Below are 53,586 nucleotides of genomic sequence, written 5' to 3' on the forward strand. Positions count from 1 at the left end.
CCGAGCCGTCGACCTGGCGGCCGATCTCCTGGACCGAGGCGCCGAGTTCTTCCGCAGCGGCCGCGACGGTCCCGACATTCACGGCGGCCTGCGCCGCCGCCGCGGCGACGCCGCTCGACTGGCCGGCGGTCTCCTGCGCGGTGGCGGTCATGGTCTGGGCGGTGGCCTGCAGTTCGGTGGCGGCGGCGGTGACGGCGCCGACGATGCCGCCGACCGCCCGCTCGAAGGCGTCTGCCATCTCGCGCATCGCCTGCCGGCGCTGCGCCTCGGCCCCGGCCCGGGCGAGCGCGGTCTCCTCCTCGAGACGGCGGGTGCGGATCAGGTTGTCGCGGAACACCGCGAGCGCCCCCGCCATGGCGCCGAGCTCGTCCCGGCGACCGGCGCCGGGAATCGCGGTCTCGGCATCGCCCCCGGCGAGGCTGCGCATCGCGCCGGTCATGCGGCCGAGCGGCCGGACGATGCGAAGCAGGCAGAACAGCACCGCCCCGAGGGTGATCAGGACCGATACGGCGAACATCGCCATGGTGGTGCGGGTGGCCTCGGCCCGCTCGGTCCGGGCGGCCTCGCCCGCTTCGGTGCCGGCCGTGGCGTTGATCCCCACGAGCTTGCCGGCGGTATCGATCGTCGCCCGGTAGGTCGCGTTCATTGGGCCGCGGAAGAAGGCGTCGACCTCGGCCCGACCGGGCAGCCCCTTGAGGCGTGTCCAGTCGGCCCGGAACGCGGCGACCTTCGCGGTCAGGTCGGCGAAGGTCTCCTGCTCGGCGGGCGAGCTGATCAGAGTCCGGTAGCGTTCCATCCGCTCGCCGAGGGCGGCGTCCATCTCGGCGAAGCTCTTGGCCGAGAGCGCCTTCTCGGCGTCAGCCTCGGCCGTAATGTAGCGGAATTGCCAGAGCCGGGCGCGCATCACCATGGCGTTGATCGCGTGGGCCTCGTTGATCGACGGCATCGAATCGTCGGCGAGCTTGGCGATGCGGGTCTCGATCGAGTCGAGCTTCCACAGGGAGACGCCGCCCTGCGCCAGGGTCAGGAGCAGGAGGAGCCCGAACAGGCCGGTCAGGCTGCTCTTCAGGGACATGCGCATGGGACGGATCGCCAGTGATCGGATAGAAAAGGAGGTCTCTCTTGTCCTCTGTCATCACTAAGATTGGATTAATAGATCCAAATTTCGCGGTTCGCCTGCGAGTCAGATAACGGCAGATTACGCCAATGCTTGAGGGTGGAAAAATTCGGCTGTCAGCTTCTGACCCAACGGAAGAGACGCGGGATGCGCAGGGGCTGTGATCCGACTGCGCCACCGTCCGGAAGGTCGGCCGGCCGCTGCGTCCCGGTCCCGGCGCCCCTCTCCGACCTTTCGCCACTGGATTTCCGCCCCCGTCCCGTGCGACCCCGGGGACCCCCGGCCGGGGACCGGCGGAGCCGCGAGCCGCCGACCATCCCTCGCGGCCGCGGCACCATATCCACCGGGAGCGACGCCGATGATGCCCGAACTGCGCGTGCTGTACTTCGAGGACCTGAGCGTCGGCCTGTCCGAGACGCTGTCGAAGACCATCGCGGCCTCCGACGTGGTCGGATTCGCGGAGATCACCGGCGACCGCAACCCGATCCATCTCTCCGAGCACTTCGCCGCCCGCACGCCGTTCGGCACCCGCATCGCGCACGGCCTCTACACCGCCGGGCTGATTTCGGCGGTGCTCGGCACCCGCCTGCCCGGCCCCGGCGCGATCTACATCAGCCAGAGCCTCAACTTCCGCGCTCCCGTGCGCATCGGCGACACGGTCGACGTCACCGTCGAGGTGGCCGAGCTGGTGCCGGAGCGTCGCCGCGCCCGGCTGACCTGCACCTGCGCCGTCAACGGCGAGACGGTGCTCGACGGCGAGGCCCTGGTGAAGGTGCCGACGAAGGCCGAGGCCGATCCCCTCGCCGCCCGCAAGGGGTGAGGAAGGTCCGGGTTGAAGGAATCCCGGGCAGAGGGTAGCCCGGGCTCGCGATGACCCCTATCCCGATCGACGACCCCGCCGACCCGCGCCTGGCTGCCTACACGCGGATGCGCGAGCGCGACCTCGTGGGACGCGAGGGCCGGTTCATCGCCGAGGGCGAGGTGGTGCTGCGGGTGCTGCTCTCAGGCTCCGCGCGGTTCCGGGTCGAGTCGGTGCTCGTCTCCCCCGAGCGCCTGCCCGGGCTCGAGCGGGCGCTGGCCCACCTCGACGCGCCGGTCTACCTCGCCTCCAAGGCGGTGATGGGGGCGGTGGCGGGCTTCCCGATCCATCGCGGCGTGCTGGCGGTGGGCCTGCGCGGGCCGGAGCCTGCACCCGACGCCCTGGTGCCGGCAGGCCCGGCCCTGCTGCTCGGCCTCGTGGGTCTGGCCAACCACGACAATGTCGGCGGGATCTTTCGCAACGCCGCCGCCTTCGGGGCCGACGCGGTCCTGCTCGATTCCGAGACCTGCGACCCGCTCTACCGCAAGGCGATCCGGGTGTCGGCCGGGACGAGCCTGACCGTGCCCTTCGCCCGGGTGCCGACCGGCGACGAGCTGCTCGCCCTCTGCGAGCGCTGCGCGCTCACGCCGGTCGCCCTCTCGCCCCGGGGCGAGGACATCACGACCCTGCCGCCCCTGCCCCGCGCCCTGCTGCTGCTCGGCACCGAGGGCCCCGGCCTGCCCGAGGCGATGATGGCCCGCGCCCGCCGGGTGGCGATCCCGATGGCGCCGGGGGTCGATTCGCTCAACGTCGCGGTCGCGGGGGCGGTGGCGTTGCACAGGCTGGGCGGAGGGCGGGTTGCGGCGGGCTGACGACCGCGCGGCATGCGCTCAGGCCTTCCGCGCCCGATAGCGATCGACTGCTCCGTTCAGAACATCGTCGGCGGACACCAGCGGTTCCACCCTGGCCACCACCCTGTCGAGGACCGGGGCGACCTCCTCGCGCAGCCAGCGCTCCATCAGCGCGTCGCAAGTCCTCACGGCGAGCCCGGCGCGGATCTCCGGGTAGCGGGCAGCCAACTCCAGATGAAGCGCAGCGACATCGATGCGCTCGGCCGGTGGGCGCGGCTCGATCGGCCGCTCGGCGCGGTCTTTGGCCATCTCGGCAACCCCTCTCGCTACGACGATGCGACTGGCCCGTTCGTCAACACCCCGCCACACCGCAGGAAAATATCCACCCCCATCCCCACCGCGACAATGCGCAGCCATTGCCGGCTCAAGCCTGCGCACCACAACTAGGCCGTACGCACGGGAAACCGTCGGGTCTGGCAGGAGGTGGGGCGTTGTTGCAGCCGCGGGATGGGTACCGCACCCTGTCGGGGCGGCGGGCGGTGGTGGTCGGGGCGGGGCCGGGCGGCCTCGCGGTGGCACTGATGCTCGCCCGCGACGGCGTGCAGGTGACGGTGATCGAGAAAGAGGAGTGCGTCGGCGGGCGCACCCGCACGGTGACTGCGCCCGGCGGCTACCGGTTCGATATCGGGCCGACCTTCTTCCTCTATCCGCGCATCCTGGCCGACATCTTCGAATCTTGCGGCGAGCGGCTGGAGGACCACCTCACCCTCGAGCGGCTCGATCCCCAGTACCACCTCGTCTTCGAGGGCGGCGGCGAGATCCGGGCGACGCCGGACGTGGAGCGGCTCGAGGCCGAGATCGCCCGCATCGCGCCGGACGACGCGAAGAACGTCCGCCGCTTCCTCGACGACAACCGGAACAAGCTCGCGGCCTTCATCCCGGTGCTGCAGCAGGCCTGCGATTCGATCCGCAGCTTCGCCTCCCCGGCGATGCTGGCGGCCCTGCCGCTCCTGCGTCCGCACGCCACCGTCGACCGCGACCTGAAGCGCTACTTCAAGGACCCGCGGGTCCGCCTCGCCTTCTCGTTCCAGACCAAGTACCTCGGGATGTCGCCGTTCCGGTGCCCGAGCCTGTTCACCATCCTGAGCTTCCTCGAATACGAGCACGGGGTGTACCACCCGGTTGGCGGCTGCGGCGCGGTGTCGGAGGCGATGGCCGGGCTCGCCCGCCGCCTCGGCGTCGAAATCAAGCTCGGCACCTCCGTCGACCGGGTGCTGTTCGAGGGCAAGCGCGCCGTCGGGGTCGAGGCCGGGGGCGAGCGCATCGCCGCCGACGCGGTGGTGATCAACGGCGACTTCGCCAAAGTCGTGCCCGACCTCGTGCCCGAGGCGCGCCGGCCGCGCTGGCGCGACGCCAAGGTGGCCAAGGCCCGCCTCTCCTGCTCGACCTACATGCTCTATCTCGGCATCGAGGGGCGGATGCCGGAGAGCCTCGGCCACCATACGATCCTCCTGTCGGAGGATTACGCCCGCAACATCCGCGAGGTCTCCGACGGGGTGTTGCCGATGCAGCCCTCGATCTACGTCCAGCATGCCGGCTACACCGACGGCGGCATGGCGCCGCCGGGACACACGAGCCTCTACGTGCTGGTGCCGGTGCCGAACCTGCGCGCCGGTATCGACTGGGCGACGGTCGGCCCATCGTACCGGGCGCTCGTGCTCAAGCGGCTGGAGAAGCTCGGCCTCACCGACATCGAATCCCGCATCCGATACGAGCGCGTGGTCGATCCGACCCAGTGGCGCGACGAGTTCGCGGTGCATGAGGGCGCCACCTTCAACCTCTCGCACGACCTCGGGCAGATGCTGTACTTCCGGCCCCACAACCGCTTCGGGCCCGGGCTCTACCTCGTCGGCGGCGGCACCCATCCGGGCTCCGGCCTGCCGGTGATCTACGAGGGCGCCCGCATCACCGCGCGGCTGATGGCCGAGGACCTGGCCCGGCAGCCGGTCCCGGCCCGCGGGATGCCGCTCGCCGCGGCCCCGAGCCTCGGGGAGGCCTCGTGAGGAGTTCCCTCCCGAACGCCGGCTTCTTGGCTGCCGCCCTCGCGGTGCTGGCCATGCCGGCCGCGGCGGCGGGGCTCTCGATCGAGGTCGACGGGGTCGAGCCGGGGGGCGGCCGGGTCTTCGTCGCGCTCTGCACCGGGTCGCTCGCCGAGGAAGCCTGCCGCATCGGCCAGAGCGGCCCGGCCGCGGCCCAGAGCCTGCGCTTCGGCTTCGCCGACGTGCCGCCGGGCACCTACGCGGTGGCGGCCTTCCAGGATCTCGACGGTGACGGCCGTCTCGGCCGCACGGGCCTCGGCCTGCCGACCGAGCCCTACGGCTTCTCGAACGGCGCCGGCCGCCGCGGACGCCCGGATTTCGCGAGTGCCGCCTTCCGCCTCGCCGAGCCGGGCACCGCCCTGCGGGTGCGGCTCACCCGCGCCCTGCCGGCCCGGTAAGTGGCGCTCTCCCGGACAGGCCGCTCTCCTCCGGAATGCCGCAAAGCGCTGCTGTGGTGACGGCATGATGTCCGATCCCGCGGCGAGCGTCCGCGACCTCGCCTTCTCCTACCGGAGCCGCCAAGTCCTCGGTCGCGTCGACCTCGCCCTGGCGCGGGGCGAGACCGTGGCTCTTCTCGGCCCCAACGGCGCCGGCAAGACCTCGCTGATGCGGCTCCTCGCCGGGCGCCTCGTCCCGAGCCGGGGCAGCGTGCGGGTCGCGGGCGGCGATCCGGGGCGCCAGTCGGCGGTGCGGCGCGCCATCGCCTGGGTGCCGCAGGAGATCGCCCTCTACCCGCGCCTGACCGTGCGGGAGAACCTCGAAGTGTTCGCGCGCCTCGCCGGCCTGCCCCGGGCGGCGCGGGAGCCGGCGGTGGTCCGGGCGCTGGCGCGGGCGGGGCTCGACGAGGTGGCGGGCCGCCTCGTCGGCGTGCTCTCCGGCGGCTACCAGCGCCGGGCCAACATCGCGGTGGCGCTGCTCGCCGAGCCCGCCCTGGTCCTCCTCGACGAGCCGACGCAAGGCGTCGACCAGGCCGCCCGGGCGGCGATCCACGCCGTGCTCGAGCGCCTGCCCGAGGCCGGGGCGGCCGTGCTGATCGCCACCCACGACTTCGCCGAGGCCGAGCGCCTGGCCGACCGGGTCCTGGTGCTCCAGGACGGCTCTCTACGCCTCGACGGGCGCCTCGCCGACCTGCTCGCCGGGCTGCGGGCCGGCCCGCCCGAGCACGAGGTGGCGCTCGCCGAGGCTGCCGGTCCGGCCGCCGCCGCCGCTCTCCGCCAGGCGGGCTTCCACCCGGCCTCGCCGCTCACCTGGAGAGCGGGCGACGCGGTCGCAGGCGGGCGCGACGGCGCGGCGCTTCTCGCGCACCTGCGCCGCCACGGCGTGCCGGTGCGGGAGATCCGGGTGCGCGAGCCGGGCCTCGACGTGCTCTACCGCGACGTGACGGAGCAGGAGACCGTGACACATCCCGTCCGCGCGCCCGCGGAGATCCCCGCATGATCGTGGCGTCGTTCCGGGTAATGCTGCTCACCCTGTGGCGCGACCGGGCCGCCCTGGTGATGGCCTTCGTGCTGCCGACGGTGATCTTCTGCGTCTTCGCGGCGATCTTCTCCGGCGCCGTCGGCGAGCGGATCCGCATCCAGGTCGGGCTCCTCGACCAGGCCCGCACCGCCACGACCGGGCGCCTCGTCACGGCGCTCAAGGCCGATCCGGCCCTGCGCACAGTGCTCCTCGACGGCGATCCCGCGACGGCGGTGCGACGGGGCGAGGTCGACGTGGCGCTGGTGCTGCGCGGCGACCTCGCCGCCGGGAGCAGCCCCGGCGACGCGCCGATCCTCGTCGTCGAGAGCCCGGCCCGGGCGCTCGCCACCCCGATCGCGCTGGGCCAGGTGCAGCGGGTGCTCAACGAGGCCCTGCCCGACGTGGTGCTGTCCCGGGTCGTCGCCGATGTCGAGCGTACCGGCAAGATCGGGCCGGACGAGCGCGCCTTCCTGGACAAGGCTTTCGCCGAGAGCCGCGAGAAGCGCGAGGCGTTCTCCTTCGCGGCCCTGGTCGCCCGGACCTCGACGGCGGACGGTCACGGCGGCAACGCCCGGGTCGGCTATTATGCCGGGGCGATCGCGGCGGTGTTCCTGCTGTTCGCCGCCATGCAGGGCGCCCTCTCCCTGGTCGAGGAGCGCCAGTCCGGCATCGCCGACCGCCTCGCCGCCGCCCCCGGCGGCCTGCCGGTGGTGGTGCTCGGCAAGTTCCTGTTCCTGGTGCTGCAGGGCACCGTGCAGGGGGCGCTGATCTTCGGGGCGGCGGCGCTCTTCTACGGCGTCTCGGTCGGGCCGCATGCCGCGTCCTGGCTCGTGACCGGGGTGCTGGTCGCCGCCATGGCGGCGGGCCTGGGCCTCGCCGCCTGCGCGGCGGCGCGGACGCGCCAGCAGGCCCACCTCGTCTCGACCTTCGGGGTGCTGCTGCTCTCGGCGGTCGGCGGCAGCATGGTGCCGCGCTTTCTGATGCCGCCCTGGCTCCAGAGCCTCGGCTGGCTCACGCCCAACGCCTGGGCGATCGAGGCCTACCAAGCGGCGCTCGCGGAAGGAGCCGGCGCGGCCTGGCCGGCCTGGATGGTGCTGGGGCTGCTAGCCGCGGCGGGCCTGGGCACCGCGCTCGCCCTCACGGCGCGGCCGGCCCTCGGTCCGGCGCGGGCGTGAGGGAGGCTGACGTCTCCCTGCGCGCCGTCAGCCCTTCAGCCGCTTGTTGCACTCCGAGTAGTAGCCGCCGCCCTTCTCGATCCAGTTCATGCCGCCGTTGCCGGCGCCGCCGGCCGCCTTGTTGGCGTTGTACTGGTCGAGGCAGGTGTGCTGGCGGGCGCTGCCGGCCGGCTCCTTGGCGTATTTCGGCGACACGACGGTGGGGTAGATCGCGCCGGCGGCCGGGGCGGGCGCGGTGTGGGTGGGGGCCTGGGCCGCCGGGGCCGCGGGCTTGGCCGGGATGGCGGGCGGGTTCGGCGGCGGGGCCTGATTCGGCTTCGCCGCGCCGGGGCCGAACGGGTTCGGGGCCGGGGCGGTCGTCTGGGCGTGGGCCGGGGCGGCGAGCGCGCCGAGGAGCAGCAGGGAAGCGAGGGAGAGACGCATCGTCGGGTGTCCGGATTCGGATGGTCCCAGCTTAGCAGCACCACGACGCAGGGGCGACACCGGCCGCAGCGGGAACCGACGCGTCATACGATGCCCGATTGATTGCGTCGCCAAGCGGAAAACCGGCTTCGCTCGGGCGCCGCGCGGGCTGCTGAGACGAGGTCCGGACGATTCCGTCCGGACCTCGTCTCATACGCCTTGCGGCGGAGGCTTCTCCCTTTTGCGGCGCTCCGCCCGGGTCCCGGGGCGGCTAAGCAGATCGGCGAACGGCAGGCCGGGCCCGGGCGTCCGGCCCCGATCCGGGAGTGGGACGACCGATGCTGATCGCCGCCAGCGCCCTCTTGATCCTCTTCGCCTGGTTCGCCGGACCGCGGCGCTTCGTCGAGGCGGTGCTGCTGACGCGCTCGGCCCTCGATCCCGTCTTCAACCTGACCAAGGTCGGCGGTCTCGAGGATATGGGCGTCGGTGCGGCGGTGAATCTCGCGGTGCTGGTGGTGGCCGCCGCCTGCGTGATGACCCGGCCGCGGGTGAGCCCGGCGCCCACCCTCGTCCTGTGGCTGCCGCTTCTCCTGGTCTGCCTCGTCTCGTCGCGGTTCGCGCCCGATCCGGGCGCTGCGATCCGGCTCATGATGCTGCTGGCGACGCATGCCGCCTTCTGCCTCCTGGCCTTCTATTTCGTGCGCGACCTCGCCGACCTGCGCCGCTTCCTGCTGCTCATCGTCGCCGGCTCGATCGCACCGACGCTCTATGCGGGCCTGCAACTCGCCATGGGCTGGGCGGAGTTCGGCGAGGACGGAACCCGGGTCTACAGCAGCTTCCCGCACCCCAACATCTACGCCTTCTACCTGATGACGATTCTGGCGGTCGTCCTGACGCTGCTCGCGGGCAGGAGCTTCGCGCTCGCGCCGCGGCTGCGCCGGGCGCTGATCCTCTACGTCCCGGTCCTGCTCGGGCTGATCCTGCTCACCAAGACCCGTAGCGCCTGGGCCGGGGCCGGCCTGATCCTGCTCACCCACGGGCTACTCTTCGACCGGCGCACCTTGCTCTACTTCCTGGGCCTGCCGGTGGCGCTGCTGGCGGTGCCGGAATTCGCCGAGCGCCTCGCCGACCTGCAGCAGGGCAACACCATGGATGCCTACGAGAAGCTGAACTCGTACGCCTTCCGGATGCTGCTGTGGCAGGGCGCCATGACCTGGTTCTGGGAGCGCCCGCTTTTCGGCTGGGGCCTGTCGAGCTTCGGGCAGTACGTGGCGCAGTTCTTCCCGCTGCCGCTCGAGAACGACACCATCGATTCGCACAGCGTCTACGTGCAGTTCCTGTTCGAGACCGGCGTGATCGGCTTTCTCGCCTATCTCTGGCTGTACGCGCGGGCGCTCGCCCTGATCGGAAAGCTGATCGTCCGCGGCGAGCGCTGGGCCTGGATGATCGTGGCAATGACGGCCGGATACCTGTCGATGGCCTATTCGGACAACATGCTCTACTACCTGGTGCCGACCTGGTACATGTGGTTCGTCCTCGGCGGTGCCTGCGCGGTGCTGGGTCAGCGCCGGGCGGTCCGCCGGCGGCGGCCGGTGGCGTTGCCGGCCTGAGAGCGCTTGCCTGCCTCAGCGCAGGTGGAAGGCGAGCCAGAGCACCGCGAAGGCGACGAACCCGGCGACGAGCCCGCGCACCAGGCGCGCGACGAGGCGCTTCCGGACCGGCGTCACCGGCTTTCCCTCACTCGCGCCCCTCCTCAATCGGACGAGCGCCGGACGGCCGCGCCCGCGATGATGGTGGCGAGTGCCGCGGCCCCGAGGCCGTCCTGCAGGGCCCGCACCGGCTCGTCCGGCATCGCCAGCCACCACAGGGCGGCCGTGGCTGCGATGCACACGGCGATGGCACCGAGGATTCCCTGCTCGATCGCGCTCAAGACCCGTCTCCGCTCGTCGGGCGCCCTGCGCCCGGTCCCCTGCGCCCGCGTTTCCCCTAATCCAAGCCGGGCGGGTTGGACAGCGCCCGCCGGGCGGCCCCGGTCGGAAGGCGCCGGGCGTGACGCCCGGCTGCAACGGTCGCGCCCAGGCCTCCGATGTTTAACCCTCGCCTCGGTCCCTCAGCGCCCGCCCCGGATTGAATTCCCTCACGGCATGGTGAATTTCGAGCGCAGATGATTCGGCGCGGCCGAAGCATCGTGCCCGGAAGCCGGCCCGGAGGGGGTGCGGCGGGCCGCGGAGACGGTGATGGCGAAACCCCTGGTCGTCGTGATTCCCCACCAGATCGGCCGGGCCGAGGCGCGCCGGCGCATCGACGCCCGTCTCGGCCAGGGACGGGACCTCGTGCAGAAGGCCGGCCTCACGATGCAGGATCCGGTCTGGGACGGCGACACCCTCGCCTTCGTGGTCGGCGCCTTGGGCCAGACGGTCAGCGGCATCATCGCGGTCGAGGACGAGGCCGCCCGGGTCGAGGTCCGCCTGCCGCTGCTGCTCGGGGTCTTCTCCGGCAAGGTGCGCGAGGTCATCGCCGAGAAGGGCGGAGAGCTTCTGGCGGCCTGAAGACCCCCGACCGGACGGTGCGTGGTCCACGCCGGCCGGCCTTGATGAAATCTTGATGCCGCGGCCCGGCCGGCCGCATCGTTTCCCCCTGCCCCCAGGCGCAAGACCCCCGGCGAGGCGCGTTGCCGGGGGTTGATCGCGATGGATGGGATTCACGACCGGCTCGCAGGCGCCGCGGCGATCGGAATGTCGCGCCGCGTCCGGTCCCCGAGTGACGGGGCGCGGTGGCCGGCCCTGTGCCGGGTGCGCGCCGCCTGCCGGTCGTGCGGCTTCTCCGTCCACGGCTTCCTCGGCGGCACCACCTGCGTGCTGCAGGTCGACAAGCGGGCGTTGCAGGCCGCCTGCGGCGAGGCTCATGCTTGTGCCGGCCTGCAGGAGGCGGTCCGAGCCGCGAGACGTCCCTGACGGCGCCCCGTCTTTATGCCGCCTTAACATCGCGCGCCCCGCGCCCCTCTCGAATCCCTATGCGTTCGGGTGGATCTCCGGGAACGGGACCGTGGCTCACGGTCCGGTTCGATGCGGCGGCGCCTGCCGGGTGCCGCCCGACGGGGACACCCATGTTCGATTTCCTGATGCTGGCGGCCGGCCTGGGCTTCTTCGCCCTGTCGCTTGGTTACGTCTCCTTGTGCGAACGCCTGTGAGGAGGCCCGCGATGACCCTCGATTACGGGCTCGGCGGCCTCATGACCCTCGGGCTGCTCGCCTACCTCGCCTACGCCCTCGTGCGGCCCGAGCGGTTCTGAGGAGCGCCCCCAGATGATCCAAGGTTGGACACTCGCTGGCTGGATCCAGATCGCGCTGTTCTGCGCGATCGTCCTCGCCCTGGTGAAGCCGCTCGGTCTCTACATGACCCGGGTCTTCACGGGCGCCCGCACCCCCCTCTCGCCCCTGCTGCGCCCGGTCGAGTGCGGCCTCTACCGCCTCGCCGGTATCGACGAGCGCCACGAGCAGCACTGGCTCACTTACGCGGGCGCGATGCTGGTCTTCCACGCCGCCGGCTTCGTCCTGCTCTACGGGATCCTGCGGCTGCAAGCCGTCCTGCCGCTCAACCCCGCCGACCAGGGCGCGGTGGCGCCGGATCTCGCCTTCAACACGGCGGTGAGCTTCGTCACCAACACCAACTGGCAGAATTACGGTGGCGAGAGCACCCTCTCCTACCTGTCGCAGATGCTGGGGCTGACGCACCAGAATTTCCTCTCGGCGGCGACCGGCATCGCGCTCGCCGTCGCGCTGATCCGCGGCTTCTCCCGTGCCTCTTCCCGCACGGTGGGCTCGTTCTGGGTCGACCTGACCCGCTGCACGCTCTACGTGCTGCTGCCGCTCTGCATCGCCTACACCCTGTTCCTGGTCTGGCAGGGCGTGCCGCAGACACTCGCACCCTACGCCGAGGCGACGACGCTCGAGGGCGGACAGCAGACGATCGCGCTCGGCCCGGTGGCGAGCCAGGTCGCGATCAAGATGCTCGGCACCAATGGCGGCGGCTTCTTCAACGCCAACGCCGCGCACCCGTTCGAGAACCCGACCGCCTGGTCGAACCTGGTCCAGATGGTCTCGATCTTCGCGCTGGGCGCCGCGCTCACCAACGTGTTCGGCCGCATGGTCGGGGACGAGCGCCAGGGCTGGGCGATCCTCGCCGCCATGGGCGTCCTGTTCCTCGCCGGCGTCGCGATCACCTACGCGGCGGAGGGCGCCGGCAACCCGCTGCTGAACGCCCTCGGGCTCCAGGGCGGCAACCTCGAGGGCAAGGAACTCCGCTTCGGCATCCCCGGCTCGGCGTTGTTCGCGGTGGTGACGACCGCCGCCTCCTGCGGCGCGGTCAACGCCATGCACGACGCCTTCACGGCGCTCGGCGGCCTGATCCCGCTCGTCAACATGCAGCTCGGCGAGATCATCGTCGGCGGCGTCGGCGCCGGGCTCTACGGCATGCTGGTCTTCGTGGTGGTGGCGATCTTCGTCGCCGGGCTGATGGTCGGGCGCACCCCGGAATATCTCGGCAAGAAGATCGAGGCCCGGGAGGTGAAGATGGCGATGCTCGCGATCCTCTGCCTGCCTCTGATGATGCTCGGCTTCACTGCCCTCGCCACCGTGCTGCCGGCGGGCCTTAGCGGTCCCGCCAATGCCGGCCCGCACGGCTTCTCGGAGATCCTCTACGGCTTCACCTCGGCGGCGGCGAACAACGGCTCGGCCTTCGCGGGGCTCTCGGGCAACACCCCGTTCTACAACCTGACGCTCGGGGCCGGGATGCTGGTCGGCCGGTTCTTCGTCATCATCCCGGCGCTCGCCATCGCCGGCTCGCTGGCGGCGAAGAAGACGGTGCCCGCCTCCGCCGGGACCTTCCCGACCCATGGCGGCCTGTTCGTCGGCCTCCTGGTCGGGGTGATCCTGATCGTCGGCGGCCTGACCTTCTTCCCATCGCTGGCGCTCGGGCCGATCGTCGAGCATCTGGCCGGCGCCGCCGGCCAGACCTTCGCGGCGGCGGGAGGCTGACCATGAGCGCTCACGCCAGCCGCCACCGCCGCGGCCTGTCCCGGCACCGGCCGCGCCCCGCCCCGCTCTCCGACCGGTCCGCTCTCCGACCCTGCGACGTCGTCCTGGCGCTCACGGGCCTTGCGCTCCTCGGCACCGGCGCGATCTGGGCGGCGATCATGCTCGGCAGCGCGGCGCTCGCGCCCTGAAGGGCACCGTCGATGGCAACGGCACAGAGAACCCGCGCACGGTCCTGACACCCACTGCGTCTCCCGGGGCTCGCCGAAGGCGAGCGCCCGGGATCCAGAACCGCAGGCGGTGCAGGGCGACGCTGAACACGCTTCGCCACTTCGGAAACCCTTGCGGTTCTGGATCCCGGGCTCCGCTCCGCGGCCCCGGAATGACTCGGCGGATGGCACGTCTGCCGGTCCGTTCGAACGAACCTCGACACACTCCCCCAACATTCTCGCCTCATCCGGATCCAGGATCATGGCCCAAACCCAAAACACCTCCCTTCTCAGCGCCGCCCTGATCGGGCCGGCCCTCCTCGGTGCGGTTACGAAGCTCGACCCGCGCCAGATGGTGAAGAACCCCGTGATGTTCGTGGTCGAGGTCGTGGCGGCCTTCACCACGCTGCTGTTCCTCCGCGACCTCGTGACCGGTGGCCAGGATCTCGGCTTCACCGGCCAGATCATCCTCTGGCTGTGGTTCACCGTGCTGTTCGCCAACTTCGCCGAGGCGGTGGCGGAGGGCCGCGGCAAGGCCCAGGCCGAGTCCCTGCGCCGCACCCGCACCGAGACCACAGCGAAGCGCCTCGCCGGCGCCGCCGCCGCGCCCGGCGGCCCGCTGACTGCTTACGAGACCGTGCCGGGTGACGGGCTCAAGGTCGGCGACGTGGTGCTGGTCGAGGCCGGCGACGTGATCCCGTCGGACGGCGAGGTGATCGAGGGCATCGCCTCGGTCAACGAGGCGGCGATCACCGGCGAATCCGCCCCCGTGATCCGCGAATCCGGCGGCGACCGCTCGGCGGTGACCGGCGGCACGCAGGTCTTGTCCGACTGGATCCGGGTGCGGATCACGGCGGCGGCCGGCTCGACCTTCATCGACCGGATGATCGCGCTGGTCGAGGGCGCGGCGCGGCAGAAGACCCCCAACGAGATCGCCCTCAACATCCTGCTCGCCGGCCTCACCATCGTGTTCGTGTTCGCGGTGGGCTCGATCCCGAGCTTCGCCTCGTATGCGGGCGGCGCGATCCCGCTCGCGGTGCTGGTGGCGCTCTTCGTCACCCTGATCCCGACCACGATCGGCGCGCTGCTCTCGGCGATCGGCATCGCCGGCATGGACCGGCTGGTGCGCTTCAACGTCCTCGCGATGTCGGGCCGGGCCGTCGAGGCGGCGGGCGACGTCGACACGCTGCTCCTCGACAAGACCGGCACCATCACGCTCGGCAACCGCCAGGCGACGGAGTTCCGCCCCGTGCGGGGCGTCACGCCTGCAACGCTCGCCGACGCGGCCCAGCTCGCCTCGCTGGCCGACGAGACCCCGGAGGGCCGCTCGATCGTGGTGCTGGCCAAGGAGGCGCACGGCATCCGCGCCCGCGACATGGCCCGTGACATGGGCAGCCTCGCCGCCACCTTCGTGCCCTTCACCGCGCAGTCGCGGATGTCGGGCATCGACATCGACGGCTCCTCGATCCGAAAAGGGGCGGTCGAGGCGGTGATCGCGAGCCTCGAATCCGCCCCGGCCCTGGTCGGCGTGGGCGCCGCCGCCCGGGTGCTCCAGCCCCGCCTCGATCCGGCGGCGGCCGCGGAGGTCCGGGCCATCGCCGAGGAGATCGCCAAGGCCGGCGGCACGCCGCTGGCGGTCGCCCGCGACGGCAAGCTGCTCGGCGTCGTCCACCTCAAGGACATCGTCAAGGGCGGCATCGCCGAGCGCTTCGCGGAACTCCGCCGGATGGGCATCCGCACGGTGATGATCACCGGCGACAACCCGATGACCGCCGCCGCCATCGCGGCGGAAGCCGGCGTCGACGATTTCCTCGCCCAGGCGACGCCCGAGGACAAGCTGGCGCTGATCCGGCGCGAGCAGGCGCAAGGCAAGCTCGTGGCGATGTGCGGCGACGGCACCAACGACGCCCCGGCGCTCGCCCAGGCCGATGTCGGCGTGGCGATGAACACCGGCACGGTGGCGGCCCGCGAGGCCGGCAACATGGTCGACCTCGATTCCGACCCGACCAAGCTCATCGAGATCGTCGAGATCGGCAAGCAGCTGCTGATGACCCGCGGCGCGCTCACCACCTTCTCGATCGCCAACGACGTGGCGAAGTACTTCGCCATCATCCCGGCGATGTTCGTCGGGCTCTATCCGCAGCTCCAGGCCCTGAACGTGATGGGGCTGGCCTCGCCGCAGAGCGCGATCCTGTCGGCGATCATCTTCAACGCGCTGATCATCGTGGCGCTGATCCCGCTCGCCTTGCGCGGGGTGAGCTACCGCGCCGTCGGCGCCGCCGCGTTGCTGCGGCGCAACCTCCTGATCTATGGTCTCGGCGGGATCCTGGTGCCGTTCGCCGGCATCAAGCTGATCGACCTCGCCGTGAGCGCCCTCCACCTCGCCTAAGAGAGACCGCCATGCTCCGGCACCTCCGCCCCGCCCTCGTGCTCCTCACCGGCCTGACCCTCGTCACCGGCCTCGCCTATCCGCTCGCGATGACGGGGATCGCGGAACGCCTGTTCCCGGCGCAAGCCCAGGGCAGCCTGGTCCGCAACGCGGACGGCACCCTCGTCGGCTCCGCGCTGATCGGCCAGGCCTTCACCAGCCCGCGCTACTTCCACGGCCGCCCCTCGGCGACCGTGGCGCCCGATCCGGCGGATGCCGCGAAGACCTTGCCTGCGCCTTACAACGCCGCCAATTCCGGCGGCGCCAACCTGGGCCCAACCAATCCGGCGCTCATCGACCGGGTGAAGGCCGACCTCGCGGCTCTCAAGGCCGAGAACCCCGCCGACCCGGTGCCGCTGGACCTCGTCACCACCTCGGGCTCCGGCCTCGATCCGGACGTCTCCCCCGAGGCCGCCCTGTTCCAGGTGCCCCGGGTCGCGAAGGCCCGCGGCCTCTCCGAGGACGGCTTGCGCGCCCTCGTCGCCGGGCAGATCCGGGAGCCGGGTCTCGGATTCCTCGGCGAGCGCCGGGTCAACGTGCTCGCTCTCAACCGCGCCCTGGATCTCGGTCCAGTGCCCGCGCAACAGGCCCGATGAGGGACGGCTTGCGTCCTTCGCCCGACGCTCTCCTGGCGCAGGCGCGCCGGGAGGCGCCCGGGCGCGGGCGCCTGAAGATCTTCCTCGGGGCCGCCCCGGGGGTCGGTAAGACCTACGAGATGCTGACCACCGCCCACGCGCGCCGCCGCGAGGGCGTCGACGTGGTGGTGGGCGTGGTCGAGACCCACGGCAGGCCCGAGACCGAGGCCCTGGTCGCCGGGCTCGAGGTGCTGCCCCGCCGCACCGTCCCCTATGGCGGTGGCACGCTCAGCGAGATGGACCTCGACGGGCTGCTCGCGCGAAAGCCCCGACTCGCCCTCGTCGACGAGCTCGCCCACACCAACGCCCCGGGCTCGCGCCACCCGAAGCGCTATCTCGACGTCGAGGAACTGCTCCAGGCCGGCATCGACGTCCATACCACCCTCAACATCCAGCACGTCGAGAGCCTGAACGACGTGGTGGCGCAGATCACCCGGATCCGGGTGCGCGAGACGGTGCCGGATTCGATCCTCGACCGGGCCGACGACATCGAGGTGATCGACCTCTCTCCCGACGACCTGATCCGGCGCCTGCAGGAGGGCAAGGTCTACCTGCCGCGCCAGGCGGAGCGGGCGCTCAAGCACTACTTCTCACCCGGCAACCTCACGGCGCTCCGCGAGCTGGCGCTGCGCCGCACCGCTCAGCAGGTCGACGACCAGCTCGTCACCCACATGCGCGCCCACGCGATCCCCGGGCCCTGGGCGGCAGGGGAGCGGGTGCTGGTCTGCGTCAGCGAGGATCCGCGCTCGGCCGGCCTCGTGCGCTACGCCAAGCGCCTCGCCGACCGGCTGCGGGCGCCCTTCACCGCGCTCACCATCGAGGGGCGGCGCAGCGCCCAGTTGAGCGAGGCCGAGCGCGACCGCATCGCCGACACCCTGCGGCTCGCCGAACGCCTGGGCGCCGAGACCGCGACCCTGCCGAGCCAGGGTCGCATCGCCGACGACGTGGTGGGTTTCGCCCGCGAGCACAACGTCACCCACGTGGTGATTGGCAAGTCGACCCGCCCGCGCTGGTTCGAGCTCCTGCACGGCTCGGTGGTGCACGACCTCCTGCGCCGCTCCGGCCCGATCAGCGTCCACGTCGTGGCGGGCGAGGAGGTCGCCGGGGAACCCGCACCGCACCGGGGCGTGCGCACGGCGTCCCCGCCCAGGCCGAGCCTCGTGCCCTACGCGGCCGCGCTCGCGGCCGTCGCGGTCGCGCTCTCCCTGGGCCTCGGGCTGCAATCCTCGCTCGGCCACGAGAGCACCGATCTCGTCTTCCTCACCGCGGTGGTGGCGGTGGCGGTGCGCTTCGGGTTGTACCCGTCGCTCGCCGCGGTGCTCGGCTCGTCGCTCGCCTACAACTTCTTCTTCCTGCCGCCGCTCTACACCTTCACCATCGCCGACCCGACCAATGTCATCGCTTTGTTCTTCTTCACCCTGGTGGCGGTGGTGGTCTCGAACCTCGCGGCACGCGTGCGCGCCGAGGCGACGATCTCGCGGGCGCGCAGCAAGGCGACCGAGGCGCTCTACGGCTTCTCGCGCAAGCTCGCGGGCTGCGGCACTCTCGACGACGTGCTCTGGGCCACCGCCTACCAGATCGCCCTGATGCTGCGCCTGCGTGTGGTGCTGCTCCTGCCGGACGGCGGCCGCGTCACCGTCATGGCCGGCTACCCGCCGGAGGACTTCCTCGACGAGGCCGACCTCGCCGCCGCGAAATGGACCTTCGATCACGGCCGCCCGGCGGGACGCGGCGCCGACACCCTGCCGGGGGCCAAGCGCCTGTTCCTGCCCCTGCGCACCGGCCGCGGCATGGTCGGGGTGGTCGGGCTCGACGGCGACAAGCCGGGGCCGCTCCTCACCCCCGACCAGCGCCGGCTCCTCGATGCGCTGGCCGACCAGGGGGCGCTCGCCATCGAGCGGGTCCACCTCGTCGAGGACCTCGACCGGGCCCGGCGCTCGGCCGAGACCGACCGACTGCGCCAAGCCCTGCTCTCCTCGCTCTCGCACGACCTCAAGACGCCGCTCGCCGCGGTGCTCGGCTCGGCCACGACGTTGCGCGATCTCGGCCCCGCCCTGGACCGGGAGGCGCGGGGCGAGCTGCTCGCGACGGTGATCGACGAGGCCGAGCGCCTGAACCGCTTCATCGCCAACCTGCTCGACATGACGAAGCTCGAATCCGGCGCGCTCGCGCCGAACCTCGCCCCGCACGATCTCGCGGAGATCGTCGGGACGGCCCTGGAGCGGGCGGGCAAGATCCTGTCCGGCCACCGCGTCGAACTGGCTCTGGGCGCCGGCCTTCCGGTTCTCCGCCTGGACGCGGTGCTGATGGAGCAGGTGCTGTTCAACCTCCTCGACAACGCCGCCAAATACGCCCCCGAGGGCAGCCTGGTGCGGATCGAGACCTGGCGGGAGAGCGGGCGCGAGGGTGATTGCGTCGCCCTGCGGATCCTCGACGAGGGTGAGGGCATCCCGGCGGGCGACGAGGAACGGATCTTCGACACCTTCTACCGGGTGCGCAAGAGCGACCGGGTCCGGGCCGGGACGGGTTTGGGCCTCGCCATCTCCCGCGGCTTCGTCGAGGCGATGGGCGGGCGGATCGCCGCCCGCAACCGGCCTGACCGGAGCGGCGCCGCCTTCACCCTCACCCTGCCGGTGCCCCGCGCCGCCCTGGAGGACGCCGCGTGAGCAACGAACCCCGCATCCTGGTCATCGACGACGAGCCGCCGATCCGCAAGCTGCTGCGGGTCGGCCTCGGCAGCCAGGGCTACGCGGTGGTGGAGGCCCCGAACGGCCGCGCCGCCCTCGACCTCCTGGAACGGGAGGTTTTCGCGATGGCGATCCTCGATCTCGGCCTGCCGGACATCAAGGGGCATGACCTCCTGGCCCGGATCCGCGAGCGGAAGCCCGACCTGCCGGTGATCGTGCTGTCGAGCCGCGACGACGAGGCCGGCAAGGTCGAGGCCCTCGATCTCGGGGCGGACGACTACGTCACCAAGCCGTTCGGCATGAACGAGCTTCTGGCCCGGATGCGCACGGCGCTGCGCCACCAGCTCGCGGTCGGCGGCGAGCGCCCGGTCTTCCGGGCTGGCGATCTCTCGGTCGACCTGGTGCGCCGCATCGTCCGGGTGGGGGAGCGCGAGGTGAAGCTCTCTCCCAAGGAATACGACGTCCTGCGCCTGCTGGTGCACCATGCCGGCAAGGTGCTCACCCACGCCCACCTGCTGCGCGAGGTCTGGGGCACGGCCGCCGATCCGCAATATCTCCGGGTCTACGTGCGCCAGCTGCGCCAGAAGCTCGAGCCCGAGCCCGAGCGCCCGCGCTACATCCTGACCGAGACCGGGGTCGGCTACCGGATGCGTGCGCCGGATTGAGGCGGTTCCCCGGCGGGCTCCGTCCTGGCCGGGGCCTCCGGCTCCGCGGGCGAGGCGGCCTCGGGGGCGCGCCGCACCCAGGCGTCGAGGGCCCAGCCGATGCCGCGGCCGGCGACGGCCACGAAGGCCAGCGACCCGGCGAGGTGGAGGAAGAGCGGCGCGTCCGCCAGAGTGGGCAACGGGGTGGGCAAGGCGGTGGCTCCCTGATCTCGCCGCGCGAGAAGACCGCCGGGCCCAGGCGGCCCGCCAGTGCTCCGGTGCCACAGCGCTCGGGGAGTGGCGGTCGCCCGAGGGAAGCGGGGCCGGATGGGACGGCAGATGGCTGATGGCTGTGGCGCCGGTGCCTCGCCCGCGGCAGCGGTTCCGGGCTCGTCCCGCGAATCGGCGCGGCAGCCGCGTGCGATCAGGCCGCCTGCGACGGGAGTTTGACAGTCGCCGCCAGGGTCGCGCAGCAGCGGACCGGCAGCGGGCAATCCTCGCCGGCACCGCGGTGGCACGCGCGGCGGGCCGGCGCGGCGCGATCTTCGTCTTCTGCCTCGCGGGACAAGGCGGCCAGCAGAAGGCCCTCCTGGTGGTACTCGAAGCCGAGGGACACGCGCATGCCGCGCAGGACATTCCGCTCGTGATCGGTCGGCAGCCCGTTCCGTTCACGGGTCTCGATCAATGATACCTGCCGGGTGACCCGGTCGCACGTTGCCTCGATGTTGAACTGAACCTGGGTAAGCAGCGCCCGCACGTCCATCCTGTCCCTCGTGGTGTCCCCTGCACTGCAACAATCGCGGATCTGCTGCCGTTCGCACCGTGCGAAACCTTAACGAAGTCGATACCGCTGACGAGAGACATGACGGTTAGATCGGCATGCGGCCCGGACCGGTGTGGCAGGCGCGCATCCATGCCGCCCAGTGTGCCCGAACGTGCTCGGCGCCCTCCAAAAAGCCATGCTCGGCTGTCTGTATGTCCCTCACGCGACGGATTGGGGGATAGCGAAACCCGATGATACAGATAGCCGCCTTCCTGGTGTTCCTGGCCATGGGCGTGACCAACCTCCTGGCGGTGCAGGCCGGGCTGACCGCGGTGCTGGGCGTGCCGGTCCTGATCGCCCTCGTGGTCGCGGTGCCGGTGTTCTACTTCCGCTTCGTCGGCTCGGCGGCGGGCATCGTCGGGGCGATCGTCGGGTGGCAGATGCCGGTGCCGATGGCGGTGCTGCTGTTCTGCTGGCCGGTGCTGGTCTACGGCTTCCTGCGCGGCGGCGCCGAGGCCCGCAGCTTCCTCGCCCGGCGCGCGGCCTGATCAGCGCTGCCGCACCACGGCGACGAGATAGCGGCAGGGCTGCCCGCTCCGGTTGGCGAAGGTACAGTCGGCCGGCGCGCCGAGCGCCAGGCAGTCGCCGGGCTCGAGCACGTGGACGGCGTCCCCCTCCCGGAAGGTCAGGGTGCCGTCGAGCATCCAGATCATCTGGCGCAGGAAGGCGTAGGACGCCGCCGGGTAAGAGACTTCGGCGCCGGCCGGAAGCTCCACTTCCGTCAAATCGAGCGGGTTCTCGACCACCAGGGGCGAGAGCTGCCGGCGGCGATAGCCGGTCGCCGGGTCGATCCAGACCGGCTGTGCCGCAGCGCGCTTGAGCTGGCCCGTCTCGCCCTCCACCCGGGCCAGCAGGGTCGAGAGGGTGAGCCCGAAGGCCCCCGAGAGCCGGCCGAGCAGGGCGGCGGTCGGGCTCGCCTCGGCCCGCTCGACCTTGCTGATCATCGCCTTCGAGACGCCGGAGCGGGCCGCCAGGTCACCGAGCGACCAGCCCCGCGCCTCACGCTCCAGCCGCAGCCGGCGCGCGAGGCCATCCGTGGGGTCGGGCGCGGAGATCGTCATGGTGCCAGCATATACGGGATCCGGACGCGCCTCACTCGTGACGCTGGGGCAAGCCGCAAGGGGTGAGTGGCGCCGTCCCCAGCTTTTTCATCTAAGTCTTTGTCACGGACGCACTTTCCGCAAGATCGGGTGCATACTTGCGGATATCGCGCATGTGGCTTGCGCGCAGCGGGGCGGTGGAGCGTGCGGGACGGAAGCGGGCGTTGGCGGCTCGGCTTGGCGGCGCTCGGGGCCGTCGCCATCCCGGTCGCGGTGATCGCGGCGCTCGATCCGCGCATCGGCCTGCTGCGCCCGCGTCCGGCCGTGGAGGCTCAGGGTCCCGGGCAAGATCCTGCAGGGCAAGTTCAAGGGGTGGCTCAGATTCCGGCCCGCCCGCAGGATCGGCCGCCCTCGGGCGGGGAGCAGGCCCCCGAACGGTCCTGCCCGGTCTGCACGGCCGCTCCCGCGGGCCCCGAAGTCCCGCCCCCGATCCGGGGCATGCTCCAGGATCCGGACATCCAGATCCCCGACGTGGCGGCCGAACGCAGAGGCCAGCGCGAGCGGCTGATCGGCTGGACCGCCCATCCCGACCGGGTCTCGGGCTCCGCCACGACCCTCGACCTGACGGGCCTCGTCTTCACCGCGCCGCGCGAGGCAGGGGCCGGCTACCGGCGCCTGGCGGTCGACCTCGCCGGTGCGCCGGACCGCGCCGTGGTGCTGGTGGCCGAGCAGCCCCTGACCGTCGCGCTGACCACCGCCCCGCCGGACCGCGCCGGGGCGCTCGGCGTCGAATCGCGCGCCGCCTTCTCCCTCGCGAAGGGCCGCCCGGGCCGGCTCGCCGGCTTCCGCGCCCTGCCCTACGGCGCCGCCGAGGTCGCGCCGGTGCTCGACCCCCTGCGGTTCGGGCCCGAAACCCTGCGCGACTTCTGCGCCGCCTTGCGGCTCTGGGCGGTGCAGTTCGGCCTGCCGGTCTGGCGCACCCGCTACACCCTGATCGAGAACCCGACCCGGATCGCGCTCTCGGGCGAGACGGTGCAGAGCGACGGCACGCCCCGCGGCCGGGTCTCCGGCCGGCGGCTCGCCCGGCTGTGCCGGGTGTGATACCGCCGCGCCTTCGAACGGACGCGTTCGAAGAAAGATGCAAGGCAAGCCCGAACGGGCGCCGGCGCTGATGCGCCGGTCGCCTTCGCATCGATACGAAGGCGCGAGGGTATGACGTCAACGCGAGAACGCCGGCCCCTCGCGGGGCCGGCGCCTCGTCTCGTACCCGGATGTCCCGTGTTCGGGCGTCAGCCGTTCTTGCTCTGCAGGCCGATCGCCACGAAGCGGGTGCCCTTGTCGTTCTTGATCCGCATCAGCACCGCCTTGCGGCCGTCGCTTTCCGCGGCGCGGATGCGAGTGGCGACGTCCGACAGGTTCGAGACCGGCTGGCCGCCGACGTCGAGGATGATATCGCCCTCCTGGATGCCCTTGGCCGCCGCCGGGCCGTCCGGATCGACACCCACCACCGCGACGCCTTCCTGGCCGGCCCCGACCTGACCCGCCGGGGCGAGGCTCAGGCCGAGCCGCGGCTGGCTGTCGCCCCGGCCGCCGCGGCGGTCGTCGAGGCTCGCCACCTTGGTGTCGTTCGGCAGCGTGCCGAGGGTCACCTGGGCGGTCTCGGTCCTGCCCCCGCGCAGGTAGGTCAGGTCGACCTTGGTGCCGGGCTTCAGCGAGGCGATCTTGCGCGACAGCTCGCGGGCATCGGTCACCGGATCGCCGTTCACCGCCTGGACCACGTCGCCGGATTTCAGCCCAGCCTTGGCGGCGGGCGTGCCGTCCTGGGCGCTGGTCACGAGCGCACCCTTGGCCTTGTCGAGGCCGAGGCTGTCGGCGATGTCCTTCGTCACCGGCTGGATCTGCAGGCCAAGATAGCCGCGGGCGACCTTGCCGTCGGCGCGCAGCTGGTCGACCACCGCCTGCACCGTCTCGGACGGGATCGCGAAGGCGAGGCCCACATTGCCGCCCGACGGCGAGGCGATCGCGGTGTTGACGCCCACCACCTCGCCGCTGACGTTGAAGGTCGGCCCGCCCGAATTGCCCTTGTTGATCGGCGCGTCGATCTGAAGGAAGTCGTCGTAGGGGCCGGCGCCGATGTCGCGGCCGCGGGCCGAGACGATGCCGGCGGTGACGGTGCCGCCCAAGCCGAACGGGTTGCCGATCGCCACCACCCAGTCGCCGACCTGCGGCGCGCCGTGGGCGAGCTTCACGTAGGGGAACGGCGCGCCTTCGGTGACCTTGAGCAGCGCCAGGTCGGTCTTCGGATCGGTGCCGATGATCTTGGCCGGCAGGGTGCGGCCGTCGTCGAGGGTGACCTCCACCGACTTGGCGTTGTTCACCACATGGTTGTTGGTCACCACGTAGCCGTCGGCCGAGATGAAGAAGCCCGAGCCCTGCGCCGCGCCGCCGCCGTGGCGCTGCGGGGCCTGCATGCCGCCCGGGCCGCCCTCGCCGAAGCGGCGGAAGAACTCGCGCAGCTGCGGCGGCACGTTCTGCAGGTTCGGCCGGCCGCCGCCGTCCTCGTCGTCCGAGGCGTCGTCCTTCAGCTTCACCTTCACCGAGACGACCCCCGGCTTCACCCGGTTGACGATCGGCGCGAAGCTGCCCGGCGGGTGCTCGGCGGTGGTGATCGGGGTCTGCGGCAGGGCCTGGGCGTAGGCGGGGGTGCTGGGCTGCACGAAGGCGGTGCCGAGGGCGCCGGTGGCCACCAGGGTGACGGCCGCCACGGAGGCGAGGGCCTTGCGGTGGAAGCGGCGGGTCGCGGTGGCGGAAGTCTCGGTGGTCTGGGACATCGGGTTTCTCTGGGCTCCGTCTCACGAGGGCCGCGCTCGCGGCCGTTCGATGGGGCCATTATGGTCGGCGGGCCTGACCGCCCCGTGGCGCGAAGGTTACGGTTTGGTCAGGCACCCGACCCTTCGGCCGGGACGCATCGGAACGCCCCGGTGCGGATCCGGCTTGACGGACGGCCCTCCCAGCCCGATCGGAACGCCCCCAAGGACAGGACCCCGCCATGGACATCGTCGTCTCGGTCATCTCCCTGCTGCTGGTGCTCGTGCTGATCGCCCGGGGCGTGCCGGGCCGCAACCTGCTGGTCGTGCTCGCGGTCGCGCTGGCGGTGGTGGTGCTGGTCGTCGGGATCGAGCGGGCCGGCCTGTGGCCCGAATCCTTCCACACCCGCTAGAAGACCCCGATGCCCGCCCTCCCCCTGGTGCTCTACCCGGACCCGCGCCTGCGCCTGGCCGCGCCCCCTGCCACCGCCTTCGACGAGGCCTTGCGGAGCTTCGCGGGCGACCTCCTCGACACGCTGCTGTCGGTCTCGGCGCTCGGCCTCACCGGCCCGCATGTCGGCGCGCCGGTGCGGCTGACGATCATCCGGGCGGGGCTCGACCTCGCGCCCCGGGTCTACGTCAACCCGGAGCTGGTCTGGGCCTCGCCCGAGAGCGCCCGCCACCGCGAGGGCAGCGTCTCGATGCCGGGCGTCGACGAGGAAATCGAGCGCCCGGCCCGGGTGCGGGTGCGCTTCCAGGACCTCGACGGCACGGAGCACGAGGCGGAGGAGGAGGGCTTCCTCGCCGCCTGCCTGCAGCACGAGATCGACCAGCTCGACGGCCTGTTCTGGATCGAGCGGCTGTCGCGCCTCAAGCGCGAGCGGGTGCTCAAGCGCTACGCCAAGCTGCGGCGGGGCTGAGGCCGCATCGCCAGGAAGTTTCAACCGGCCCGGCCGCAGGGTGGCGCCTCCCGCCGCGCTGGAACGCCGGGACCAGCCTGGCCGTTATCTCGGCAATCGGGCCGCCCCCGCGGCCCCCAACGCCGGGCGGCCGCAAGTCCGTCGGACCGCACGCCTCTCGGACAGTTTGTCTCTCGGAAAGGACGCCGATGCGCCACCTCCGGACCCTTGTGATCCCGTTCGCCCTGCTGGCGACCACTCTCGCCGCTTCCGCCCAGCCGGGCCCGGCCTACCGCTACGGCCCACGCGACATCGATGCCACCGGCACCGTCGGCGGCCGCGCTCCGTGGTCCGCACCCTGGGTGTACGATACCGGCGGCGACAACGATCGCCGCCCCGAGCTGCCCGCCTACCAGCAGGGCGGCGGCCAGCAGACCGGCGGTCCCGCCCGCAACCTGCTGCCGGATGACGGGCTGCACATCTTCCCGCGGTGAGGTCGTCGCCTCGCACCGTCCAGAGTTCGAGCGCGTCTTCTCTCCCTCGCGGGGGAGGGGGTGAGGGTTCAGGGTAAAGCTCTGGACGTTCGGCGACCGGCACGGTCATTCGAGCTTTGCACAGACGCCCCACACCCCCGCGCGATCGTCGATCGCCCCTACCTCTCCTCCATGCGGGAGAGGGGGTCCGGCGCCTGAACGATGTCGGGCGAGGACGGGCAGAAATCGTCCTCCTCCGCGCGACCCGCCTTCCGTCTCACGCTGGCCCGCTCGCCCGCTTCGGCGGCGCATTTGTCGGCGTGGATCGCCCGGTTGACCACCTGGAGGTTCGGCAGGCCCCAGTAGCCCAGGAGCTCGGGCCAGGGCCGCGCCCGCTCCTCGCGCCAGATCCGGTAGAGCGGCACGCGGTGGTCGACCTCGGCGGTGCGCAGCAGGCGCTTGCCGGACTGGGCGCAGCGGTGGCCCTGGCGGCGTTTCAATTCCTTCACGTGGTCGCTGGGGGCGGTCCAGAGTTTCCAGGCGGCGACGCACGCCGCGTGCCACGCGGCGTTGCGGTTGGGCGTGCCCTGCCCCCACAGGTCGCGATGCCAGCCGAAGCGGTAGACCGGCTGGCCGCAGATGCAGCAATGCCCTTTGCCCAGGGTGTACGACACCTCGCGGAACGGTGCCGGCGGCATCCGGAAGCTGAACGCGAGACCCTTCTCTGACACGTCCTCCCCGGCCGCCGCCTCGGGACGCCGAATGTCCGGACGCCGGATGTCCGGACGCCAAGTGCCAAGGCGCCAGGTCCAGCCCTCGGGCTGGCCGGAGGCGGCGGCCAGCGCCCGCGCCAGACGGTCGGCCCGCAGGATGTGGTGGCGCCAGTAGCTCTCGACGGCGAGGCGCGGCGTCGGCGGCACCAGGGGCCGCGACAGGGCGTGGCGCAGAACCGGAACCGGGAACACGGCCGGCAACGACTTCTCCAGCCGCGCTCTTGCGGCGGCGTTGCGCGCCTCCCGCCACAGGGAGGTCGCCGAGGGCGGCTTGCCCGCCGGCCCGGTCTCCGTGGCCACCGCGGCCGAAAGCCTCTCCGCCAGGGTCATCCTGGCCGGAGCAGTCCTGGCGGTCTTCGCCTTCGCCGCTCTCGCCTCGGCTGCTCCGTCGACCTCGGTCGCACTCTCAGCCCTGGCTGTACTCTTGGCCGCTCGCTTCGCCATGCCGGTCCCGCATCGGCCCGCACCGGCCGCGGCCAGGGCATAACGCCGGAGCGCCGCCGCACCAACCGGCGGCGGGTTCTGCCCCGGGATCGCCCGCCCTGCCCACCGCTGGTCCGCGGCGGAATGCCGCCTATCTGATGACGGCAACGCTCGCGGCGCCGGGAGGCGCTGCCCCGTGAACCAGGAGCCACGCCGCCCGCCATGACCGCTTCCCTCCTCGGCCGCCTGCGCCTCGTCGTCCTGGCGCTCAGCCTCGCCACCACCCTCTCGGCCTGCGATGCGATCAACCGTGTGCCGACCCTGGAGGAGGCCGCCAAGTCGCGCTGGGGCGAGGTGCAGAACCAGTACCAGCGCCGCGCCGACCTGATCCCCAACCTCGTCGAGACCGTGAAGGGCTACGCCCAGCAGGAGCGCGACGTGCTGGTGCAGGTCACCGAGGCCCGCGCCAAGGCGACCTCGGTCAAGGTCGACGCCTCGACGGTGAGCGATCCGCAGAAGTTCCGCGAGTTCCAGGACGCCCAGAACCAGCTCTCCGGGGCGCTGGGCCGGCTCCTCGTCACTGTCGAGCGGTACCCCGACCTGAAGTCGAACGCCAACTTCCTCGCCCTGCAATCGCAGCTCGAGGGCACCGAGAACCGCATCGCGGTGGCGCGGCGCGACTACATCCAGGCCGTACAGGCCTACAACACCGAGATCCGCACCATCCCGGGCCGCTGGATCGCCTCCACCCTCTACCCGGAGGCCAAACCCATGGAGGCCTTCACCGCCACGCCCGACGCGAGCCGCCCGCCGAACGTGAAGTTCTAGGGTGATGCGCAGCCCGGCCGGTGCCGGCCTCCTCGCCCTCCTCCTGATCCCATTCCTCCTGGTTCTCTCGGCCGGGACGGCGGCCGCCCTCGACCTGCCGCCGCTCACCGGCCGCGTGGTCGACGGCGCCGGCCTGCTGCGGCCCGAGGAGAGCGCGGCCCTCGCCGCGAAGCTGAAGGCGCACGAGGACAAGACCACCGATCAGGTCGTGGTCGCCACAATCCCCTCGCTCCAGGGCACCTCGGTCGAGGATTTCTCGAACCGCCTGTTCCGCGCCTGGGGGCTCGGCGGCAAGGCGCGGAACAACGGCGTGCTGTTCCTCATCGCCCCCACCGAGCGCAAGGTGCGGATCGAGGTCGGCTACGGCCTCGAAGGGGCGCTGACCGACGCCCTGTCCAAGGTGATCATCGCGAGCGCGGTGGCGCCGAAGTTCAAGACCGGGGATTTTCCCGGCGGCATCCAGGCGGGCGTGGACGGGATCCTCGGCATCCTGTCCGGCGACGCCGCCGAGTGGCAGCGCCGGGCGGAGGTGCGCGAGGATTCGGGGAGCGACCTCGATCCGGTCCTGGTGCTGATCCTGCTCGTGGTGATCGGCTTCGTGCTGGTTCGGCTCCTGACTCGCGGCGGTGGCGGCGGCCCGGGACGGCCGCATCGCCGAACGGGCGGCAACTGGATCGTCGTGCCCGGTCCCGGGGGCGGAGGCTTCGGCAGCGGCTATGGCGGGAGCTTCGGCGGGGGTGGCGGGTTCGGCGGCGGCTTCTCGGGTGGGGGCGGCTCCTCCGGCGGCGGCGGTGCCTCGGGAGATTGGTGATGCCGATGACGACCCTGAGCGAGGCGGAGCGCGCCCGCATCGCTGCGGCGATCACGGTCGCCGAGCGCGGCACGGCGGGCGAGATCGTGGTGATGGTGGCGGCCCGCTCCGGTGCCTATCGCAGCCTGCCGCCGGCCCTGGCTCTGGCGGGCGCGCTCCTGGTGCCCTGGCCGCTGATCCTGCTGACCGGGCTCTCCGCCACCCGAATCTTCCTGGTCCAACTCGTCGTGGCCCTGGCACTGCTCCTCGGCTTCGCCGCGGCCCCGAGCCTCGCCCGCCTGCCCCGCGCCCTGCCCCGGCCGTTGCGCCGTGCCCGTGCCCGGGCCGCTGCCCAGCACGAGTTCCGGACCCGCGGCCTCGCCCGCACGCGCGGCCGCACCGGCGTGCTGATCTACGTTGCCCTCGCCGAGCGCTATGCCGACGTGGTGACCGATACCGGAATTGGCGCTACCCCCGACGCCTGGCGCCCGGTGCTGGACGACCTCGTGGCGGCGCTCCGCCGCGACGCCCTGGCGGAGGGTCTGGTGCGGGCGGTGGCGAGCGCCGGCGCGATCCTGGCCGAGGCCGCCCCACCGCAACCCGGCGACAGCGACGAATTGCCGAACCGGGTGATCGTGACCGAGTAGGCGCGGCGCCGACGATGACCTCCGGGGTCATCGACGGGCGCCCGCTCCCCCGTCCATTCTCCTGCCGCACCCACCCGGAGGAAGGACGCTCCGATGACCGACCCCGCTGCCCTCGCCGCCCGCTACCTCGCGACCTGGAACGAGACCGACCCGGCCCGCCGCCGTGCCCTCCTCGCCGAGACCTTCACCGAGGGCGTCCGATACCGCGACCCGGTTATGGCCGGCGAGGGCCATGACGGGCTCGACGCCCTGATCGGCGCCGTACAGGCGCGCTTTCCCGGCCTGCGATTCCGCCTCGCCGGTCGACCAGACGGCTACGGTGATCACCTGCGCTTCTGGCTGCGGTTCTCCTGGGCCCTGGTGCCAGAGGGCGGCGAGGGCGTGGTCGAGGGCACGGACTTCGCCATCCTGGAGGGCGGTCGCCTCGCCGAGGTGACCGGCTTCCTCGACCGGGTGCCGGCCTGAGGGACGACCCGGTGATCCTCAGCGCCGCCGGCCCGCCGGGCGAGATCCTGCGGGACTGGCGCCGGCGCCGGCACCTGAGCCAGCTCGACCTGGCGCTGGAGGCGGAAATCTCCCAGCGCCACCTGAGCTGCATCGAGAGCGGCCGGGCCCGGCCGAGCCGGGCGATGCTGCTGCATCTCGCCGAGTGCCTCGGGATCCCCCTGCGCGAGCGCAACGCCCTGCTCTTGGCCGCCGGCTACGCCCCGGTCTTCGCCGAGCGCTCCCTCGACGATCCAGCGCTGGCCCCGGCCCGCCAGGCGGTGGTGCGGATCCTCGACGGCCACGCTCCCTACCCGGCCCTTGCGGTCGATCGCCACTGGAGGCTGCTCGCCGCCAACCCCGCCGTGGCCCCCCTCCTCGACGGGGTCGACCCTGCCCTTCTCGCTCCGCCGGTGAACGTGCTGCGTCTGAGCCTGCATCCTGGCGGCTTGGCGCCGCGCATCCTCAATCTGGGAGAGTGGCGCGCTCACCTCCTCGACCGCCTGCGCCAGCAGGTCGCCGCGAGCGCCGATCCGGTCCTCGCCCGGCTCTCGGACGAGCTCTGCGCCTATCCCGCCCCGCCGAACGCCCCGCTCTGCGATGGGATCGGCGTGGCGGTGCCGCTCGTTCTCGCCGTCCCGGCGGGTCGCCTCTCGCTCCTGTCCACCACCACGGTGTTCGGCACGCCCGTCGACATCACCCTGTCGGAACTCGCCGTCGAGGCCTTCTTCCCCGCCGATCCTGGGACCGCCGCCCTGCTCCACAGGCTCGCCCCTTCGCACAGGCCGGAACCGACGAATCATGACGCTCGCATGGTCCCGGAATGAGGTGTGCGGGTCGATCGTGAGCCGCACCGAACCGCTCCTGGTTTCCCGGAAGCTTCCCCTTCTGAGAGGATGGAGCCATGACGAAGGGAGCAGCCCCTTTTACCTTCTGAGGTGCGCGAGCGCGAGGGCGGGGACGGCTCGCAACGATCGGCGATCCAGTCGATCGCGGCCAAGATCGGCTGCTCGGGCGAGACGCTGAGGGACTGGGTGCGCCAGTCCGAGCGGGATCAGGACGTGCGGCCGGGCCAGACCACGGACGAGCGCGAGCGGATCAGGGCGCTCGAGCGAGAGGTTCGCGAGCCGCGCCAAGCCGACGAGATCCTGCGCGAGGCCTCGGTGGTTTGTGCCATCGCGGAGCTCGGCCGCCGGTTGCGGCTCATGATCGCCTTCATCGACGAGCACCGGGAGGTCTACGGGGTCGAGCCGATCTGCAGGGTGCTTGCTGCCGATCGCCCCATCGACGAACTCCGCGCACGCTGCACGGCGTGCCGATCCCAAGACGCAACCGGCTCGTGCCCGCAGCGATGCCGCGTTGATGACCAAGATTCAGGGAGCCACGGCGCCCCCGCCCTGACGATGGAGCGTAGCCCGTTGAGCATCTCGGGCAGGTCGTGGTCGCGCTGCCCCGAATCCTGGCGCAGCAGCACCAGACGGGGCGCGATCAGCGCCCAGTCGCTATCGCATACATTGATGGAAAGGCGTTGCGCTCAGGGCTCACCCGAGCGCAAAGCTCACGCTACGTCGTCGGTTCATGACACCCATAGGCCAAACGGCGGGTACAGCGACCGTGATCCGCATGCTACCCGGATGGGATGGGTGATCCGTGCGAACCCGTCCTGATGATGCTCCGCACCGCCGGCGAGGCGGTGCCGGCCCTCGCCGGGCAGCTCGCGGCCATGGGCTACGGCATCGTCGACGCCGTCGGGGCGGAGCTGGACCCGGTGCCGACGGCCATCGGCGGAAGTCGGGTGATCGATCTGGCGCTGGTGAGCGCGGGCCTGTCCACCTGGCCGGAGCTGCCGGGGCTCGCGGTGCGGCTGCGGGGGACCTGGCCCCGCCTGCCGCTGGTCTGCCTGCCCGAGGCCGCGCCCGTGCCGGGTCTGCCCGCCCTGACCCCGGACATGAGCCTGCCCGAGATCTGCGAGCGGCTGGACGAACTCGTGCTGTCGGCGGCGCAGGTCCGTGCCGAGGCCGAGAGCCTGCGACGGAGGGCCAGCGCCCTCGCCGCGCAGGTGCGGCGAGGGCGAATGGGACTCGGCGATGCCGTGGCCGATGCGAGGCGTCTCCTCACCGAGGCCCGGCGCCTCTCCGGACGGGGCGGGCCGGAGGATTCCTGACCGCAGGACCCTTCGCCGAGGGATCTTCCCCGGAGGCGGCCCGCCCCTCCCGGGGCAGGCCGGTCTTATTAGTCCTTGAGATCGTCCGGCACCTTGCCGCCGTTCTCCTCGAGCTTCTTGATCACCTGCTTGTGCAGCCACACGTTCATCGTGGCGGAATCGTTCGTGTCGCCGGTGTAGTGCAACTCCTGAGCGAGCTCCTTGCGGGCCGACAGGCTGCTGTCGAGGTGGAGCAGCTTCATCAGGTCGACGATCGAGGTGCGCCAGTTGAGCGGCTGGCCGGCCTTGGACGCGAGGTCGTTGAGCACCGCCTCGACATCGACCTTGCCGTCGACCTTCGGCACGTCGCCGCCGGAGGCCGCGTCCGAGCCGCCGGTCGGGGCGCTGGTGGAGGTGGTGGAGGTCTCGGCCGGCGTCTGGGCCTGGGCCTCGCCGCCGCCGAAGGGGTGCAGGATCTTGCTGACGATCGTCCCGAGCAGGCTCATCGTGTCATCCTCCGTCAGGGGCTCAAGGGTTCAGGCCCGCGACCATGCGGCCGCGGGCGGATATAGGGCGCGCTGGCCCTGCGGCATTGCCGGCACGGTAACGAACTGCCCCGCTCGCCGTTCCGGGATGCGCGCATCCTGGCGCTTCACGGGCCCGCAGGATCGGGTAAGGACGTCCCGTCGGCCGAGGAGTGCGCCGACCAGGCTTTGAGGACCATGGAAGAGGCATGACAGGGGATCCGATCCGCCGGGCGCTCGACGACGTCTGGTACTGCGTCGGCGAGAGCCGCAGCCTGCGGCCCGGCGGGATGCGGTCGGTCAGCCTCGGCGAGGAGGCCGTGGTGGTCGGACGCGAGGCATCGGGCGCGCTGTTCGCGCTGCGCGACCGCTGCCCCCACCGCGGCATGGCCCTCTCGGCAGGCCGCATCGTCGACGGCAACCTCGTCTGCCCGTTCCACGGCTGGCAGTTCCGGCCCGACGGCGTCTGCGCGGCGATCCCCGCGCTGGCCCGCCGGGACGACGCCAACTTCGCCTCGGTCCGCCTCGCCCGCTTCGCGGTGGCCGAGAAATCCGGCCTGATCTGGGTCCATGCCAACGCGAACTTGGCCAACCCGAACTTGGCCAATGCGAACTTGGCCAACGCGAACCCGGCCAATGCGAACCCGGACGCGGCGCCGCCGATCCCCGAGGTCGACTTCGACTATTGTGGACAGCTGGTCGAGATCCTCGAGGTCGAGGCCTCGTTCGACCTCGTGGCTCTGAGCTTCGTCGATCCGGCCCACGTCGCCTATGTGCACGATTCCTGGTGGTGGCGCCCGTCGAAGACGATGAAGGAGAAGGTGAAGCACTTCGCCCCCTCGCCCTTCGGCTTCACCATGACGAGCCACACGGCGAAGACCGCCTCCCTCGCCTATCGCCTGCTCGGCTCGATCCCGGAGGTCGAGATCGAGTTCCGGCTGCCGGGCGTGCGGCTGGAGCGGATCACCGCCGGCGCGAAGCGCCTGGCGAACTACACCTTCGCGTCGCCGCTCGCGAATGGGCGCACCGCGCTCATCAACGCGATGTACTGGAACATCCCGGCGCTCAACCTGCTCAAGCCCGTCGCCCGACCGCTGATGCGCCAGTTCCTCGGCCAGGACCGGGACGTGCTCCAGATCGCCCAGCGCGGCCTCGACCGGAAGCCCGCGATGGTGCTGATGGGCGAAAGCGACGTGCAGTCGCAATGGTATTTCAGCCTGAAGCGCGAGTTCCTGCGCGCCCGGGAGGCCGGCGCTGCCTTCGTCAATCCCCTCGAGCCGCGGGAGCTGCGCTGGCGCAGCTGATTCGTCCCTGGGACTTCTATCCTGAGTAGCGACCCCGACGCAGAATTCTTCCTGTCATGCGTCCTGGCGCTATCGCGACCCGCGCCATTTGGCCTATTCAGATCGAATCGCTGCCCCGGAGATTCGGATGTCCGAGGACATCTTCCGCATCATCTACAAGAGCAAAGCCGCGCATCCGGCGGAGGTGATGCTGGGGCAGGGCCATGTCGCGACCTTGCTGGCGACCGCCCGGCGGCGCAACCAGGCGGCCGCGGTCACCGGCGTGCTGGTCTATACCGGCCTCGGCTTCTTCCAGGTGCTGGAGGGACCCCGGCCCGCCGTGCAGCCGATCTTCGAATCGATCCTGGTCGACCGGCGCCACCACACCCTGGCGGTGATCGAGATGGATGTCGCGGTCGAGCGCCGCTTCTCCGGCTGGAGCATGGGTTTCCTCGGCATCACCCGGGAGCTCGACGACCGGCTCAACCGCACCGGCCTCGGAGCGGCCGGCGGCCCCGAGCCCCAGGACCAGCTCCTGCGCCGGACCCTGCTGCTGCTCGTCGACAGCCCGATCAGCATGCCATGGCTCGGCGCGAGCGGCGCACTCGACGACGGGCTCGGGCCCGCCCTCGCACGGCGCGTCTGACCGGACGATCAGCCCTTCGCTGCAAGACTCCCCGCTGCCAGAAGCCCCACCGCCACTGCCGGCCCGCAGGTCGACGCGAAGGCGGCGGCCTCGGGGGCGAGGCGCGGCGCGATCAGGTCCGACAGATCCTCCATCGGGCGCCCGAGGCGCGTGGCGAGCCTGGCGGCGGCGAAGCGGCCGGCGCCGCAGATCACCACCGACGCCTCATCGGACAGCTCGCCGCGGGACAGGACCAGGCCGGCGGCGTCGTGCAGCAGGCGCAGCTGGGCCTCGGCGAAGAAGCCGGCGAGCCGCGCCCAGTCGGCCCCCGTGCCCTCGTGACGGTCGCGGCCGATCATCCGGGCGAGGCGGATCTCGGTCTCGAGGATCGACTTGCCCTTGAGGTCGGCGCTGTCCTGCTGGTCCTCCGCCTCCGGCAGCAGGCCCAGCAGGCGGTAGGCGTCGGCCGTGGTGGCGAAGCACTCGGCCATCAGCGCCGTGCGCCGGCCGCGGAACGGCGCGGTCCGGGACAGGGCCAGGATTGGCGTGCGCACCACCCCGGTATAGACCAACTCCCCCGTCTCGAGCCGCTCGGCGTCGCTGTACCCGATCGCCCGGGGTTGCCCGTCCCGGATCGGGATCAGGTCGGCGGTGGTCGAGCCGATATCGACGAGGAGCGCGTCCGGCCGCAGGGTGCCGACCAGGGCGGCGGTGGCGTGCCAGTTGGCGCTGGCGATGTCGGGCGCGCAGGGTACCGCCGCGTCGGGGGCGACGAAGCCGGAGCGTCCGGCATAGATCGCGACCTCGCCTGTCAGGTGCCCGGCGGCCCAGGCGGCGAGCTGCGCCACGCCGTCGGCGCGGTCGGCGAAGCAGTCGGTCAATTCGCCCGTCATCGTGACGGCGTGGCGGGCGGGCTCGCGGGCCCAGCCCGGCAGGGCGGCGAAGGTGGCGTCGAGGGCCGGCAGGCCGTTCCAGAGCGGGCACGGCGCCTGCACCACCGCTTGCACGCGGCCACCTTCGACCAGCGCCGCCTTGACATGGACCCCGCCGAGGTCCCAGCCGATGACGCGACGGAGCGAGGCGGAGGGATGGGGATGGGTCACGATCGGATCTCGCACGGACATGGTCGGGGCGGGGTGGCATGAGCGGACCGAGCTTCGCAACCCGGACCGAGGTGGTGCCGGTCCTCGACCTGCGCGGCGGCGTCGTGGTGCGGGCCCGGGCCGGCGACCGTGAACGCTATGCGCCGATCGTGACCCCCCTCAGCCCCGGTCCCGCCCCCGCCGACGTGGCGCGCGGCCTCCTCGCGGCCTGGCCTGCGCGCCGGCTCTACGTCGCCGATCTCGACGCGATCATGGACGGGACCCCGCCCGACCTCGGCTCTCTACGGGCGATCGCGGCGGCCTGCCCGGGGGTGGAGCTGTGGGTCGATGCCGGCTTCGCGACCGAGGACGGCGTCGCGGCGTTCCTGGAAACGGGCCTCGGGCGGCCGGTGCTCGGCAGCGAGAGCCAGGCCGATGCGGCCCTGGTGCGCCGGCTCGGCCCCGCGGCGGTGCTCTCCCTCGACAGCCGCGACGGCGCGCCCCTTGGCGCCCTGGAGCTGCACGAGGATGCCTCTTCCTGGCCGCCGGAGGTGATCGTGATGACGCTGTCGCGGGTCGGCAGCGGCGCGGGGCCGGATCTTGCCGGGCTTGCCGCTCTCAAGGCGCGCGCGAAGCGGACGGCCTTCTACGCCGCCGGTGGCCTGCGCGGGCCGGAGGACCTGCCGGCCCTGGAGCAGGCGGGCGCCGCCGGGGTGCTGGTCGCGAGCGCGATCCATGACGGGCGGCTGCGGGCCTGACACGGGAAGGGAGGGCCCCGGTCAGGGCCCTCCCGATCATGCACTCAGCGTCCGAGGAAGATGGAGGCCAGTCGCTGGAACAGCCCCTGCGGCGGAGGCGGCGGGGGCGGCGGGGGAGGCGCCGCTGACTGTTCCGGACGGTTTCCTGTCTAAGCGACGTTCGCCGCGAAGGGGTGCTGGGCGGTCTTGTACTGCTGCGTGACCTCGGCGGCGGTCGGCGTGCCCTTGATGGCGCGCTGGATCGACAGCTTCGTGGCCTCGTAGTTGTACTTCTCGATCTTGGCGTCGTCCGCGGCTTCCCAGTGGATGAACACGCCGACCAGGATGTAGAGGTCGTCGGCCTCGTTGGCCGGGATGATGCCCTCGGCGACGCAGTCCTGCACCGCCTTGGCGACGGCGTGCTGGGCCGGGCCGAACATCTGGACGGCCTGGCGGGCGTCGTTGATGGTGACCTTGTTGAACAGCAGGGTGTTGGGCTTGCACGGCAGGTTCGGCGCCACCACCGCGAGCAGGCTGGTGAAGCCGTGCTTGTTGTTGGTCAGGCTGTTGCAGAACGCCGTCTCGGCGGCGCTGCCGCGCGGGCCGATGATGAGGTCGATATGCGCCACCTCGTTGCCGTCACCGACGAGGGCTTCGCCCACCATCACCTTATTGATCGTCGCCATGTGGGGGTTCTCCCAGGTGTCGATAAGGTTAACCGGCCGCCGGAACAATGCGGCTCGGCCCCGCCATCCTTGCTGTCGGCGTTCAGCGTGAAGCCGAACCGGTTGTCTGGATAGCGGCCGGACACTACAGCGCCGCTGAACCGTGAACAAGTCGGCTGGCCCGGTACAATGGTCCAGTCCGGCCCTGAAGCCCGCAAACGAGCCGCATCGGGACTAGGACTTATTGGCGGGTTGCATCGACGGCAGTGCCTCTACCCCTTCAGGCGCCCGAGGGCGTCGAGGAACAGGGTCGCCACGGTGAGATCGGCGCTGGTGCCGGGGTTGAGGCCCGCTTTCTTGAGGGCCGAATCGTGGGCGAGCAAGGCCGCCCGCGCGCCCTCCCCGAGGATGAGCCCGCCCAGGGCGGCCTCGGCTTCCGCCCGCACCCGCTCTGCCACGACGGGGCCGAACTTGCGGGCGATGTGGCTGTCGGGAAAGCCGATCAGGAAGGCGAGATGGACCGCCGTGGTGGTCCACGGCTCGGGCAGGCCCGCGGCGCGCGCCGCCGCCAGGGCCGCAAGACCGGTCGCGAACAGGTCTTCGAACCCGGTGACGTAGGCCCTGGCGATGCGGTCGCGCGCCGCCGCCTCGCCCATGGCGGCGAGGAACGGCGGCGGCGGGCCGCCCGCCGTCACGTCGTGTCGCTCTGCCCGCCCGAGCCCGCCGGGGCTGGCGAGCCGGATCGCCGCGTAGAGGCCGGCGGCGTCCGCGTCGTCGAGGCCTGCCAGCACCGCCGCGAGGCCCGCGCGCAGCGGGCCGGGCTGCTCCGCCGCGGCGGCGAGCGGCGCGCAGAGCAGCACGATGCCGAGATTGGTGTTCTGGCCGACCCCTGCGCGGGTGGCGGCGACCGCGCCCTCGATCCGCGCCCCGACCCGGGCGCCCGCCGCCGCGAGAGGCGGGGCGGAGAGCGCCGCGCTCGCTTCGAAATCCGCGACGCTCATCCGGTGGCCGGCGGCGTGGACGTGGACGTTGCCGGGCTTGATCGCCGCGAGCTCCGCCCGGCAGGCGGCGAGATAGGCCTCGGCGATCGCCTCCGGGCGCAGCGCGGATTCGCGTCCCATCACGCCGGCCTGGCGACCGCGAGACGCGGCCCGTGCCCGGCCCGTACCGCCGCCAGGAAGCCGGTCGCGATCTCCCGGGCGATGTCGACCGGCGTCACCTGCTGCAGGCCCGACCAGGCCGGCATGCTGTTGACCTCGAGCACCTGGAAGCCGCCCTCCCCGTCCTCGACGAGGTCGACCCCCGTGTAGCTGCAGCCGACCGCCGCGGCGGCCTGCTCCGCCAGCTCCGCGGCCCGGGCCGGCGGGCGCCAGGGCAGCGGCCGGCCGCCGCGGTGGACGTTGGTGATCCAGCCGTCGCCCTGGCGGATCATCCCGGCGATGGCCCGGCCGGCGCAGACGAAGATCCGGTAATCCTGCCAGGCCCCGTCGCGCCGGGCGACGTAGCGCTGCAGGTAGTAGACCCGCCCGACCAGCTCCTCGGGCGGCAGCTCCTCCGGCCTGGAGATCAGCTGCAGCCCCTCGCCCTGCGAGCCGAACAGGGGCTTCAGCACCAGCGGCCTCCCGGGTGCAGCCTCCCGGGCCACCACCTCCGCGGCGGCCTCGCGGCGCGACAGCACGAAGGTCTCCGGCGTCGCGATGCGGTGGCGGGCGAGCAGCAGGCTCGTCATCGCCTTGTCGACCGAGCGCTCGATGGCGGTCGGACTGTTCCACACCACGGTGCCGGCGGCGACGAGCGCGTGGAGCGCGCCGAGCCGCATCGTCGTCGCCTCGAAGGTGCCGCCCGCGATGGTGCGCAGGAGCACGCCGTCCGGCAGGTCGCCGCCGAAGCCCGGCACGAGCAGGGGCTCCGGATGCCCGGTCTCGACCGTGACGTCGGCCAGCGAGAAGAGCCGAGGTGCCGCGCCTAGATCCGTCAAGGCGGCGAGAAGCTTTGCCTTGTGCCAGGCGCCATTATCGGCCGCGAGCCCGATCCGCATGGGGCTCCCCTCAGGCGAAGGAGCGCGCGACCAGCTCCGGGACCAGCCGGCCGGCCCGGTGGCTGTGACCGGAGCGCAGCGAGGTCACCACCACCTCGGCCGGGCTGAACAGGTGCTTGTCGATGGCGTAGAAATCGCCGTTGAAGCGGGCGAAGATCTCCGCGAAGGGCGCGCCGTGGTCGCGCGAGGTGGTGCTCGGCAGGGCCTCGGCCAGAGCCTTGGCGTCGGCGTCGTCGGCCTCGACGAAGAGCTGCACCCGCCCGCCATAGATGATCGCGTCGTTGGTGCGGCCCATCGCCTGGATGAAGTCCGGATGCGGCGGGCTCAGCGGCGCGGCACCAAGCCCGTCGACGATGGCGTTCAGGTCGAACCCGACCGAATGGGCCTTGTGCAGGGCGACCTCCAGCACCCGCGCGACCACCTGGGTCGCGCCGGCGAGGCTCTGGGTCGGGGCGTACACGAAGGTGACGTCGGCGGGCTGGACGCCTGCTGCGGCCGCCACCTTGGCGGTGACGGAGGCTGGCGGCGGGCTGCCCGATTCGAGCACCAGGGCGACGCGCGGGGCCGCATCGCGATAGGCCAGCTCCTCGAACAGGTGCTCGACGGCCGCCGCCGCCCGGCCGGGACCGGAGCCGAGGGCGAAGAAGCCCGAATCGCCCTCCTCGTCGGCGAGGTTCCAGCCGGCATACTGGCTGCCGAGGCAGGCGAGCACCGGGTCGGTGCTGTGCACGGTCAGGGTGAAGGGCCAGGCCTCGAGGGGGCCTGAGGGACCCACCGTCACGGTGCCGAGGCCGCCCAGGCAGATCTCGGCGATGCGCCGCCCGGCCTCGACGGATCCCCGCGCGCCCGCTCCGGCATCGATCAGCCGCGCCCCGTCCGGCGCCCGCGTCACGGCGAGCCGCAACCGGGCCGCGTCGGCGGCCAGGGCCTCGACCAGGGGAGCGGCGAGCGCGTTCACGCTCGGGCGGGACGGGGTGGTGGATGAACTCATCGGGTTAACTCCCTCGGGCCGGAGCGGGGTGGTGCCCCGCGGCGGCCGGTCAGACCGGTCGGGGTCTGTGGCCCCGTTAGGTGGCAGGCGCGGGATCCCCTCTCCCGCTCGGGTCGGGCTGTTCGGGGAAAGGAGTGGCGCGGGTCCCCTTCTCGCGTGTGGCAGAGGGTTGGGGCGATCGAAGATCGCGCGTGAGGGTGGCGCGCTTCAGTGTAGAGCGGTGACCGTCGTGCTGGCAGCTCGACGCTTCGTGCTTGATCCTGAACCGCGCCAACCCTCACCCCTACCCCTCTTCCACACGCGAGAGGGGATCCCGCGATACTCCGTCGAGCATGGAGCGGCGGCTGGCGAAAGCCAATGCGGTGTCAGTCGTTCCCTCCAGCCGCGCCCGCAGCTCCGCCGCCCGCATCGCGACGGCGCGCCGGGCCGCGCCCGCATCCGCTCCCTCGGCCAGCACCGTGCAGATCGGCGCCCCGGCCTCGACGCGGCTCCCGGCCGGCGGGCGGTCCATCGTCCAGTCGGGCCAGTCGAGGAACGGCACCGCGGAGATCTCGTGATCGGCGTAGAGGATCTCGGTCGCGGCGGCGCCCGGGAGGACTGACCGATGCTCCGGCAGCCGGCCGCCGGCCGCCGCCAGGTGGGCGGCGAAGAGCGGCACGGGCCCGCGATCGAGGACGTCCAGGGTGGCGCCGGGTCGGGGATTGATCTCGAGCAGCCACCAGGCCTCGCCATCGACGAGAAGGTCGGCACTGACGAGGCCGCGGAGCCCGGTGGCGACGGTGAGACCGGCCAGCGCCCGCTCCGCTGCCTGCTGCACCGCAGGCGGCAGCGCGGCCGGCCCGGCGGCGCCGGCGTAGCGGAACGGCCGGCCGGGTCCGGGCGCCGTCCACTGCTCCGTCACCGCCAGGACGGCGATGGTGCGGCCGTCGACCAGCGCGTTGAGGGAGCGGGGCCGGCCCGGCACGCGACGCTGGAGATAGGCCCCCGCCGGGAGCCGGCCCGGCCCGGCCGGGCGGATATGGCCGCCGCCCGAGGCCCCGCGCCGCTTCATCAGCCAGGCCTCGGGATCCGGCACCGGCGCGAGGGCGATCTCCGGATGCGGGATGCTGAGGCGCGCGCACAGGGACGCGAAGCCGGCCGGATCCTTGAGCGCCGAGACGGCCTCCGGCGCGGCGCCGAGCAGCCGGAAGCGCTTGGCGAGCCGCCGCATCAGCCCCGGCGCGCCCTCGAAGCCTGAGCCGAGGACGAGGCCGACGGGGGCACCCGCCTCCGCCGCGAGGCTCGACAAGGCCGCCTCCACGCCCCGGGTTCCCGGTCCGGCGCCGAGTCGGCCGGACACGCGGCGGTAGCCGGCGGCGAGCGCGCGGGTGTCCGCGTCGCCGAACAGGTCGGCGACGAAGGGGCTGTAGCCGGCGCGCCGCGCCGCGGCGGCGAGTGCCCGGCCCGATTGCGCCGCGATCAGGACCGCCCGAGCCGTCACGCCGCGGCGGTCCGGTCGGTGATCTCGACGGCGAGCCGGTAGGCCTCGCGGAAATCCAGGACGAGGGGCCGGTCGGCCTGGAGCAGGCGGCGGAACAGCCCGGCCTGGGTCCCGTACTTGACGTTGCCGATGGCGAGCGCCCCGATGCCGACGCCCCGCCCGCCCGGCAGGGGAACGGCGTCGGCGTGGACGTCGATCCCTGCGATGCCGGCCGGCGGCACGGCGTTGACGTCCGCGGCGACGAGGAGGCGGCCGGCCTGCGCGAGGTCCTCAGGACTCAGCACCTGCACGCCCGCGGCGGCGGCGGAGAGGATCACCTCCGCGTCCCGGGCTGCCGCGACGCGGCCCTCCCGGCTCGCGCCGTCCGCCGCCTCGACGGCGACCCCGAACCGCGCCCGCATGCCCTCGGCGATCGTCGCCACTCGCGCCCGGCCATTGTAACCGACGATGATCGGGTGCGCGCCCTCCTGCGCGGCGATCACCGCGGCGCAATAGGCGACGACGCCGGTGCCGCCGAAGATCGCGACGCGCTTCCCCGTCAACTCCTCGCCGAATTTGTCCCTCAGCGCCCGGCGCGTGCAGGCCACCATGGCGGCGCCGGTGGTGAAGGAGCCGGCCGGATCGGCGAAGACGTGGTTGGCGAAGGGCGGCACGAAGGCGCCGGTCGCGGCGTCCACCATGTCGAGGGCGGCTTCCGCGTTCTTGCCGCCGATGAAGATCGCCGTGCGGGTGCCGTCCTGCGGCGCGCGGGAGAAGATCGAGTCCTGGACCAGCGGCACCACCTCGGCCAGTTCCACGCCGGTATAGGTCGAGACGACCTCGAATCCTGCATCCACCGCCATGTTCACGTCGAACGGGCTCATGTGCTTGAGCGGCGTCAGCATGTGCAGGATCGAGCGGGCCATCCGACATCTCCTCCGGGGCGGCGAACGTCGCGGCCGCTCGTCGGCAGCCCGGTTCGCGCTGAAAGTTCGGGTGTCGTCTCTACCTTTACGCCCGCCGGCGCCGCCTGTGGCCTGGACGTTGGTGGCAATCCGTCAGTCGACTGCCGCGCCGCAATTGCGCCCGCGGGCGATGCGGGTGGTCAGGCCCGGGTGGCAGGCGCGCAGGGACGCGACCAGCCCCTCGGCCTGCGCGTCGTTGCCGACGAGCGCGAAGCCGGTCGGCCCCCAGGAGCTCTGGCCGAAGCCGGCGATGCCGGCCGCCTCCACGTCGGCGAGCGCCGCCGCCACCGCGGCGCTGGCGTAGCGCCCGCCCTGGTGGGGCGCGAAGTAGTCGCCGATCCGGCGCTGGATCGCGGTGATCCCGGCGCCGAACCGCGCCAGGTCCTCCGTCACGACGGCCGGCAGCACCTGCATCAGCACCGTGCGGCAGATCTCGGCCGCCTCCGGCGCGGGAAAACGCGGGAGTTCGCGGAAGGCGCGGCGCTCCTCGGCGCCGTGCACGCCGGTACGACCGGCATCGAGCAGCAGCACCACCCGCCAGGTGTCGGGGAAGGGCAGCCGCGCGATCACCGGCGGCGGCGCCTCGCTGTCGTCGCGGCCGCCATCGACGATCAGGCCGCCAGTGACGAAGGCGGCAAGGCCCACGCCGGAGCGGTTGCCGCGGTCGAGGACGTCCGCGAAGGCAGCCGGCGCGAAGGGCGCGCCGTGGAGCGCGGCCAGGGCTGCCGCGACCGAGAGGGCGAGCTGCGTGCCGGAGCCGAAGCCCGCATGGGCCGGGATGAGGTCGGCGAGGTGGAACGCCCCCGTCTCTGGCACACCGAGATGGCGGGCCGCGAGGGCCGCGTAGCCGCGCACCCGCTCGCACTCGGCGGCGAGGCCGGGAATCTCGGACCCGGTAACGGTCAAGGTGTCGGCGCGGGTGGCGGTGAGGTCGATTCCGGGCGCGTCGAGCCCGAGGCCGATGCTGCCGAAGCGCCGGCCGAGCCCGCCATGCAGGTCGAGGAAGCCGAAATGCAGCCGGGCCGGCGCGCGCACCCGCACCGTTGCTCGCGCCGTTCCCACCTCGTGCGCCAAACCGGCCTCGCTTCCTGCCCCGGATTCCCCGGCTCCCCGTGGGGCCGTCTCATCCTGAAGGGCCGGACTGTCCCACACCGCCCGCCGGCTGGGCAACTCGGGATCGGCGGATATGTGCCCGCCGGCCGTGCGCGAAGCCGGACTTTCGGGGGACTTGCCTGCCCGGGCGCCCGGATGCGACCGTTCCCGATGCACCGGCGAGTTGCGGGGCGAGCGGCAGGGGTTGAGCGAGGGCGGATGACAGCCTGGATCAATGGGCAGGCAGTGGTGCGGGACGAGGCGGTGGCTGCCGCCGCCGCCCTGCTGGCGGGCGCGCGAAGCCCGGTCTTCGCCGGGCTCTGCGCCGAGACGGCAGCCGTGCAGGCGGCGTTCGACCTCGCCCGCGTGATCGGCGCCTCGCTCGATCCCGTCGCAGGATCCTCGCTCTACGCCGATCTCGGGGCGCTGGCCTCCGGCGGCGCGATGACGACCACCCCGGCCGAGGCGCGCGGGCGGGCCGATCTGGTGCTGGCGCTCGGCGCCGCGCCCTGGGCCTCCGATATCGTGACCGAACTGGCGGCGGAAGGTCCGGTGCGTGGCCGCGCCGCCGGGCGGTCCCGCACGCTCCTCGCCCTCGGGGGGGGCGGGGACGGAGCCGTGCAGCACATCGCCTATCCGGCCGGCGAGGCCGGGCTCGCGGCGGCGATCGGCCTTCTGCGCGGCCTCGTCGCCGGCCGCATCGCCGGTCCTCACCCCCTCGCCGACCTTGCGGCGCGCCTGCGCGAGGCGCTCTACGGCGTGGTTCTCTACGACCCCGCCGAGATCGGCGCCCTCGGGGCCGAGATGCTGAACGGCCTCGTCAAGGACCTGAACGAGACCACCCGCTGCTTCGCCCTGCCCCTCGGCGACCCCTACCAGGGCCGGGCCGTCGCCCAGGTCGCGGCCTGGAGCACCGGCCAGGGTCCGCGGGTCGGCTACGGCCGCGGCCACCCTGAGCACGATCCCTGGCGCTTCGATGCGGAGCGCCAGGCCGCCGCCGGCGAGGTCGACGCCGCCCTCTGGCTCGCCTCCCTGCCGGCTCCTCTGCCCACCTGGATCCGCACCGTCCCGACCGTGGCGCTCCTCGGCGAACCGAAGGGAGACGAGGCCCGGGTGGTGATCGGCGTCGGCGTGCCGGGCGAGGCCCTGGGCGCCGCCCTCTGGCACCCGCGCCGCGCCGCGATCGCCTGGCAGGAGCCCCGGCAAGAACCCCGACAAGAACCCCAGCAAGATCCCCAGCGGGAACCCGGTTCACCGCTGCCGGGGATAAGTCCCGCCGCCGCGATCCTCGCCGAGCTCCAGGCCCGGCTCGCTGCTTCTCCTGCCCCGCACCCGGAGCGCGCCTCATGCTGACCCGCATCGCCGGCGGCCGGGTGATCGATCCGACCGCCTCGCGTGACGCCATCGGTGACGTCTGGGTCGAGGACGGCCGGGTCGTCGCCCCCTCCGACCGCGCCCCCGACCGCACCATCGACGCCGCCGGCTGCGTCGTCATGGCGGGCGGCGTCGAGGTCCATTCGCACATCGCCGGCGGCAACGTGGTGCTGGCGCGCCTGCTGCTGCCGGAGCTGGGCGTCTCCGAGCCCGACGCGCCGAACCCGCACGGCTCCGGCCGCGACGTCGGAATGCTCTACGCCCGGATGGGCTACACCACCGCGGTCGAGCCGGCGATGCCGCCTGTCAACGCGCTGGCGACCCAGCTCGAACTCGCCGAGATCCCGCTCCTCGACCGGGGCGGCTTGTGCGTGATGGGCAACGACGACCACCTGCTCCAGCTCTTGCGCGATCGGGCGGGCGCGAACGCGGTGCGCGACCTCGTCGCCCTCAACGTCGCGACCTCGCGGGCGCTCGGCGTCAAGGTGATCAATGCCGGCGGCGCCGACGCCTTCAAGGACGGGGCGGTGCGCTTCTCCCTCGACGACGAGGTGCCGGCCTACGGGCTGACCTCTCGGACGATCCTCAACGGGCTCCTCGACGCCGTCGAGGCGCTCAAGGTGCCCCACCCGCTCCACGTCCATTGCAGCAACCTCGGCCTGCCGGGGGCCGATGACAGCCTGATCGAGACCCTGGCGGCGGCGGAAGGGCGGCGCATTCATTTCGCCCACGCGCAGTTCTACGCCTACGCCGCCGTCGACAAGGACAATCCGCTGACCGGCGGCTTCGCGTCCGCCGCGCCGCGCATCGCCGAGGCCTTGAGCCGCCACCCCAACGCCACCCTCGATATCGGCCAGGTGGTGTTCGGCCAGACCGCGACGATCTCCCTCGACATCCTGCGCCAGTTCTCCGGCCGCAAGGCGGCGAGCCCGCGCAAATGGATCGTCAATGCGGGCGACGCCGAGGGCGGCGGCATCGTGCCGTTCCGCTACCGCGACCGCGGCCCGACCTCCTCGCTGCAATTCGCCATCGGGCTCGAGCTGATGCTGCTCTCGCCCGACCCGGAGCGCACCATCCTGACCACCGACCACCCCAATGGCGGACCGTTCACCGCCTATCCGCGCATCCTCCACCTCCTGATGGACAAGGAGGCCCGCGACCGGGAGCTCGCCGCCCACCCGAAGGTCGCGGCCGAGCGGTCGAGCCTCTCAGGCCTCGAGCGCGAATACACCCTCACCGAGGTGGCGCAGCTCACCCGCTCCGGCCCGGCCAAGCTCTTAGGGCTCACCGATCGCGGTCACCTGCGTCCCGGGGCCAGGGCCGACATCGCGGTCTACCGCGACCAGCCGGACCGGACCGCGATGTTTTCCCGCGCCCACCGGGTGCTCAAGGACGGGGCGGTGATCGTCGAGGACGGCGAGATCGTCGCCTGGGCCCGCGGTCGCACGCTGTCCCTCTCCGTCGAGGCTGATGCCGGCATGGCGCGGCGGACCGACGCGTACCTCCAGGGCCGCTTCGGCGCCGGGCTGTCGAGCTTCACCGTGCCGGACGCGGCCTTTCCCGGCCGTGACGTCTTCGAGGCGGTGTCATGCCGGACTTGATTCTCCACGGCATCCGGGTCGAGGACACCTTCGCGGAGGCGTTCGACATGGCGGCCACCGCCCTGGTGCTCACCGCCGAGACGCCCGAATGGGCGTTGATCGCCGCGACCACCATGACGGGCTTCGCCACCTCGGTGATCGGCTGCGGCGCCGAGGCCGGCATCGACGCCGTGCTCTCCCCCGACGAGACCCCGGACGGTCGCCCCGGCGTGCGGGTGCTGCTGTTCGGCTTCGATGCCGGCGGCCTCAAGGACCAGCTCCTGCGCCGGGTCGGGCAATGCGTGCTCACCTCGCCGGGCAGCGCGGTCTTCGCCGGGATTGCCTGGGACGATCCCAATGTCGGCAAGGCGCTGAAGCTCGGCGGCGCCATCCGCTACTTCGGCGACGGCTTCGCCACCGCCAAGCGGGTCGCCGGCCGGCGCTACTGGCGCACGCCGGTGATGGACGGCGAGTTCCTGTGCGAGCATTCCGTGCCGACGGTCGGCGGCGCGGTCGGCGGCGGCAACCTGCTGTTTCTCGGCCGGCGCTTCGCAGAGACCCTGCGGGTGGCCGAGATCGCGGTCGCGGCGGCGCGAGCCGTGCCGGACGCGATCCTGCCCTTCCCGGGCGGCGTGGTGCGCTCCGGCTCCAAGGTCGGGGCGCGCACCAAGGGCATGATGGCCTCGACCAACGACGCCTATTGCCCGACCCTGAAGGGCCGCGCCGGCTCGGCCCTGCCGCCGGAGGTCGACGTGGTGCTGGAGATCGTCATCGACGGGCTCTCGGCGGGAAGCGTGGCGGCGGCGATGCGGGCGGCGCTCCACGCCTCGACCAAGGCGGGCGGCGAACTCGGCCTCGTCGCGGTCACGGCGGGCAATTACGGCGGCAATCTCGGCCGCCACCACTTCCACCTCCGCGATCTCATCGGGGAGGCCGCATGAGCACCCTCACCTTGCGCGAGGCGCCGCCGGAGCGCCTGGACCTTACCGGTCTCGACCCCGCGCGGCTCGCCGGCCTGTCGGAGGCCGAGGCCGCCCGCTTGGCCGTCGGCACCAGCCGCCGCGGCTTGACCCTCGGCGACTGCTTCGCGATCAGCCTTGACGGATCGGACTGCTTACGGATCCTCGGCGCCACCGACCGCCTGGACCGGGTCGGGGCCGGCCTCGCCGCCGGGCGGATCGTGGTCGAGGGCGATGTCGGCCAGCGACTCGGCGCCGGCATGCGAGGGGGCACCCTCACCGTCAGCGGCTCCGCCGGCCCCTTCGCCGGCACGGCGGCCACGGGCGGCACGATCCGCATCGCGGGCGACGCCGCCGGGAGCGCCGGCGGCGCGGTCCACGGCGCGGCGGCCGGGCTCGACGGCGCGACGCTGGTGATCGGAGGAAGCGCGGGCGACCGCCTCGGCGACCGGATGCGCGCCGGCTTGATCGTGGCGAAGCGCGCCGGGGTGCATGCCGGCGCCCGGATGATCGCCGGCACGATCGTGGCGGACGAGATCGGCGATTATCCCGGCTACGGCATGCGCCGCGGCACCCTGGTCGCCGCCCGCCACGGCGCCCTGCTGCCGACCTTCGTGGAGACGGGACGGCAGGATCTCGTGGTGCTGCGGCTGCTGGCGAAATCGCTGCAGGCCCTGGCGCCGGAAGCGGCGGCGCTCCTGCGGGCGCCGTTGCGCCGGTATTCGGGCGACCTCGCGACCCTGGGCAAGGGGGAGCTGTTCGCGCCGGTGGGGTGAGCGCCGGTCGACGGCCGGCACGGCAACTGCGAAAACGTCTCCACCTCACAGAGCCGTCCCGGGGCTCGCCGAAGGCGAGAGCCCGGGCTCCAGAGCCGCAGGTGGTTCTCCACGGAAAGAGACGCGTCTCGCCTCCTCCCGAGACGCCTGAGTGTCTTGATCCCGGGCTCCCTGCGCGGCCCCGGGATGACGCGGAGGGTCCTAAAGACGTCGCCGAGGGATCCGCCGGCTCACAACCGCTCCTGAATCTTCCTCGCGATCGTCCCCAGCCGCTGCTCCAGCAGGGTCGGCACTTCGCAGACATAGGTCAGCGATTGGCTGCGCTCCTGAAAGATGCGCTTGTCCCAGTTGAAGCGGGTCTCCAGCTCGGCGAGCTCCTTGGTGTCGGGCACGTCCGGCGCGGTCTTCACCTCGCTGATCCGGCCGGCTTCGTCGCGGATGCGCTCGGCCATCACCCGCTGGCCGCGGGCGTAGCGGCCGATGCCGGCCACGACCTTGTCGCGCTCGCCGTTCAGCACCTCGAACACCCCGGCGAAGACCCGGGTCAGGCGGAGTGCCTTCTGGTCCGCCGGGAGCTTCGCCACGAAGCCATTGAGGAGGCCGTCGACCTCCTCCACCGGCAGCCGGCGCGAGGCGATCTTCTGCGCGAGCAGGGCCGCCTCGGTGTCGTTGCCCCAGTCCGTGAGCGCCTGGCTCGGGTCGGGCCCGGTCCAGACCGCGCCGGGGCCTAGCGTCGAGACCTTGCGCTGGGCACAGGGCCAGTCGGGATCGGCCTTCGGTTGCGCAAGCGCCGGGGCGGCGGAGAGGATCAGGAGCGTGGCGAGGGCGGTGCGGAGCATCGTGGGCATCTCTGGTTGAAGGGCGGTCAGCCCGCCTCCCCGGCCGGGCCGCCGCGCCGGGCGAGCAACCCGCGGCCGGGATCGTAGGCGGCCACCGCCATGACGAAGAACGCGATCCCGGTCCCGACCACGACCGCGCAGGAGACCGGGTTGAAGGCGCCGTAGAGGGCAAAGCGCACCAGCTCGACGGCGTGGGTGAAGGGATTGATCTGGCAGATCCAGTACAGCGTCGCGCTCGACTCGTTGACCCGCCAGAGCGGGTAGAGCGCCGAGGAGGCGAAGAACATCGGGAAGATCACGAAGTTCATCACGCTGGCGAAGTTCTCGAGCTGGCGCACGAGCGACGACAGGAACAGCCCGATCGCCCCCAGCATCAGCCCCGAGGCCAGGAAGGCCGGCAGGGCCAGGAGATAGCCGGCCCACGGGATGTCGGTCTCGAAGAAGCTCGCGATGGCGAGGAACACGTAGGCCTGGATCAGCGACACGATCACGCCGGCGATGAGCTTGGCGAGGAGCAGGCTCCAGCGAGGATAGGGGCTGGTGAGCAGTACCCGCATCGAGCCGACCTCGCGGTCGTAGACCATCGACAGCGAGGATTGCATGCCATTGAACAGCTGGATCATCACCGCGAGGCCCGGCACGACGTAGACCTCGTAGAGCACGTAGGTCTCGTAAGGCGGCGTGATCGACAGGCCCAGCGTGTTGCGGAACCCCGCCGCGAAGATGAACAGCCACACCAGCGGCCGAACCAGGGCGGAGAAGAACCGCTCCTTCTGGTTGAAGAAGCGGAGCAGCTCCCGGCGCACGATGCCGGCCAGCGCGATGAGGTAGCCGCCGGCATCGAGCCGGCCGCGCACCGGGGTGAGGACCGTCCCTGCGCTCATGCCACTCTCCTGGGGCCATCCGGCCCGCGCTCGGCGGTCATCTGGCGGAACGCCGTCTCGAGGGAGCCCGTCGGTTCGCTCAACGCCCCGGCGAGGCCGCGGGCGACGATGCGGCCGCGATGCAGCACCACCACCCGGTCGTCAGGCGCGATCTCGTCGAAGATGTGGGTGGCCCAGAGCACCGACAGCCCCTCCTCCCGCACCAGCGCCCGCACGATGGCGACGATGTCGGCGCGGGATTCGAGGTCGAGGCCGACGGTGGGCTCGTCGAGGAGCAGGAGGTCGGGCGCGTGGATCAGCGCCCGGGCGATCTCGATCCGCCGCGATTGCCCCCCCGAGAGGGTGCGGATCTTGTCGTCTCGGCGCTCGACGAGGCCGATGCGGGTCAGAAGCGTCTCGATCCGCGCCAGCGCCGCCTTGCGGGGGATGCCGTGGAGCGCGGCGTGGTAGAGCAGGTTCTGGCGCACCGTCAGGTCGGTGTCGAGGGTGCGGGCCTGGAACACCACCCCGAGGCGGGCGAGCGCCCGCGAGGGCTCGCGGTCGAGGTCGTGCCCGAGCAGCGAGACCCGGCCGGCCTGGCTGGCATAGAGCCGCGTCACCACCGAGAACAGGGTGGTCTTGCCCGCCCCGTTCGGCCCGAGCAGAGCCACGAATGCCGCCCGCGGCACCTCGAACGACACGTCGTCGAGCGCGGTGCGGGCGCCGAAGCGGTGGCTCACCCCCTCGACCGCGAGGGCCGCGCTCATCGGCCCATGGCCTTGCGGGCGTCGCGCACCGCGTCGAGGCACTCGTCGTACTCCTTCTCGCCGAGTTCCCGCTCGGCGATCCGCAATTCCTTCCTGAGGGTGCTGGCGACGGGCTCGGAGGGGGACTTCGCCAGCTCCGCCTTGATCGTCGCGATGCCGTCCCGGCACGCGGCCGCGTCGTCGGCGCGAGCGGGCAAAGCCGTCAGCAGGAGCAGGGCGGCGAGACGCAGGCGCATCCGGGGTTCCTCCGATCGTCGTTGCGGCCGATGTAGGCCGGGTTGCTGCGGCCCGCAAACCCTTGTCACTTCACGATGAAGCGCCCGGTCATGCCCCGGCTCTCCAACCCCTGCACCGACCACGGGAACTCGCCGGCCCGCACCGTCACGAACTCCACCGCGATCGTCCCCTGGTCGTCGAATTCGAGGTGGTGCGGCGGCCCGGCCATGTGCACCTCCAGGTGGTTGATGACGATCTGGTTCATCCACACGCCGCGGAAGAACTCGCTGGCGAAGAACTTGTACTCCTTCTGCCCCTTGGCGGTGATGCGCAGGCGGTAGGACTTGCCGGCCTCCATCTCGATGTCCTTCACCGGCACCGCGTAGTCGTTGTCCTCGGCGCCGAGGACCAGGTCGGGCAGGTCGGTGCGTCCCCTGGTGAGGTCGCCGGCGAAAGCGTGGGGGCCGAGGAGGCTGGCGGCCAGGGCGACGGCAGTGAGAAGGGCGCGCATGGGCTATCCGGGTGGGAGGTCAATCGCCTCCCCTCCCCACAAGGGGGGTGGGGAAGGTGCTTACTGCGGCGAGACCGCGACGCCCCACGGGAGCAGGCCGACCGGGATGCTCTTCGTCACCCTCGAGGCCTCGACATCGATCACCGAAACGTCGTTCGAGGTGCCGTTGGTGGTGAAGAGCAGCTTCTGGTCGGGCGTGAAGGCGAGCTGCCACACCCGCTGGCCGACCGGCAGGTATTTCTGCACCTCGTAGGTCTTGGCATCGACCACCGCGACCCGGTTGGCCGGGCCCAAGGCGACGAAGGCCTTGGTCCCGTCCTTGGTCAGGCGGACGCCGACCGGCTGGATCTGCTCGTCGGTGACGCCCGGGATCTTGAAGGTGATCTTCTTGACCACCTTGCGGGTCTCGACGTCGATCACCGAGACAGTGCCGCCGACCTCGGCCGAGACCCACAGCCACTTGCCGTCCTGGCTGAACTCGGCGAAGCGGGGGCGGGCATCGACCAGCACGTTGTCGATCACCTGGAAGGTCTTGGTGTCGATGAAGTGGGCCATGTTGGTGGTCTCGGAGGTGTTGACCAGGATCGACCCGTCCGGGCTCAACCCCATCCCCTCCGGCTCGACGCCGACCGGCACCTCGGCCACCACCTTGTTCTTCTCGATGTCGAGCACCGTGACCTGGCTGTCGTCCTCGTTGGCGACGTAGAGCGGGTTGCCGGAGGGATGCGCGATGAACTGCTCCGGATCCGGCCCCGAGCGCAGGGAGCGCACGATCTTGCCGGTCCGGGTGTCGAGCACGTCGATGCGGTCGTCGTCGCTGGCGCAGACGTAGAGCAGGCTCCCGTCCTTCCCCACCGTGATCCCCCGCGGCCGCCGCCCGACGGGCCAGGTCGCCGTGACCTTCAGCGTGTCGACGTCGATGACGCTGACCGAGTTGCCCTTCTCGTTGCTGACATAGACGGTGGTGGCGTGGGCGGGAACAGCAGCGGCGAGTGCGGCCGCGACGAGTGCGGCTTGCGCCGGCCTGATCCGGTGACGGCTCATTCGTCCTCCCTCCGGCCGCGCTCTGCGCGCGTTCCGTTCGTGATCTTAACTGGCCCGCCGCGACGCCGCGGGCGAGACCGACTTATGGCCGGGTCACGATTTCGGCAGCTTGCACTGCGTCTCTGGCAGGTCGATCCCCAGCGTATCGAGCGGCGTGCGCTGGTGCAGGTAGCCCTGCTCCGGCGCCACCGCCACCAGGGCCTGGGGCTGCACCAGGAGCAGCGGCTGGCGCAGCTGGTGGTCCCAGGGGCGGAAGCTCAGGGCCACACCCTTGTAGCCGGGCAGGGTGAAGCCCGGATCGGCGATGGCGGTCGCGAGCGCGGCCGGGTCGGTGGTCTTCTTCTGGAACGCGGCCTCGCCCACCGCCCGCACCGACGCCCAGACCTGATAGTCGAGGGGGCGCATCAGCCGGCCGGCGAGGCGGCGGAAACGGTTCTGGGCCTGGGCGGCACCCCAGACCTCCAGGGTCGGATGCCAGGTGGTCGGGATCAGCCCCTGCGTGCCGACGACCGGCCGCGGATCGACGGTGTGGAACGGCACGTAGTCGCCGAAGTCGCCGGCCTCGTCCGCCACCACCGCGACGTCGTAGTCGAGGCCGCGGGTGAAGACGAGGGCCTCGGCCCGGGTCGGCGTATCGCCTCGTGCGCGCGCCAGCGGCCCGAAGGTCCAGGGCCGCTCCGCGCTGATCTGGAGCCCGAACTTCTTGGCCGAGCGCTTCATCGCCTCGGCCCACAGCTTGTCGCCGTCCTGCGGGCCGGTGATCAGGAAGAGCTTGCGCCAGCGCATGAAGGCGAGGAACTGCGCCAGGGCGTCGGTCTGCATCGCCCGGCTCGGGGCGACGTGGAACACGTCGGCTCGGCAATCGGCGCCGCGCAGGCGGTCGTCGGGGGCGGCGGCGTTGAACAGAACGACGCCCGAGCCTTTCAGCGCGTCGGCCACCGCCAGCACCTCGTCGGCGGGGAGCGCGAGCACGATGAAGCGCAGGCCCTTCTCGGCGAGATTGCGGGCGGCCTCCACCGGGCTCTGCGGCGGCGGTTCGCCGGGAGCGGCAATGCCCAGCGCCACCGCGTCGAGGGCGTAGCTCTGGCGCACGAAGCGGCCGGTGGTGGTGTTGTCCTGGATGGCGAGCTTCGCGCCGGCCAGTCCCTCGTCCTCGGGGGCCGCCTGCGCGTCGTAGGATGAGGCGGCCGGGGCCGGCCGGTAGATCAGGCCGATGCGGATCTCCGACGCCTGCGGGGTGGCCGCGGGCGGCGGGACCGGCGCCTGCGCGAGAGCGGCCGGTGCCGCCAGACCGGCGAGGAGCCCGAGGGAGACGAGGGTGGCCTTGCGGAACTGTGCCATGCGGGCGGCACGCTACCAGGGTTTCTCCCGCGGCCTCAACGCCTCTTCGATGAGGATTCCGTAAGAGGGCAAGTCGGCCCCCACCAGCCCTCACCCGAAAGTCCGAAGACGGTCCCTCCGCGAGCGCGTTGCGCCTCCCCGCGCCGTCATGCGAGGGTCGGGCGATGCTGTCGTTTCGCGCCCTCTCCGC

The 53,586-nt window shown here is 72.3% G+C and carries 60 protein-coding genes, 2 pseudogenes and 1 other annotated feature (1 of these 63 only partly in view); of the genes and pseudogenes, 36 read left to right on the forward strand and 26 right to left on the reverse strand.

Annotation, left to right across the window (positions count from 1 at the left end; translation table 11 throughout):
- The coding region (locus MFF64_RS03465; RefSeq protein ID WP_238189640.1) for an MCP four helix bundle domain-containing protein at window positions 1–1,081 on the reverse strand (1,081 nt) is incomplete at its 3' end.
- Between the two features lie 394 nt (window positions 1,082–1,475).
- Here MFF64_RS03465 and croR point away from each other — a divergent pair.
- Together croR and MFF64_RS03475 are read left to right on the forward strand one after the other, a co-directional pair.
- On the forward strand, window positions 1,476–1,937 hold the full coding sequence (croR, locus tag MFF64_RS03470) for a 3-hydroxybutyryl-CoA dehydratase (protein ID WP_099902914.1): 462 nt from the start codon (window positions 1,476–1,478) through the stop codon (window positions 1,935–1,937).
- Window positions 1,938–1,987: 50 nt separating this feature from the next.
- The gene (locus MFF64_RS03475) at window positions 1,988–2,788 is read left to right on the forward strand and encodes a TrmH family RNA methyltransferase (RefSeq protein ID WP_099902916.1); all 801 of its coding nucleotides are present in this window, start codon (window positions 1,988–1,990) and stop codon (window positions 2,786–2,788) included.
- A gap of 18 nt (window positions 2,789–2,806) precedes the next feature.
- Here MFF64_RS03475 and MFF64_RS03480 read toward each other — a convergent pair whose 3' ends face one another.
- On the reverse strand, window positions 2,807–3,076 hold the full coding sequence (locus MFF64_RS03480) for a type II toxin-antitoxin system ParD family antitoxin (protein WP_099902918.1): 270 nt from the start codon (window positions 3,074–3,076) through the stop codon (window positions 2,807–2,809).
- A 182-nt stretch (window positions 3,077–3,258) separates the two neighbouring features.
- On the opposite strand from MFF64_RS03480, the gene crtI reads away from it, so the two are divergent.
- From crtI to MFF64_RS03500, 4 genes are all read left to right on the forward strand, one after another.
- Entirely contained in the window at window positions 3,259–4,830 is a 1,572-nt protein-coding gene (gene crtI, locus MFF64_RS03485) for a phytoene desaturase family protein (RefSeq protein WP_099903397.1), read from the forward strand.
- Window positions 4,831–4,883: 53 nt separating this feature from the next.
- Window positions 4,884–5,264, forward strand: coding sequence for a DUF2141 domain-containing protein (locus MFF64_RS03490; protein ID WP_207768114.1), 381 nt, complete (start codon window positions 4,884–4,886; stop codon window positions 5,262–5,264).
- Between the two features lie 67 nt (window positions 5,265–5,331).
- The gene (locus MFF64_RS03495) at window positions 5,332–6,303 is read left to right on the forward strand and encodes an ABC transporter ATP-binding protein (protein WP_099903399.1); all 972 of its coding nucleotides are present in this window, start codon (window positions 5,332–5,334) and stop codon (window positions 6,301–6,303) included.
- Window positions 6,300–7,499: an ABC transporter permease gene (locus MFF64_RS03500; RefSeq protein WP_238189642.1), complete on the forward strand. Its 1,200-nt coding sequence runs from the start codon at window positions 6,300–6,302 to the stop codon at window positions 7,497–7,499. The genes MFF64_RS03495 and MFF64_RS03500 overlap by 4 nt, the downstream gene beginning before the upstream one ends.
- Before the next feature lie 27 nt (window positions 7,500–7,526).
- Here MFF64_RS03500 and MFF64_RS03505 read toward each other — a convergent pair whose 3' ends face one another.
- On the reverse strand, window positions 7,527–7,922 hold the full coding sequence (locus tag MFF64_RS03505; RefSeq protein WP_238189644.1) for a hypothetical protein: 396 nt from the start codon (window positions 7,920–7,922) through the stop codon (window positions 7,527–7,529).
- Window positions 7,923–8,239: 317 nt separating this feature from the next.
- On the opposite strand from MFF64_RS03505, the gene MFF64_RS03510 reads away from it, so the two are divergent.
- Window positions 8,240–9,511 (forward strand): O-antigen ligase family protein, encoded by a 1,272-nt coding sequence (locus MFF64_RS03510; RefSeq protein WP_099905338.1) that lies wholly within the window; start codon window positions 8,240–8,242, stop codon window positions 9,509–9,511.
- Between the two features lie 143 nt (window positions 9,512–9,654).
- On the opposite strand, the gene MFF64_RS03515 is transcribed toward MFF64_RS03510, so the two are convergent.
- Window positions 9,655–9,831, reverse strand: coding sequence for a hypothetical protein (locus MFF64_RS03515; RefSeq protein ID WP_165795802.1), 177 nt, complete (start codon window positions 9,829–9,831; stop codon window positions 9,655–9,657).
- A 307-nt stretch (window positions 9,832–10,138) separates the two neighbouring features.
- Between MFF64_RS03515 and MFF64_RS03520 the strand changes: the two genes are divergently transcribed.
- The 9 genes from MFF64_RS03520 to MFF64_RS03560 all read left to right on the forward strand — a co-directional run bounded on the left by MFF64_RS03520 (window position 10,139) and on the right by MFF64_RS03560 (window position 19,557).
- Window positions 10,139–10,450 (forward strand): polyhydroxyalkanoic acid system family protein, encoded by a 312-nt coding sequence (locus tag MFF64_RS03520; protein ID WP_099905336.1) that lies wholly within the window; start codon window positions 10,139–10,141, stop codon window positions 10,448–10,450.
- Between the two features lie 141 nt (window positions 10,451–10,591).
- On the forward strand, window positions 10,592–10,855 hold the full coding sequence (locus MFF64_RS03525) for a hypothetical protein (RefSeq protein WP_238189646.1): 264 nt from the start codon (window positions 10,592–10,594) through the stop codon (window positions 10,853–10,855).
- 247 nt (window positions 10,856–11,102) lie between these two features.
- A complete protein-coding gene (locus tag MFF64_RS03530) occupies window positions 11,103–11,192 on the forward strand; it encodes a K(+)-transporting ATPase subunit F (RefSeq protein WP_099905332.1) in 90 nt (29 codons plus the stop codon).
- A 13-nt stretch (window positions 11,193–11,205) separates the two neighbouring features.
- A complete protein-coding gene (gene kdpA, locus MFF64_RS03535; RefSeq protein WP_099905330.1) occupies window positions 11,206–12,936 on the forward strand; it encodes a potassium-transporting ATPase subunit KdpA in 1,731 nt (576 codons plus the stop codon).
- A gap of 2 nt (window positions 12,937–12,938) precedes the next feature.
- A complete protein-coding gene (locus MFF64_RS03540; protein ID WP_099905328.1) occupies window positions 12,939–13,124 on the forward strand; it encodes a hypothetical protein in 186 nt (61 codons plus the stop codon).
- A 280-nt stretch (window positions 13,125–13,404) separates the two neighbouring features.
- The gene (kdpB, locus tag MFF64_RS03545) at window positions 13,405–15,531 is read left to right on the forward strand and encodes a potassium-transporting ATPase subunit KdpB (RefSeq protein WP_238189648.1); all 2,127 of its coding nucleotides are present in this window, start codon (window positions 13,405–13,407) and stop codon (window positions 15,529–15,531) included.
- An 11-nt stretch (window positions 15,532–15,542) separates the two neighbouring features.
- A complete protein-coding gene (locus tag MFF64_RS03550; RefSeq protein ID WP_238189657.1) occupies window positions 15,543–16,166 on the forward strand; it encodes a K(+)-transporting ATPase subunit C in 624 nt (207 codons plus the stop codon).
- On the forward strand, window positions 16,163–18,871 hold the full coding sequence (locus MFF64_RS03555; protein ID WP_238189659.1) for a DUF4118 domain-containing protein: 2,709 nt from the start codon (window positions 16,163–16,165) through the stop codon (window positions 18,869–18,871). Before MFF64_RS03550 ends, MFF64_RS03555 begins: the two co-directional genes overlap by 4 nt.
- Window positions 18,868–19,557 (forward strand): response regulator transcription factor, encoded by a 690-nt coding sequence (locus MFF64_RS03560; RefSeq protein WP_099899412.1) that lies wholly within the window; start codon window positions 18,868–18,870, stop codon window positions 19,555–19,557. Before MFF64_RS03555 ends, MFF64_RS03560 begins: the two co-directional genes overlap by 4 nt.
- On the opposite strand, the gene MFF64_RS03565 is transcribed toward MFF64_RS03560, so the two are convergent.
- A complete protein-coding gene (locus MFF64_RS03565) occupies window positions 19,533–19,748 on the reverse strand; it encodes a hypothetical protein (protein WP_133122998.1) in 216 nt (71 codons plus the stop codon). The genes MFF64_RS03560 and MFF64_RS03565 overlap by 25 nt on opposite strands.
- A gap of 212 nt (window positions 19,749–19,960) precedes the next feature.
- A complete protein-coding gene (locus tag MFF64_RS03570; protein ID WP_099899416.1) occupies window positions 19,961–20,299 on the reverse strand; it encodes a type III secretion system chaperone family protein in 339 nt (112 codons plus the stop codon).
- Between the two features lie 251 nt (window positions 20,300–20,550).
- Between MFF64_RS03570 and MFF64_RS03575 the strand changes: the two genes are divergently transcribed.
- Window positions 20,551–20,847, forward strand: coding sequence for a hypothetical protein (locus tag MFF64_RS03575; RefSeq protein WP_099899418.1), 297 nt, complete (start codon window positions 20,551–20,553; stop codon window positions 20,845–20,847).
- Here the strand turns inward: MFF64_RS03575 and MFF64_RS03580 are convergent, their stop codons facing one another.
- A complete protein-coding gene (locus tag MFF64_RS03580; protein ID WP_099899420.1) occupies window positions 20,848–21,420 on the reverse strand; it encodes a helix-turn-helix domain-containing protein in 573 nt (190 codons plus the stop codon).
- Window positions 21,421–21,603: 183 nt separating this feature from the next.
- Here MFF64_RS03580 and MFF64_RS03585 point away from each other — a divergent pair, with 183 nt between their 5' ends.
- The gene (locus MFF64_RS03585; protein WP_238189661.1) at window positions 21,604–22,500 is read left to right on the forward strand and encodes a hypothetical protein; all 897 of its coding nucleotides are present in this window, start codon (window positions 21,604–21,606) and stop codon (window positions 22,498–22,500) included.
- A 188-nt stretch (window positions 22,501–22,688) separates the two neighbouring features.
- On the opposite strand, the gene MFF64_RS03590 is transcribed toward MFF64_RS03585, so the two are convergent.
- A complete protein-coding gene (locus MFF64_RS03590; RefSeq protein ID WP_099899422.1) occupies window positions 22,689–24,230 on the reverse strand; it encodes a Do family serine endopeptidase in 1,542 nt (513 codons plus the stop codon).
- Between the two features lie 218 nt (window positions 24,231–24,448).
- Between MFF64_RS03590 and MFF64_RS03595 the strand changes: the two genes are divergently transcribed.
- From MFF64_RS03595 to MFF64_RS03605, 3 genes are all read left to right on the forward strand, one after another.
- Window positions 24,449–24,619: a hypothetical protein gene (locus MFF64_RS03595; protein WP_165795510.1), complete on the forward strand. Its 171-nt coding sequence runs from the start codon at window positions 24,449–24,451 to the stop codon at window positions 24,617–24,619.
- A gap of 9 nt (window positions 24,620–24,628) precedes the next feature.
- Entirely contained in the window at window positions 24,629–25,126 is a 498-nt protein-coding gene (locus tag MFF64_RS03600) for a peptide deformylase (protein WP_099899424.1), read from the forward strand.
- Window positions 25,127–25,314: 188 nt separating this feature from the next.
- On the forward strand, window positions 25,315–25,599 hold the full coding sequence (locus tag MFF64_RS03605) for a hypothetical protein (protein ID WP_099899426.1): 285 nt from the start codon (window positions 25,315–25,317) through the stop codon (window positions 25,597–25,599).
- 158 nt (window positions 25,600–25,757) lie between these two features.
- Here the strand turns inward: MFF64_RS03605 and MFF64_RS03610 are convergent, their stop codons facing one another.
- The gene (locus MFF64_RS03610; protein ID WP_425324294.1) at window positions 25,758–26,651 is read right to left on the reverse strand and encodes a hypothetical protein; all 894 of its coding nucleotides are present in this window, start codon (window positions 26,649–26,651) and stop codon (window positions 25,758–25,760) included.
- A gap of 345 nt (window positions 26,652–26,996) precedes the next feature.
- Here MFF64_RS03610 and MFF64_RS03615 point away from each other — a divergent pair, with 345 nt between their 5' ends.
- From MFF64_RS03615 to MFF64_RS03640, 6 genes and pseudogenes are all read left to right on the forward strand, one after another.
- On the forward strand, window positions 26,997–27,602 hold the full coding sequence (locus tag MFF64_RS03615; RefSeq protein ID WP_099899430.1) for a LemA family protein: 606 nt from the start codon (window positions 26,997–26,999) through the stop codon (window positions 27,600–27,602).
- A 4-nt stretch (window positions 27,603–27,606) separates the two neighbouring features.
- Complete coding sequence (locus MFF64_RS03620) at window positions 27,607–28,413, forward strand: TPM domain-containing protein (protein ID WP_099899436.1); 807 nt, start codon at window positions 27,607–27,609, stop codon at window positions 28,411–28,413.
- Window positions 28,413–29,039, forward strand: coding sequence for a TPM domain-containing protein (locus tag MFF64_RS03625; protein ID WP_099899432.1), 627 nt, complete (start codon window positions 28,413–28,415; stop codon window positions 29,037–29,039). The genes MFF64_RS03620 and MFF64_RS03625 overlap by 1 nt, the downstream gene beginning before the upstream one ends.
- 93 nt (window positions 29,040–29,132) lie before the next feature.
- The gene (locus MFF64_RS03630; protein WP_099899434.1) at window positions 29,133–29,504 is read left to right on the forward strand and encodes a nuclear transport factor 2 family protein; all 372 of its coding nucleotides are present in this window, start codon (window positions 29,133–29,135) and stop codon (window positions 29,502–29,504) included.
- A gap of 14 nt (window positions 29,505–29,518) precedes the next feature.
- Window positions 29,519–30,349 (forward strand): helix-turn-helix domain-containing protein, encoded by an 831-nt coding sequence (locus MFF64_RS03635; RefSeq protein WP_238189913.1) that lies wholly within the window; start codon window positions 29,519–29,521, stop codon window positions 30,347–30,349.
- A gap of 111 nt (window positions 30,350–30,460) precedes the next feature.
- Window positions 30,461–30,899 (forward strand): annotated as a pseudogene (locus MFF64_RS03640) (transposase); the annotation flags it as partial.
- Window positions 30,685–30,806, forward strand: a sequence feature (AL1L pseudoknot). (Overlaps the previous pseudogene by 122 nt.)
- Window positions 30,900–30,903: 4 nt before the next feature.
- Here MFF64_RS03640 and MFF64_RS03645 read toward each other — a convergent pair.
- Window positions 30,904–31,067, reverse strand: a pseudogene (locus MFF64_RS03645) (IS5/IS1182 family transposase); the annotation flags it as partial.
- Between the two features lie 121 nt (window positions 31,068–31,188).
- On the opposite strand from MFF64_RS03645, the gene MFF64_RS03650 reads away from it, so the two are divergent.
- A complete protein-coding gene (locus tag MFF64_RS03650; protein ID WP_099901916.1) occupies window positions 31,189–31,686 on the forward strand; it encodes a hypothetical protein in 498 nt (165 codons plus the stop codon).
- Between the two features lie 68 nt (window positions 31,687–31,754).
- On the opposite strand, the gene MFF64_RS03655 is transcribed toward MFF64_RS03650, so the two are convergent.
- On the reverse strand, window positions 31,755–32,171 hold the full coding sequence (locus MFF64_RS03655) for a DUF3597 domain-containing protein (protein WP_238189663.1): 417 nt from the start codon (window positions 32,169–32,171) through the stop codon (window positions 31,755–31,757).
- A gap of 227 nt (window positions 32,172–32,398) precedes the next feature.
- On the opposite strand from MFF64_RS03655, the gene MFF64_RS03660 reads away from it, so the two are divergent.
- Together MFF64_RS03660 and MFF64_RS03665 are read left to right on the forward strand one after the other, a co-directional pair.
- Window positions 32,399–33,493 (forward strand): Rieske 2Fe-2S domain-containing protein, encoded by a 1,095-nt coding sequence (locus MFF64_RS03660; RefSeq protein ID WP_238189673.1) that lies wholly within the window; start codon window positions 32,399–32,401, stop codon window positions 33,491–33,493.
- A 127-nt stretch (window positions 33,494–33,620) separates the two neighbouring features.
- A complete protein-coding gene (locus tag MFF64_RS03665; RefSeq protein WP_099906871.1) occupies window positions 33,621–34,118 on the forward strand; it encodes a BLUF domain-containing protein in 498 nt (165 codons plus the stop codon).
- A gap of 8 nt (window positions 34,119–34,126) precedes the next feature.
- On the opposite strand, the gene MFF64_RS03670 is transcribed toward MFF64_RS03665, so the two are convergent.
- A complete protein-coding gene (locus tag MFF64_RS03670) occupies window positions 34,127–35,200 on the reverse strand; it encodes a hydantoinase/oxoprolinase family protein (protein WP_238189675.1) in 1,074 nt (357 codons plus the stop codon).
- A 38-nt stretch (window positions 35,201–35,238) separates the two neighbouring features.
- On the opposite strand from MFF64_RS03670, the gene MFF64_RS03675 reads away from it, so the two are divergent.
- On the forward strand, window positions 35,239–35,937 hold the full coding sequence (locus tag MFF64_RS03675; RefSeq protein WP_099906869.1) for a HisA/HisF-related TIM barrel protein: 699 nt from the start codon (window positions 35,239–35,241) through the stop codon (window positions 35,935–35,937).
- A 149-nt stretch (window positions 35,938–36,086) separates the two neighbouring features.
- On the opposite strand, the gene fae is transcribed toward MFF64_RS03675, so the two are convergent.
- From fae to MFF64_RS03710, 7 genes are all read right to left on the reverse strand, one after another.
- Complete coding sequence (gene fae / locus MFF64_RS03680) at window positions 36,087–36,602, reverse strand: formaldehyde-activating enzyme (RefSeq protein WP_048449095.1); 516 nt, start codon at window positions 36,600–36,602, stop codon at window positions 36,087–36,089.
- A 251-nt stretch (window positions 36,603–36,853) separates the two neighbouring features.
- The gene (locus MFF64_RS03685) at window positions 36,854–37,702 is read right to left on the reverse strand and encodes a triphosphoribosyl-dephospho-CoA synthase (protein ID WP_099906866.1); all 849 of its coding nucleotides are present in this window, start codon (window positions 37,700–37,702) and stop codon (window positions 36,854–36,856) included.
- Complete coding sequence (locus tag MFF64_RS03690) at window positions 37,702–38,619, reverse strand: ATP-grasp domain-containing protein (protein ID WP_099906865.1); 918 nt, start codon at window positions 38,617–38,619, stop codon at window positions 37,702–37,704. Before MFF64_RS03690 ends, MFF64_RS03685 begins: the two co-directional genes overlap by 1 nt.
- Window positions 38,620–38,629: 10 nt before the next feature.
- Window positions 38,630–39,610 (reverse strand): methenyltetrahydromethanopterin cyclohydrolase, encoded by a 981-nt coding sequence (mch, locus tag MFF64_RS03695; protein WP_099906862.1) that lies wholly within the window; start codon window positions 39,608–39,610, stop codon window positions 38,630–38,632.
- A 283-nt stretch (window positions 39,611–39,893) separates the two neighbouring features.
- Window positions 39,894–41,090 (reverse strand): ATP-grasp domain-containing protein, encoded by a 1,197-nt coding sequence (locus MFF64_RS03700; RefSeq protein WP_099906860.1) that lies wholly within the window; start codon window positions 41,088–41,090, stop codon window positions 39,894–39,896.
- Window positions 41,087–41,995 carry an NAD(P)-dependent methylenetetrahydromethanopterin dehydrogenase gene (locus MFF64_RS03705; RefSeq protein ID WP_238189677.1) on the reverse strand — a complete coding sequence of 303 codons (909 nt, stop codon included), beginning with the start codon at window positions 41,993–41,995 and terminating at the stop codon, window positions 41,087–41,089. The genes MFF64_RS03700 and MFF64_RS03705 overlap by 4 nt, the downstream gene beginning before the upstream one ends.
- A gap of 132 nt (window positions 41,996–42,127) precedes the next feature.
- Window positions 42,128–43,108, reverse strand: coding sequence for a beta-ribofuranosylaminobenzene 5'-phosphate synthase family protein (locus MFF64_RS03710; RefSeq protein ID WP_238189679.1), 981 nt, complete (start codon window positions 43,106–43,108; stop codon window positions 42,128–42,130).
- 237 nt (window positions 43,109–43,345) lie between these two features.
- Between MFF64_RS03710 and MFF64_RS03715 the strand changes: the two genes are divergently transcribed.
- From MFF64_RS03715 to MFF64_RS03730, 4 genes are read left to right on the forward strand one after another with little or no spacing between them, the layout of a single operon-like run.
- Entirely contained in the window at window positions 43,346–44,479 is a 1,134-nt protein-coding gene (locus tag MFF64_RS03715; protein ID WP_099901155.1) for a molybdopterin-binding domain-containing protein, read from the forward strand.
- Entirely contained in the window at window positions 44,473–46,101 is a 1,629-nt protein-coding gene (locus tag MFF64_RS03720; RefSeq protein WP_238189681.1) for a formylmethanofuran dehydrogenase subunit A, read from the forward strand. Before MFF64_RS03715 ends, MFF64_RS03720 begins: the two co-directional genes overlap by 7 nt.
- Window positions 46,089–47,021 carry a formylmethanofuran--tetrahydromethanopterin N-formyltransferase gene (gene fhcD / locus MFF64_RS03725; RefSeq protein WP_238189683.1) on the forward strand — a complete coding sequence of 311 codons (933 nt, stop codon included), beginning with the start codon at window positions 46,089–46,091 and terminating at the stop codon, window positions 47,019–47,021. Before MFF64_RS03720 ends, fhcD begins: the two co-directional genes overlap by 13 nt.
- Window positions 47,018–47,815: a formylmethanofuran dehydrogenase subunit C gene (locus tag MFF64_RS03730; protein ID WP_099901324.1), complete on the forward strand. Its 798-nt coding sequence runs from the start codon at window positions 47,018–47,020 to the stop codon at window positions 47,813–47,815. The genes fhcD and MFF64_RS03730 overlap by 4 nt, the downstream gene beginning before the upstream one ends.
- Window positions 47,816–48,045: 230 nt before the next feature.
- Here the strand turns inward: MFF64_RS03730 and MFF64_RS03735 are convergent, their stop codons facing one another.
- The 7 genes from MFF64_RS03735 to MFF64_RS03765 form a co-directional block, all read right to left on the reverse strand.
- Window positions 48,046–48,654 (reverse strand): hypothetical protein, encoded by a 609-nt coding sequence (locus MFF64_RS03735; protein WP_238189685.1) that lies wholly within the window; start codon window positions 48,652–48,654, stop codon window positions 48,046–48,048.
- 26 nt (window positions 48,655–48,680) lie between these two features.
- Window positions 48,681–49,538 (reverse strand): ABC transporter permease, encoded by an 858-nt coding sequence (locus MFF64_RS03740; protein WP_099901163.1) that lies wholly within the window; start codon window positions 49,536–49,538, stop codon window positions 48,681–48,683.
- A complete protein-coding gene (locus MFF64_RS03745) occupies window positions 49,535–50,284 on the reverse strand; it encodes an ABC transporter ATP-binding protein (protein WP_238189687.1) in 750 nt (249 codons plus the stop codon). Before MFF64_RS03745 ends, MFF64_RS03740 begins: the two co-directional genes overlap by 4 nt.
- On the reverse strand, window positions 50,281–50,520 hold the full coding sequence (locus MFF64_RS03750; RefSeq protein ID WP_099903763.1) for a hypothetical protein: 240 nt from the start codon (window positions 50,518–50,520) through the stop codon (window positions 50,281–50,283). The genes MFF64_RS03745 and MFF64_RS03750 overlap by 4 nt, the downstream gene beginning before the upstream one ends.
- A 65-nt stretch (window positions 50,521–50,585) precedes the next feature.
- The gene (locus MFF64_RS03755; RefSeq protein ID WP_099903765.1) at window positions 50,586–51,011 is read right to left on the reverse strand and encodes a cupredoxin domain-containing protein; all 426 of its coding nucleotides are present in this window, start codon (window positions 51,009–51,011) and stop codon (window positions 50,586–50,588) included.
- 60 nt (window positions 51,012–51,071) lie between these two features.
- A complete protein-coding gene (locus MFF64_RS03760) occupies window positions 51,072–52,055 on the reverse strand; it encodes a YVTN family beta-propeller repeat protein (protein WP_099903767.1) in 984 nt (327 codons plus the stop codon).
- Window positions 52,056–52,148: 93 nt separating this feature from the next.
- Complete coding sequence (locus tag MFF64_RS03765; RefSeq protein WP_099903769.1) at window positions 52,149–53,396, reverse strand: ABC transporter substrate-binding protein; 1,248 nt, start codon at window positions 53,394–53,396, stop codon at window positions 52,149–52,151.
- A gap of 164 nt (window positions 53,397–53,560) precedes the next feature.
- On the opposite strand from MFF64_RS03765, the gene MFF64_RS03770 reads away from it, so the two are divergent.
- On the forward strand, window positions 53,561–53,586 hold the beginning of the coding sequence (locus MFF64_RS03770) for a DUF3280 domain-containing protein (RefSeq protein ID WP_238189689.1). 484 nt of this gene lie beyond the right edge of the window; only the first 26 of its 510 coding nucleotides appear in the window; it begins with the start codon at window positions 53,561–53,563; the stop codon falls past the right edge of the window.

Source organism: Methylobacterium frigidaeris (genome assembly GCF_022179185.1).
GTDB classification, from domain to species: Bacteria; Pseudomonadota; Alphaproteobacteria; order Rhizobiales; family Beijerinckiaceae; genus Methylobacterium; species Methylobacterium frigidaeris.

Coding starts and splice junctions, on each gene's coding strand:
- MFF64_RS03705 (WP_238189677.1), bottom strand. CDS start 41,995: ATGGCCCGCTCGATCCTGCACATGCTGACGCCGCTCAAGCACATGAGC.
- MFF64_RS03550 (WP_238189657.1), top strand. CDS start 15,543: ATGCTCCGGCACCTCCGCCCCGCCCTCGTGCTCCTCACCGGCCTGACC.
- MFF64_RS03665 (WP_099906871.1), top strand. CDS start 33,621: ATGTCCGAGGACATCTTCCGCATCATCTACAAGAGCAAAGCCGCGCAT.
- MFF64_RS03570 (WP_099899416.1), bottom strand. CDS start 20,299: ATGGACGTGCGGGCGCTGCTTACCCAGGTTCAGTTCAACATCGAGGCA.
- MFF64_RS03490 (WP_207768114.1), top strand. CDS start 4,884: ATGCCGGCCGCGGCGGCGGGGCTCTCGATCGAGGTCGACGGGGTCGAG.
- kdpB (WP_238189648.1), top strand. CDS start 13,405: ATGGCCCAAACCCAAAACACCTCCCTTCTCAGCGCCGCCCTGATCGGG.
- MFF64_RS03730 (WP_099901324.1), top strand. CDS start 47,018: ATGAGCACCCTCACCTTGCGCGAGGCGCCGCCGGAGCGCCTGGACCTT.
- MFF64_RS03750 (WP_099903763.1), bottom strand. CDS start 50,520: ATGCGCCTGCGTCTCGCCGCCCTGCTCCTGCTGACGGCTTTGCCCGCT.
- fae (WP_048449095.1), bottom strand. CDS start 36,602: ATGGCGACGATCAATAAGGTGATGGTGGGCGAAGCCCTCGTCGGTGAC.
- MFF64_RS03660 (WP_238189673.1), top strand. CDS start 32,399: ATGACAGGGGATCCGATCCGCCGGGCGCTCGACGACGTCTGGTACTGC.
- MFF64_RS03720 (WP_238189681.1), top strand. CDS start 44,473: ATGCTGACCCGCATCGCCGGCGGCCGGGTGATCGATCCGACCGCCTCG.
- MFF64_RS03500 (WP_238189642.1), top strand. CDS start 6,300: ATGATCGTGGCGTCGTTCCGGGTAATGCTGCTCACCCTGTGGCGCGAC.
- MFF64_RS03530 (WP_099905332.1), top strand. CDS start 11,103: ATGACCCTCGATTACGGGCTCGGCGGCCTCATGACCCTCGGGCTGCTC.
- MFF64_RS03605 (WP_099899426.1), top strand. CDS start 25,315: ATGCGCCACCTCCGGACCCTTGTGATCCCGTTCGCCCTGCTGGCGACC.
- MFF64_RS03510 (WP_099905338.1), top strand. CDS start 8,240: ATGCTGATCGCCGCCAGCGCCCTCTTGATCCTCTTCGCCTGGTTCGCC.
- MFF64_RS03590 (WP_099899422.1), bottom strand. CDS start 24,230: ATGTCCCAGACCACCGAGACTTCCGCCACCGCGACCCGCCGCTTCCAC.
- MFF64_RS03685 (WP_099906866.1), bottom strand. CDS start 37,702: ATGGGACGCGAATCCGCGCTGCGCCCGGAGGCGATCGCCGAGGCCTAT.
- MFF64_RS03580 (WP_099899420.1), bottom strand. CDS start 21,420: ATGACGATCTCCGCGCCCGACCCCACGGATGGCCTCGCGCGCCGGCTG.
- MFF64_RS03650 (WP_099901916.1), top strand. CDS start 31,189: ATGATGCTCCGCACCGCCGGCGAGGCGGTGCCGGCCCTCGCCGGGCAG.
- MFF64_RS03480 (WP_099902918.1), bottom strand. CDS start 3,076: ATGGCCAAAGACCGCGCCGAGCGGCCGATCGAGCCGCGCCCACCGGCC.
- MFF64_RS03475 (WP_099902916.1), top strand. CDS start 1,988: ATGACCCCTATCCCGATCGACGACCCCGCCGACCCGCGCCTGGCTGCC.
- MFF64_RS03600 (WP_099899424.1), top strand. CDS start 24,629: ATGCCCGCCCTCCCCCTGGTGCTCTACCCGGACCCGCGCCTGCGCCTG.
- MFF64_RS03505 (WP_238189644.1), bottom strand. CDS start 7,922: ATGCGTCTCTCCCTCGCTTCCCTGCTGCTCCTCGGCGCGCTCGCCGCC.
- MFF64_RS03675 (WP_099906869.1), top strand. CDS start 35,239: ATGAGCGGACCGAGCTTCGCAACCCGGACCGAGGTGGTGCCGGTCCTC.
- MFF64_RS03575 (WP_099899418.1), top strand. CDS start 20,551: ATGATACAGATAGCCGCCTTCCTGGTGTTCCTGGCCATGGGCGTGACC.
- MFF64_RS03525 (WP_238189646.1), top strand. CDS start 10,592: ATGGATGGGATTCACGACCGGCTCGCAGGCGCCGCGGCGATCGGAATG.
- MFF64_RS03615 (WP_099899430.1), top strand. CDS start 26,997: ATGACCGCTTCCCTCCTCGGCCGCCTGCGCCTCGTCGTCCTGGCGCTC.
- MFF64_RS03630 (WP_099899434.1), top strand. CDS start 29,133: ATGACCGACCCCGCTGCCCTCGCCGCCCGCTACCTCGCGACCTGGAAC.
- MFF64_RS03740 (WP_099901163.1), bottom strand. CDS start 49,538: ATGAGCGCAGGGACGGTCCTCACCCCGGTGCGCGGCCGGCTCGATGCC.
- MFF64_RS03595 (WP_165795510.1), top strand. CDS start 24,449: ATGGACATCGTCGTCTCGGTCATCTCCCTGCTGCTGGTGCTCGTGCTG.
- MFF64_RS03540 (WP_099905328.1), top strand. CDS start 12,939: ATGAGCGCTCACGCCAGCCGCCACCGCCGCGGCCTGTCCCGGCACCGG.
- MFF64_RS03765 (WP_099903769.1), bottom strand. CDS start 53,396: ATGGCACAGTTCCGCAAGGCCACCCTCGTCTCCCTCGGGCTCCTCGCC.
- croR (WP_099902914.1), top strand. CDS start 1,476: ATGATGCCCGAACTGCGCGTGCTGTACTTCGAGGACCTGAGCGTCGGC.
- fhcD (WP_238189683.1), top strand. CDS start 46,089: ATGCCGGACTTGATTCTCCACGGCATCCGGGTCGAGGACACCTTCGCG.
- mch (WP_099906862.1), bottom strand. CDS start 39,610: ATGAGTTCATCCACCACCCCGTCCCGCCCGAGCGTGAACGCGCTCGCC.
- MFF64_RS03715 (WP_099901155.1), top strand. CDS start 43,346: ATGACAGCCTGGATCAATGGGCAGGCAGTGGTGCGGGACGAGGCGGTG.
- MFF64_RS03690 (WP_099906865.1), bottom strand. CDS start 38,619: ATGCGGATCGGGCTCGCGGCCGATAATGGCGCCTGGCACAAGGCAAAG.
- MFF64_RS03760 (WP_099903767.1), bottom strand. CDS start 52,055: ATGAGCCGTCACCGGATCAGGCCGGCGCAAGCCGCACTCGTCGCGGCC.
- MFF64_RS03745 (WP_238189687.1), bottom strand. CDS start 50,284: ATGAGCGCGGCCCTCGCGGTCGAGGGGGTGAGCCACCGCTTCGGCGCC.
- MFF64_RS03520 (WP_099905336.1), top strand. CDS start 10,139: ATGGCGAAACCCCTGGTCGTCGTGATTCCCCACCAGATCGGCCGGGCC.
- kdpA (WP_099905330.1), top strand. CDS start 11,206: ATGATCCAAGGTTGGACACTCGCTGGCTGGATCCAGATCGCGCTGTTC.
- MFF64_RS03625 (WP_099899432.1), top strand. CDS start 28,413: ATGCCGATGACGACCCTGAGCGAGGCGGAGCGCGCCCGCATCGCTGCG.
- MFF64_RS03655 (WP_238189663.1), bottom strand. CDS start 32,171: ATGAGCCTGCTCGGGACGATCGTCAGCAAGATCCTGCACCCCTTCGGC.
- MFF64_RS03620 (WP_099899436.1), top strand. CDS start 27,607: ATGCGCAGCCCGGCCGGTGCCGGCCTCCTCGCCCTCCTCCTGATCCCA.
- MFF64_RS03555 (WP_238189659.1), top strand. CDS start 16,163: ATGAGGGACGGCTTGCGTCCTTCGCCCGACGCTCTCCTGGCGCAGGCG.
- MFF64_RS03735 (WP_238189685.1), bottom strand. CDS start 48,654: ATGCTCCGCACCGCCCTCGCCACGCTCCTGATCCTCTCCGCCGCCCCG.
- MFF64_RS03495 (WP_099903399.1), top strand. CDS start 5,332: ATGTCCGATCCCGCGGCGAGCGTCCGCGACCTCGCCTTCTCCTACCGG.
- MFF64_RS03755 (WP_099903765.1), bottom strand. CDS start 51,011: ATGCGCGCCCTTCTCACTGCCGTCGCCCTGGCCGCCAGCCTCCTCGGC.